Here is a 57,289-nt window from a genome sequence, read left to right as displayed (position 1 = left end):
CAACAGAGGCAGTTGATCTCTTAGATGAAGTTCTTGAAAGGATTGTTGTTGATCTTGAAACCCCTGTGTTAGCCATTGCAGGTAATCATGATAGCCCTGATCGAATAAGCTTCGGGACGAAAATGATGGAAAGCCGTGGTCTATATTTAGCCGGAGAAATAGGGGCGAATAATAAAGCTGTCGTCATTAACGATACGTTTGGAGCAGTTCATTTTCATTTAATTCCTTATGCAGATCCGGCACAAGTGCGATATGTACTGGGTGATGACAGTATTCGAACACATGATGACGCAATGAGAGCGCTTGTTGATCGTATAGAAGTTGGATTAGATTCTAAAGCTAGACATGTACTTGTAGGACATGCTTTCGTTACACCGACAGGAGCACCCGAAAATAATACGAGTGAATCAGAGCGCCCACTAGCGATTGGCGGAGCTGAACATGTTAGCGCTACGTACTTTAAGAGCTTCCAATATACGGCATTAGGACATCTTCACCAGGCACATTTTGTATTGAATGATACGATTCGATATGCGGGGTCCCCTTTAAAATATTCTCTTTCGGAAGAAAACCATTCGAAAGGCTTTTATATAGTAGATATAGATGGAGATGGTTCTGTTGTTGTTGAGAAAAGGGAGCTTAAGCCTCAACGCGATTTGAGAAGTATAGAAGTTACCTTAGATGATCTCGAGAAACAGCCTATAAATGAGGATTATGTATATGTAACGCTCCTTAGTGATCACCCCGTGCTTTACCCTATGGAGAAGGTGCGAGCTAGTTATCCTAATGCGATGCATGTAGGTAGGCGGAATTTGACCAAATCGGCGGAAATGGAAGCTAGAAACATCGCTGGAACTGAAGTATTACAGCGTAGGAGTGAAACAAATCCGGTGCAATTATTTGAAGCTTTTTATCAAGAAGTAAAAGGTTTGCCGCTTTCTGATGAGAAAAAGTTGCTATTCTCTGAACAATTGGGTACTTTGCTTCGTGAAGAAGGTGGAACTCAATGAGACCTTTACGAGTAACAATGACGGCATTTGGTCCATACCGAAATGCGGAGACGATCGATTTCACAGAACTAGGAGAACGTAGACTATTCGTTATATCTGGCAATACAGGGGCAGGTAAAACGACGATATTTGATGCCATATGTTTTGCTATCTATGGCGTGGCAAGTGGTGAGGATCGTGCTGATGTACGCATGTTGCGCAGCCATTTTGCAGATGAAGATACACATACTTCAGTTCAATTTGAGTTTGCTGTCGGAAATAAGTCCTATAAAGTTTTTCGCCAAATGAAACATCGCAAGGGAACCAATCGCAGCGAAACGGGAGAAAAAGCTGAGTTATATGAGCTTATAGACAGTGTCGAAACACCTGCAGTTGATCGATTTATTACAACAGAAGTAAACGCAAAATTGTTAACGATTATTGCTCTGACAAAGGAGCAATTTAGCCAAATCGTAATGCTTCCTCAAGGAGAGTTCCGTAAGCTGCTCACGTCAGATACTGACAACAAGGAAGATATTTTAAGACGAATTTTCCGTACGGAGCTTTATGAAAAGCTGGAGCATCGTTTTTATTTGCAGCATAAGGAAATGCAGGAGACCCTTAAAGCAGAAAGAGCTAGTTCATCCGCAATAATACGTCAAGCAGAAGAAGCTTTGCCACAACGTGAAGGCAGCAAGATTACAGCAACTTTTAACCAAGAGGTGTACAGCACATTACAAGTTGTCGAGGCACTTGAGTCTGAAGCACAATTTTACGCTGAGCAAGTTGAGTCCGCTGTTAGGGCTAAATTATTACTTTCAAGTGAGCTCGAGTCACTTCAGGTACGAATTCAGGAAGCTGAAGCTATTAACCTTCGCTACGACGAGCTTGAGGTTAGACGGGCTCAAAGGGGATTATTTAAGGAACAAGAAATAGTTATTGCGGAGAAGGAGCAAAAGCTGGCACTTGCTACGAAAGCAGCGGCCTTATCACCTTATGTTGAGCATGCTACATTGGCAGAAGTGAATAGCCAAGTAAAACGGAAATATGCTGAAACTAAGAAAACCGAGCTAGTTGCTGCTACACAGCATTATGAAAAAGCAATGGAACAGTATAAGTTGGAAATGGAAAAAGATAATGAACGTCGTAATGCAGAAAAAGAGCTGCATCGATTAACTGAGCTTGAGCCAGTTGTTAATTCGTTAGCAGTACAGACGGAATCGGTAGAGAGACTTGCTGCTGAGGAAAAAAAAGCAACTGAACAATTAATAAAACTAGAACTTCAATTGACGCAAAGTAAAGAAGAGAGAAACACGGCTCAGCTAACAATAAGAACAATAGAGTCAACATCTTCCATTTTAATCGAAAAAATGACACAGATGCGTGTAGTGGAGCAACAAGGCAAACAAATAAAAAGGTTAATCGAAATATCCGAAGAAATGAAGCGCTTTTCTATTTTGGAGAGCGAAGGATTAGCTGCTCTTGCAAAAGCGAAGGCTGAATACGATGGACTAGAACTATTATGGATTGAAGGTCAAGCAAGCGAGCTTGCACTACATCTTCATAATGGAAAACCGTGTCCGGTATGTGGAAGCGAAGAACATCCAGCAAAAGCAACATTGGCGGAGGAACTTCCATCAAGAGATCGTCTACAGCAATCGAAATTGACACTGACAGCAATCGAGAGCGAGCTTATGAGGGTGAAAGCAGAAGCTGCGTCCGCCGCATCAACGAAACAAGTCAGTATGAATGAGCTTGAGGAGGAAGGGTTTCTAATACACCTGGAAGGATCGCAGCTAGAACAATTGCAGGAACTCCAGAGTAGACAGGCTCAATTGCGTCAACAATGGAGGGAACTCAAGGGGGAAACTGACCTTCTGCATGAGAGTGAAAAGCGACTAAATGAACTGAAAAACAAGCTGCAACAAATTGAAAAGGATATTGAAAGACTAGAAAATAACCGGGATCAGATAAGATTAGATCAACAAACGTTAACCGTGGATCGTACTGTTAGACAAGCGAATTTGGAAAAGGAACTGAGCAGAATTCCAGAAATGTTACGTTCTCCAGAGTCAATGAAGAGTAAACTGCACATACAAAGGGAGTTCTTTAATGAACTCGAAAAACAGTGGAAGTCTGCACAGGATATTTTGCAACAAACAACTGCAAAACTTGCTGAGTGTAAAGCATATGGGGAACAAGCGCAACTACAATGGGAAGAGACTTCAAAGCTGGCAGAAACATCCGCCCTCCGATTGAAGGAAGAGCTCGATAAGGCTGGCTTCTCTACTATAATTGATTATCGTGCAGCAACGATGAGTGAAGAGCTAATTAAGCAGCGGAGAGAAGAGATCCATAAATATCATGCTACGGTTGCAGCTCTGGTTGAGGGAATTATGTTAATAGAGCAAGAACTTCAAGGTAAAGAACGAGTTGATACATCGAATCTTAAGCAAGCTCTAGATGGATTAAAACAAGCCTTTGAAGATTCCATTGGATTAGAGCAAAGTTCATTACGAAATAAGGAAGAAGCACTTCGGTTAGGACAATCTATTCGGCGGGCAGGTACTAAAATTTCTGACATGGAAGCGAAGCTTGAGCAAATCATGGATATATTTGAAATGCTGAAGGGCGATAACTCGCTGAAAATGTCATTTGAAAGATATATATTAATTGAATATTTGGATCAAATTTTAATGATGGCAAATATTCGGTTACATGAGCTGTCGAACGGACAATTTCAATTGCAGCGGAGTGACAGACTGGAGTCAAGAGGCAAGCAAAGTGGTTTAGGCTTGGATGTGTACGATTCCTACACAGGACAAAACCGAGATGTTAAATCGCTGTCAGGAGGAGAAAAGTTTAACGCTTCCCTTTGTCTTGCGCTTGGAATGACAGATGTCATTCAATCCCATCAAGGTGGAGTTTCAATTGAAATGATGCTTATTGATGAAGGTTTTGGTTCATTGGACGAGGAGTCATTGCATAAGGCTATAACCGCATTAGTCGACTTGCAGCGTGCGGGTAGAATGATCGGAGTTATATCCCATGTCGGAGAGTTAAAAGAAGCTTTTCCAGCATATTTAGAGGTTAGTAAGTCAAAGGAAGGCTTTAGCCGTACCAAGTTTATCGTAAAATAAAAAGGTCTGCTTGCGCCTCAATAAGTAGACGCAAGCAGACCCATTCAAACGCAATTAATAACCAAGAGTAGATGCAGCAGCTATTCCTAGAACAAACAGTAAAATGTAGCCAAGAAGCATCAGAGCGTTCAGCACGATTCCGATCACGCTAAATACTTTTTTGCGATTTTTAATGCAAGCACCGATAATACCTAAAATAAGACCAATGAATGTTAGTCCAGCGGAAGCAATTATTAAAAATATCATACTAATAGCTGTTGTCATTGCAGCAGATTCTTCCGAAAACGCTTGTTCGAGTGCTAATGGATCGGAGTTAATCAGTTCGTCTGCAGTACCTGCTACAACGATAGCCAAAATGAAGGTGATCACTGCTAGCAATGCTAAAATAAATGAAGCAATTCCAAGTCCCGAATGTTTTTGTGGCGGATTGTTATCCATGCCAGGTACGGGAGCAAATGGAGTGAAGCCTGCGTTATTAGTTGCATTATTGATATTTTCGTGTTTGTTTTGATCGTTATCCATTCGTTCAATCTCTCCTTCATATGCTTAGGAGAATTATACACAAAATTGAAAGGGTTGAAAACATATGTTTCCTAAATACTTTATTATTGGTGCTGTAAATGCTGTTTTAGCCATCGCATTAGGTGCTTTCGGAGCACATGGTTTGGAAGAGAAACTGTCAGAGCATTATTTGGAGGTATTCGAAACAGGAGTTCGATATCACATGTATAGTGCCCTAGGACTCATGTTAATAGCGTTGCTCGACAAGATGGTGGATGGTAGTCGGAAAGTGCAAATAGGCGGCAGATTGATCTTTTTAGGTACAATTATATTTAGTGGAAGTCTCTATGTGTTATCACTGACAGAGTTTTCTAAGTTAGGTATGATCACACCTATAGGTGGACTTGCGATGCTAGTTGGTTGGGGCTTTGTAATTGCAGGTGCCAAAAAACAAGTCAAAAAATAACTATTATTAGGGTTATTTCGAACTAATTCGACAAATTTTGATAAATTACCTTAAAAGATTACTTAACTTTAGTAAATATTTCTATGCCAAATAGTCTAATTCGTTTATAATATAGCTAGCTGACGCTTGACTCGACTTAGAGGAAGGAAGTTTGTGTGTGGCAAAACGAATGGATGACTTGCCTGAAATACGAAAGCAACGCAAATTGCTGCCCTTAAATGATCCGCGGGTGACAAGCCTAGTTCTGACGGTATTGGCTACAGTGTGGGTTGTTGTATCATTTTTAGTAGTTTCAAATGCGATGTACAGATGGACATCATTAGCCGTAGCAGTCTCATTATTAGCAACGGCGATCATCGTTTATTTAAGGTATAATCCTTCAAGCAGTATCCACAAATATCATACGGCAATTGTAGAAACATTGCTTCGATCAGAGGCAATACCACTCGCAATATTAGATCGCACCGGACAAGTTGTGGAAATGAACGAGGCTTCAAGTCGGATGCTTGGCTACCAACGAACAGAAGTTATTGGCGAACCAATTATGCGAATGATTGATCCAGGAAGTCGTTCCCAGCTTCAGGAGTCTCTTGATGGAGCGCTTGGCGGTGAAACGAATCAGAGTAATATTAACATTACTCATCGATCCGGATTCCCCCTTGAACTACAGGTTGTTTGTTCTCCAATGATTCAGGATGAAGTGGTTATTGGTACTGTAATGATTAGTCATGATCTCAGCGATAGGAAAAGAAATGTTGAGCGTATCCGCTACATGGCCTATTACGATGATATGACTGGACTGCCCAATCGCACTTTATTCCAGATAAAGCTTACAGAAAGCTTATTAAGAGCTAAAGAAGAACAACAACTTGTTGGTATTTGCTACTTAGATCTAGATCGGTTCAAGCTCGTAAATGCTTCATTCGGGCGCGAATTTGGTGACATGCTACTAATGCAAGTTGCTGAAAGATTGAATAGAGGATTAGCAGAACAGGATTTTGTTGCAAGAATGGAAGGTGATGAATTTGCTTTACTTCTGAATTCCATTCAAACAGAAGAACAACTTCTCGACCATTCTCGTAACATTCTTAAATCCATTGAAGAACCTTATGAGCTTAAAGGCTTTCCAATACATATAACAGCAAGTATCGGATTAGTGACTAATTTTAATGATCAGGATGATGGATATACGCTCTTTAAGAAAGCCGATATGGCTTTAGTTAAAGTGAAAGAAAGCGGCAAAAATGATTGCCTCTTATATTCCGAAAGCTGGAGCAATTCCTCATTTGAACGACTCACGCTGCAACATGAAATGTATAGAGCTATTCAGCGGAGCGAATTTATACTTCATTATCAACCTCAATATGATCTAGTTAGTGGGCGTATGGTAGGAGTAGAGGCGTTAGTAAGATGGAAACATCCTGTAAGAGGCTTATTATCCCCAGGAACATTTATTCCGCTGGCTGAAGAAAGTGGGATGATTGTTCAGATTGGTGATTGGGTGCTGCAGGAGGCATGCCGACAGAACAAAGAATGGCAGGATGCCGGACTGCCGCCTATACCGGTTTCTGTTAATTTATCGATACGACAATTTCTGCAACATGATCTTGCTAGCAGAATAGCAGAAGTGCTAGAAACTAGCGGTCTAGATCCAAAGTATTTGGATTTAGAAATTACGGAGTCAATGACTATTGATGTTGGTCATGTGTCCCGCTGTTTATTAGCGATAACTGATCTTGGAGTAGGGATTAGTGTAGATGATTTCGGTACTGGCTATAGCTCTTTCCATTATTTGAAAAACTTTCCGATTGATCGACTTAAAATTGACCGTTCCTTTGTTCGGGATATTCAACAGGACCCAAGTGATGCAGAGATTGTAGCTGCTATAATTGCAATGGCTCATAATCTGAATATCCAAGTAATAGCAGAAGGCGTAGAGACAGAAGAGCAAATGGAGTTTTTACGGAAACATCATTGTGACGAAATGCAAGGGTTTTTCTGGAGCCCTCCTGTATCAAGTGAGAACATTGAGCAGATGTTGAAGGCTGGATAATCGAACAAAGTAAAAGCGATTGAGCATTTTAACTGCCCAATCGCTTTTTTTAATGATTAGTGACTGTACTTGCAAGCAGTTAAACGATGAAGTCTTCGATTTCATTCAAGCGGAAAGTATATACTTGCTTCTCATCTACATGGTATACCGTAATTAGACTTGATTGATCATCCATGTTAATGATTCGGCAAGGTATGTTCAGCTTAATGCCTAAACCTCTATTTACGATGAGACGAATGAGAGTATTATTTTTCATATAAGTACGAATTTGCTCAGAACTAGAACCGTTGGCCTCAGCTACTTTATCCATAATGGATTGATTAGTTGATGTTATAGGAATTGGTGTTGTAACTTCTGCCGCTGAAAGACGTTGTTCGATAAGCTCCCCAAGTTTTATTCCAGCAGTTATCCGAAAATCTTCAAATTTACATTGGTTTAATTCGTGTAAAAGTCGCTCAAGGGCGGTCGTATGATGCTCGTCTTCAATCATAATTTCCAAATTAAAGACATAAGAGGATCGTTGTTTGGTTTCTTGCTGCTTAGTCATTTACGGCTGCCTCCGAACTTACTTTGATGTTCTTTAATATACCACTAAAAGGATCATTCATGTAATCCCCAAAATAAGCATTCATTCACACTGTAGAACAAGATTTGCATATACTGTTTTGGAGTGCAGGGCACCCCCAATATAAAGTCGAAGGAGGTGGATGCGATATGATGCGGATGGTTCCTTACACACTGGATAGTGGTGAGACCGTTCTCGGAGTTGAAGTGAAACTGCCCAAAACGACGCTCCTGTCAATTTCGACAGGTCGAGGATACATTATGTGCGGAGCACTCGATGTGTCGCTTCTTAATGAGCGGCTGCGGGATAGAGACATTATTGCTGGACGTGCAGTAGGCGTACGTACGCTGGATGAACTGATGGAGGCTCCTCTTGAGTCAGTGACGCATAAAGCGGAATCGCTTGGTATCGTCGCTGGAATGAAGGGATCAGAGGCGCTTCGTAAGATGCTATAGTCTGTTAAAGAAAAAACAGTCCCGACTTTAATCGTTAGCAACGTATTTCTTAGTTGCTTGATTGGCGCGGGGCTGTTCATGTATTTGATCTAAGTTTGGAATAGCTTGCGTAAATTTTCTTCAAATGGAGCTTCGATGATACCCTTTTCTGTAATGATAGCAGTCACATATTCATGTGGCGTTATATCAAAAGCAGGGTTATAAACTTTAATGCCCTGAGGGGCAGTTCGCTTGCCAAAGCCTTCTGTAATTTCTTCTGCATTGCGTTCTTCAATCGGAATTTCTGCACCCGTTGGAGTTTGAAGATCTATTGTAGAAAGCGGACAAGCAACATAGAACGGAATGCCATGCGCTTTAGCAAGAACAGCAACGCTATATGTACCTATCTTGTTCGCAACATCTCCATTAGCTGCTACGCGGTCTGTTCCAACGATAACTGCGTCAACCCAGCCCTTTGCCATTACCATACCGGCCATGTTGTCACAGATAAGTGTTACATCTACACCTGCTTGTTGAAGCTCAAATGCAGTAAGTCTTGCACCTTGCAATACAGGACGAGTTTCATCAGCGAACACGCGAATATCGATGCCGCGTTCCTTTGCGAGGTAGAATGGAGCGAGCGCCGTACCGTATTTTGCTGTAGCAAGTCCACCCGCATTACAGTGTGTTAGAACGCCCATATCATGTTTAAACAAAGTTAGCGCATGTTCGCCAATAAGACGATTTGTTTCTTCATCTTCGCTTTGAATAGTGACTGCTTCTTTCGTTAATGAATCAATACACTGTTCAAGAGATAGTTGTTGTTGAACAAAGCGAGTAGCTGCAGCTTTCATTCGATCTAGTGCCCAAAATAGATTAACAGCAGTTGGTCGGGAAGTTGCAAGATACTCCGCTTCTTTAAGTACTGCATGAAGCCATTTATCCACAGAATCAGCAGACCGACTGCCTAATACAACTCCGTATGCTGCTGCAATACCGATAGCTGGTGCTCCGCGAACTTTCAAGTGACGAATAGCTTCCCATACGTCCTCGGATGTTGTTAAAGGTAAATAAATGATTTCCTCCGGTAGAAGCCTTTGATCTAGTAGATCGAGCTTATCTCCCGTCCAAATAACGGATTGCAAGCCAACGTAATTTTCACTCATGCTGTTAGTTCCTCTCTGCTTGTAGATTGCTGTTGATAGATACTTTAGCGATATCGATTAGTTCTTGTATCGATTTGGCATTACGATTATGACGTATAAGTGCTGTTCCGATTTGCAGTGCGATGCGTTGTGCCTGTTCACGTGTTGCATCATTTGGAATACGGTCAATATCAGCTACATGTGCTAGTCCAACGATTCGACGAACAATCTTACTTCCTGCAAAACCTATCGTGTCTTGCAGCAGGCGTTCCATGTAATAATCTTGGTAGCCGTTAGTCGAAGATGCTAATCGGTCTATGTTGCTAGTGTTCCAGAGTGCACGGAATTTGCTATCGAATTGATTCCATACATCATGGATAGTATCTAATAAATAGTTTCTAAAGTCATTACGTGCGCTATCATTTTGCTGCCAATGTTCTTGGCTAACGAAGTTCAGTAGTAAATTTGCAAATACAGCTCCGATATCGAATCCCATAGGACCATAGAAGGCAAACTCAGGATCAATAACTTTAGTTGATTCAGGAGTTGCAAATATACTTCCAGTATGGAGATCACCATGAAGCAATGCTTGTGCATTTGTCAAAAACTTGTCGCGGAGTACGGCAACTTCAAGTTGTAAGTCTTGATCCGTCCAAAGCGCCTCAGCGGCGTCACGAATAGCTGGTGGAATATTGTTGTTGGAAGAATTCGTATATGGATCATCAAAAATAAGGTCTTCCGTTATTTTACACAATTCTGGATTAATAAAAGCTTTCACACGATTTTTTTTGTCTTGTTGATTCATTCCTAGATCAGAGGTGAAAAATAATGTACGAGCCATGAAGGTAGAAATATGGTCTGCAAACACCGGATATTTCGTCCCATTCATTAAGCCTTGACGCATGATAACATGGTCACTTAAATCTTCCATGATCGTTAGATACATCTCTGGATCATAGTGGTACACGACTGGCACTAATCCTGGTGCTAGTTCGCCTTCCAATATTAACTTTTCGCTTTCGATACGTGCTCGATCGAGCGTGAGCGGCCAAGATTCGCCAACTACTTTAGCATAAGGCAATGCTTGTTTCATGATTAGGCTTTTGCCGCTTATGCTATCCGTAATATGAAAGACGAGATTTAAGTTGCCATCGCCGATTTCCTTACTTGACAAGGAAGCGTTAGAAGGGAAGAAACCGTCTAACTTACTCGCGATATCAATGGCTTCTCGTTCATTTAAAGGATGATATGTAGACAGCTTGTCCACCTCCGAATAAAGTTATCGTTCAGACACCATGTCTAATAGTATAATAGAAATTATTTCACCATGGAATACCTTATAAGGCTAATGATTGACTTAAAGCTATGTTTTTTTCAAAATATAGCTAGTAAACATGTAGGAATAATATTTTATATACATAATTAGGGTGGAGGATATGAAATGAATGAGCAAATAACACGTCAACCAATTGCTTTAAAGGAATGGGCAGTGTCTGTCAAAGCATTGCTTGAAGGCAATCAAATTATTATCATGCGTAAAGGCGGTATAATAGAAGAAACACGCGATTTCCAATTAATTAGTGATAGCTTTTATTTAATGTCTGCCTATGAGCATCAGAGGAAAGAATTGCTTAAGGAAGGCAATAGAGATGCGATGGATGAGACACTGAAGGAATGGACAGAGCTACAGGATAAAATTAAACTTGAAGCCTATGCAGAAGTTGTGCAAGATATCGAAATAAATGATCAGGAGACGTTGGACAAACTGCGTCATTTGCATATATGGACAGATACTTTTGCAGAAGAGCGTTTGAAATGGAAAAGGAAGAAACCACTTCATCTACTTCTTCTGAAAGTATATAAATTAGATCAGCCTGTGTTCGCTCCTATGAGAGACGCTTATAATGGATGCAAATCTTGGGTAAGACTGGAGGATGAACTTATTTTACCAGCGATGAGACCTGTTTTGTCCGATGAACAATTGACCCAAGAAATAGACCAAATCAAGCATGCACTTATGGGTTAATGGAGCTGATTATTATGGAAAGAAACGGTTAAAAGCCATATCCCACATTGATTTATAACAAAAACTATATTAAAATGATTATTGAGAATCAGTGAGAATCAACAACTCTATGAATTAAACCAACCTTTGGAGGGATCAGTATAATATGGCAACACATTTTGTCATCGACGGCTTGAAAGCTGAGATCGAAGGAAAAGAAATTTTAAAAGGAATCAACCTTGAAATTAAGGGTGGAGAAATCCATGCCATTATGGGACCTAACGGTACAGGTAAAAGTACACTAGCTTCTGCTCTAATGGGTCATCCTAAATATGAAGTAACTGCTGGATCAGCATCAATCGACGGTGAAGACCTGCTTGAGATGGAAGTTGACGAGCGTGCGCGCGCAGGTCTATTCCTTGCAATGCAATACCCAAGTGAAATTCCAGGAGTAACAAACTCTGACTTCCTTCGCAGTGCGATTAACTCTCGTCGTGAAGAAGGCAGCGAAATTTCGCTCATTAAATTCATCCGCCAAATGGAAGGCAAGATGAAAGAACTAGAAATGAACCCTGAGTTTGCTCATCGTTATTTGAACGAAGGTTTCTCCGGTGGCGAGAAAAAACGTAACGAAATTTTGCAAATGATGCTTCTTGATCCGAAAATCGTTGTTCTTGATGAAATCGATTCCGGTCTTGACATCGATGCTCTTCGTATCGTTGCTAACGGTGTTAATGCTATGCGTTCAGAAGAGCGTGGATTCCTAATCATTACTCACTATCAGCGTTTGCTTGATTATATAACTCCAGATTTTGTACACGTTATGATGCAAGGTCGTATTGTGAAATCAGGTGGACCTGAGCTTGCACAACGTCTTGAGAACGAAGGTTACGATTGGGTTAAAGAAGAACTAGGAATCGTAGACGAAACGGTTGGCCAGGCTTAATCGGAGAAGGGGGCATATGGAATGAGTACACAACTAACCACTCCGACTGATCGCAACTCAGCAGAGGCGCTTGCTCGGAGCAAAGGCGAGCCAGATTGGCTTGTAACGCTTCGTGGTGAAGCTGCTGAGCTAGCAGGCGAAATCGCTTGGCCGAAGCCGGAGAAAGTTCGTATTGAACGTTGGAATCTTACAGCAGTAGGAAGTTATGAAACTCCTGTAGCAGTAGCTTCAGTAGACGATCTTCCAGAAAATGTTCGTGAATTAGTGTCAGAAGGTACTGAAAACTTATTAGTCCAACGCAATTCTGGAGTAGTATGGAGTCAGCTATCAGCTGAGTTAACGAACAAGGGTGTTATTTTTACAGACTTGGAGACAGCATGCAAGGAGCATGGTGATCTCGTTCAAAAATATTTGTTCCAAGCTATTAAGAAGGATGAAGATAAGCTGACAGCTCTTAACGCAGCGATTTGGAATGGCGGCGTATTCGTATACGTTCCGAAAAACGTTGAAGTTGAGCTTCCATTACAAGCAATCCTTTATAACGACAATGCAGAAGCAACTTTTGCTCCGCATATCGTAATCGTTGCTGATACGAATAGTCGCGTAACTTATGTTGATTGCGTTGTAACTGACAAATCAGTGATCGCGGGACCATTTGTACAACCTTCTATTGTAGAAGTATTCGTTAAACCAGGTGCTTTAGTACGTTTTGGCTCCGTTCATTCTATGAGCGAAGCGGGCGTTGATATGACGATTCGTCGTGCAATTATCGAAGACGATGCACGTGTAGAGTGGATTATTGGTGACTTGAACGACGGTAACACGTTGTCTGACACTAAATCTGTATTGCTAGGTAAAGGTTCTACTTCTGATGCAAAAGTAATCAGCGTAGGCAAAAACTCGCAACAGATGAGTCTTACAACACAAGCGGTTCATTTCGGCAAAAGTTCGGATAGTAACATGGTTACTCGTGCTGTAATGAAGGATTCTTCATCAGCGATCATCAACGGTATTACGAAGATTGAACACGGTGCTACAAAAGCTAACGGCGTGCAAACAGAAAAAGTTTTAATGCTTAGCCCGAAAGCTCGCGGAGACGCAAATCCAATTCTTCTGATCGATGAAGATGATGTTACAGCAGGTCATGCTGCAAGTGTAGGACAAGTAAACCCTGAACAAGTGTATTACTTGAGATCACGCGGTATAACTAAGCAAGACGCTGAGCGCTTAATTATTCACGGTTTCTTGGCTCCCGTTGTATCGGAAATTCCGGTCGTAGCGGTACGCGAACAGCTTGAGCGTTTGCTTGAAAGGAAGCTTGAGGGATGAATATAAATGCGATACGGGAGCAATTTCCGATATTGCATCAAGAGATAAACGGGCATCCGCTCGTTTACTTGGACAGCGCGGCATCTTCTCAGAAGCCGCGTTCCGTCATTGATGCGGTCAATCGGTATTATGAGCTTGATAACGCGAATGTTCACCGCGGAGTGCATACACTTGGATCTAGAGCAACCGATGCTTTTGAAGGTGCTAGAGCTAAGGTAGCAGCATTCTTGAACGCGGAAACGCCCGAACAAATTATTTTTACCAGAGGCACAACAACTGCTCTGAACTTAGTCGCTTCAAGCTACGCAAGAGCTGTATGCGGCGAAGGTGATGAAATTGTTATAACGCCAATGGAACATCACAGTAATCTTATACCATGGCAACAGGTTGCAAAAGCAACAGGTGCTACATTGAAATATATTCCATTACAACCTGATGGCACGATTTCTATTGATGATGTTGAATCTACTATCACGCCAAATACGAAGGTAGTTTCCATTACCCATGTATCGAATGTGCTGGGAGTAGTTAATCCAATCAAGGAAATCGCAGCAATTGCACACCGCAATGGTGCAGTAATAGTAGTTGATGGAGCGCAGAGTACTCCTCACAAGCGTGTGGATGTACGTGATCTTAATGTCGACTTCTATGCCTTTTCGGGACATAAGATGTGCGCACCTACCGGAATAGGCGCTCTTTACGGGAAGAAGGCATTGCTGAATAAGATGGAGCCAATTGAATTTGGTGGGGAAATGATCGACTTCGTAGATCTTTATGAATCTACGTGGAAAGAAATTCCTTACCGCTTTGAAGGCGGAACTCCAATTATTGCTGGAGCAGTAGGCTTAGGAGCTGCAATTGACTTCCTTGAGAGTATCGGTATGGACGAAATCGACCGTCATGAGAAAAAACTGACAGCATATGCTTATGATAAGCTGTCGACTATTGAAGGAATTGAGATCTACGGACCTAAAACAGATCGCGTAGGGCTTCTTACTTTCAACTTAGGGGATGTTCATCCTCATGATGTAGCTACCGTCCTAGATTCGAAAGGTATTGCAGTAAGAGCAGGACATCATTGTTGCCAGCCTTTGATGCGTTGGTTGAATGTTTCGGCAACGGCTAGAGCGAGTTTCTATTTATATAATACTGAAGATGAAATTGACCGTTTAGCCGATGCGTTAATACAAACAAAGGAGTTCTTCGGTCATGGAATTGAATGATTTATATCGTCGAGTAATAATGGATCATTATAAAAACCCACGCAACCGTGGAACTTTGAATGAAGAATCGGTTACGATCAATCTTAACAACCCGACATGCGGAGATCGTATTTCGTTACAGCTTCAAGTTATTGACGGTAAAGTTGCTGATGCTAAGTTCACGGGCGAAGGTTGCTCCATTAGTATGAGCTCCGCATCGATGATGACAGAAGCTATAAAGGGTAAATCATTCGAGTCAGCGATCCACATGGCTGAGAAGTTTTCAGCGCTGATGAAGGGTGAGCCTGTAGAGTTCGAAGAGCTTGAAGATATTGAAGCTTTATCCGGTGTTAATAAATTCCCTGCGAGAATTAAGTGCGCTACATTAGCATGGAACGCGCTTCGCAAAGGGATTGAAAATGAAAACGAGAAGCAGTAACAGTCATACGAAGTAAGTTTTGCTTCACAAAACTAGGCTGATGCTTACGAAGTAAGTTTTGCTACTCAAAACTTTGAAGGAGTGAAAAACCATGGCAAAGTCAATGCCGGAAATGGAAGATTATAAATATGGCTTCCGCGACGAGCATAAAGCGATTTTCCAGTCGGGTAAAGGGTTAACGCCTGAAATCGTTCGTACCATCTCCCAGATGAAAAACGAGCCTGAATGGATGCTTGAATTCCGTCTGAAATCATTAGAGCAATTTTACAAAATGGAAATGCCTAACTGGGGCGGCAACATGGATGATTTGGATTTCAATGAAATCCAATATTATGTTAAGCCATCCGAGAAACAAGGTAAGACATGGGAAGAGGTTCCTCAAGAAATTAAGGAAACTTTCGATAAACTAGGTATTCCTGAAGCAGAACAAAAGTTTCTTGCTGGTGTATCAGCTCAGTATGAATCCGAGGTAGTTTATCACAGCATGGCAGAGGACTTGGAGAAGCAAGGCGTTATCTTTACAGATACTGACACTGCACTTCGTGAACACCCTGAACTGCTTAGAGAATATTTCGGTACAATTATTCCTCCAAATGACAACAAGTTTGCTGCGCTTAATAGTGCGGTTTGGTCAGGTGGAAGCTTTATCTATGTACCTAAAGGTGTACGTTGTGAAATTCCGCTTCAAGCGTACTTCCGTATTAACTCTGAAAATATGGGTCAGTTCGAGCGTACATTGATCATTGCTGATGAAGGCAGCTCTGTACACTATGTAGAAGGCTGTACAGCTCCAATTTACAGCACGAACTCGCTTCATAGTGCGGTTGTTGAGATTCTTTGCAAAAAGGATTCCAGCGTACGTTATACTACGATTCAAAACTGGGCTCCAAACATTTACAATCTCGTTACAAAACGTGCGATTGCTGATGAGAATGCATCAATGGATTGGGTAGATGGAAACATTGGTTCCAAGCTGACTATGAAATACCCAGCTGTTGTATTGCGTGGTCGTGGTGCAAAAGGAATGGTATTGTCCATTGCTGTAGCAGGTAAAGGTCAACATCAAGATGCAGGCGCAAAAATGACACATTTGGCACCTGATACAAGCTCGACTATCGTTTCTAAATCGATCAGTAAACATGGCGGTAAAGTAACTTACCGTGGTTTAGCATCATTCGGACGTAACTCCGATGGAGCTAAAGCAAACATTAAGTGTGATACACTAATTCTTGATAATGAGTCGACTTCGGATACGATTCCTTACAATGAAATATTTAATGACAATATTACTCTTGAGCATGAAGCGACAGTATCAAAGGTTTCTGAAGATCAACTCTTCTACCTAATGAGCCGTGGTCTAAGTGAAGACGAAGCTACTCAAATGATCGTTATGGGTTTCATCGAACCGTTCACTAAGGAACTTCCTATGGAGTACGCAGTAGAGATGAACCGTCTAATCAAGTTTGAGATGGAAGGTTCCATCGGTTAACAATAACATTGAAAGGCCCTGCTTGCAGTGATTTATATCACAGTAAGCAGGGCCTTTTTTGTACATTATTTATTATAGATAAACGTGTTTGATTTCATAATCGCGTTCGATTGTTAAATCGATAAACTGGGAGCCGATTTGAACAAGCGGTCTGAAAAATTCGGTTGGATGAGTCATAATTATTAATCCAATTTCCTCATTGTTTAACTGGACACGTTTACCGATGAAATTAGGAATCATATGTTTAATGAACGTATGTGTAGTTGTTGGGTCTAATTGAGAGAAGCTTAAACGATGAAGCTCCTTTAATACGTATAGCAAGTCACGTTCCTTCTGGTATACGCGAGCTGATATCATTGCGCTATAAATATCGACGACAGCAATGATCTTCGAAATTGGGTGAATTTGATCTCCTACGAGGCCATGAGGATATCCGCTTCCGTCCATACGTTCATGATGCTGAAGTGCTCCAACTGCAAGCTTCGGATCATTGAAGGATTTCATCAAAATAGTATGTCCATACTCCGTATGGCGCTTTACTTCGTCGAATTCTTCAGTGGTTAGTTTTCCTGGTTTATTTAAAATGGCGTCATCGATTTTGCATTTACCGATATCGTGAAGGAATCCTGCTTTTCCAATCATTGAAGCTTCCGAGAGGCTATAGCCTAACCAAGTAGCTAAATAATACGATAACATGCCAACTTGTACGGAATGTTGATAGGTATAATCATCTTCTGTATTAAGAAGTAATAACATCGAAACTACGTCACGCTCGAGCTGAAGATTGTTCAGAAGCGGCTGAACAATTGCTTGAACTTCTTCACTATCAATAGAATCAAATTCTAAGGCTGTAGAGAAGAAACTTTCAAAACTCTTGACAGCGTTTTCGTAAATGGGCTGTACCGTAGGCAGCCATTTAGGTGTAGCGGTAGATTCTAGTGTTCGTGCAGCAACCTCATCTACAGTTATTATTCGATCTTCGATATCAACAAAATCGATTTGGTGTTGAAGAAGACGAGAAACTTCTGTTGTATATAATTTTGTACCTTTGGAAAGTACATGCAGCCCATAATGATTAAAGATATCGCCGCGTAATTGATCACCGTCTATTAAGTCCGTAACATGAATCCTCATAGTGACACCTCTGGAAATTATTATCATTCAATAGTCGTATGCAAGGTATACGAGGTATAATTAGCATTAATAGTAGCAATCAATTCACTAGATGGCAATATGAGGGACTCATAAATGCTACTAATTACCTAATAATTCAGCATAAATCGACCTTGCTTTTGTCGAATCTTCGGTCCCTTGTACGATTGCTCTGCCATCGGCGAACAGAATAAGTGAAAGTTGATCATTCAGATGTAGCTTAATCAAATAAGGATTTTGTTCAACGTTCCCTATTTTCGTGAAGTTTGCTGCGATGCTGTTTAGATCAAGCTTTGCATATATTCCTGGAGTTATATGTACGGATTGTCGTCCACACAATGTAACTGCAATCGGTTCTTGCCTATTGCTTTCCAAAAATAGATAGTGATTGTGCGCACATGCGGGGCAATCATTACGACGTGCTCCTGAGACATTCAGAGGGAGCCATGTGTGGTTCCAAAGGTCTATTTGTAACAATGTGCGATGTAATGCCTGGTGATTGCTAGTGAGTAGCTTGAGTGCTTCTGTGGCCTGTATGGATGCAATCATATCAATGATAGGTGAAATGACTCCTGCTGTGTCGCATGTGTCTGTCGTCCCAGGTGGCGGTGGTTCTGGGAACATGCACCTATAACAAGGCGACTCCATCGGTAAGATGGTCATCGTCATACCGGAAGAGCCAACAGCTCCTCCATATATCCAGGGTACGTTATGTTTGATGCTGTAATCATTGATCAAGTAACGGACGGAAAAGTTATCCGAACCATCCAATATAAGATGAACATCAGAAAGCAATTTTTCCGCATTCTGACTAGTGAGGTCTGCTGCAATTGGATCAATTGAAATGGAACTATTAATAGCTCGTAGATGAGCTGCAGCAGCTTCAGCTTTTGGAAGGAGAGCGAGTGCATCGGCTTCTGTATAAAGCATCTGTCGCTGTAGATTGCTCCACTCTACAATATCTCTATCGATTATCCGAACATACCCGATCCCTGCTCGAACAAGATGCTGCGCTATAACTGATCCAAGTGCCCCTATTCCAACAATAGCAATGCGAGCCTGACCGAGCTCTTTTTGTCCAGTTGCACCGATGTTCGCATAACGGATTTGTCTAGAATATCTATTAGATGAAGAGGTGAGATTTTCAGAGATTAATTGCAAGGGGTCTTGAGCATAGTTGTTCTCTGATTGATTCATAGTAAGTAACCTCCTCTGTTAATTGGATAGGGGAATTGTTGGGTTCCAAGGACCTTGCTGACTGCCCTTCCACTCGGAGCCGTCTGACCAAATTTCTTTTTTCCAAATAGGCACAATTTGTTTCAAACGTTCTATTGCATAACGGCTTGCGCTATAGCATTCATCGCGATGAGGAGCAGATACGGCAATAACAACGCTTGTTTCAGCTAAGTCAACAACTCCAATTCGATGACTAATCGCACAAAGTGAACCCGGCCATTGCTGGGCGATTTCATCACCGATCTTGCGCATCATAGCAATTGCCATTGGAGCATAAGCTTCGTATTCCAGATGTACGGTTTGAATACCTTGTGTCCATTCCCGTGTCGTACCAACAAATGCTAGAGAAGCACCGTGTTCTTTTACGATTACTTTAGCTAACACCGCATCTGCAAGAATGGCTTTATCTGTTATAACATATAGTTCATCTACAGGATTTTCTGTAATAGGACTGTCTTCATCTTCACCACCAGATACAGGCGGCAGCATAGCCAGTTCATCTTGAATGTGAAGTGATTGGTCCTCCAGAGCGTAAGTATGATTGCGTGCGATAAATGAGACTTGAATCAATGCTGCGTGCTCCGGAAATTGTGCTGTTATCATTTCTTTCAATTGAGAGACTGTCAGTTCGTCTTGGTCCGAAGAAATGAGTAGTGTACTGCTGCCAAGACGTTCTTGCAAACCTGCGAATAAAGCTATTTTCCATTGAAATTTCATAGTTGAAAACCTCTCGTATCGATGTTGTAAAGTCGTTAATAGAATACCATAAAGGAACGAAAAATGTTATGCTTGAGGCTACACAGAAAGGAGTGCGCATTATGCAAACCTTGACGGATCGTTTTGGACGAAATCATAACTATTTGCGTATTTCGGTAACGGATCGTTGTAACTTGCGTTGCTTATATTGCATGCCAGAGGAAGGCGTTGAATTTACGGAATCCACGAATCTAATGAGCTATCCTGAGATTGTGGAAGTAGTAGAGGCTGGAGCATCACTAGGCATTAAGAAGCTAAGAATAACAGGCGGAGAGCCTTTAATTAGACCAAATTTGGAACAATTGATAGCAAGACTGGCAGCGATACCTGGCATTGAGGATATCGCACTTACGACAAATGGTGTGTTTTTAGCTAACAAAGCAAAAGCGCTAAAGGAAGCGGGCTTAAACCGCGTTAATATAAGTTTGGATACGCTTGATCCTGCAAGATTTAAGTTTATTGCTAGAAGCGGGGATTTAAAGCGGGTTATGGAAGGTATTGAAGCAGCTGCAGAGGTAGGTTTTCATCCTATCAAATTGAATTGTGTTTTACTTAAAAATGTGAATGAAGATGAAATCGCACAGTTTCTGAAGCTTGCATACGAACAACCGCTTCATGTCCGATTTATTGAATATATGCCAATTGGTCATGATGATGAAAATTGGAGAAATCACTATTTGCCGCTGTCTCGCGTTTTGGAAATAGCAACTGAACAAAATTATGAAATTAGCAAACGAGATGATATTCATGGGAACGGTCCTTCGGAAGATTGGGAGATGAAGGGTGGAGTAGGCTCTTTTGGTCTGATTCATCCGATTAGCGATCATTTCTGCAAAAATTGCAACCGATTGAGATTGACGGCAGATGGAAATATTAAGCCGTGTCTATACTGGGTTGATGAGCTCAATGTAAAGGATGCGTTTGGAAATTCGGAAGCAATGCGGGATATCTTTTATAAATCGATGGACATAAAGCCGGAAAACCATGAGATGGCAGCAAGACTATTGAATGGTGCTCAAACTCATGTTCCGACTGATCGACGTATGTCGCAAATAGGCGGCTAGTTAAAGCGATGAGGAGGCGTGGTTTAATTTGACGGATCGCTCACAGGCTCAAGTGGTACTTCTGCATAGTAATGATATTCACAGTAGACTGGAGAACGCTGCACGCATCGCCACTATTATTGCAGAGGAAAGGCGAACCAATGGTGCAGATCGTGTGCTCGCAGTCGATTGCGGTGATCATATGGATCGTATGCGTCAGGAAACAGAAGGCAGCGATGGAATGGTTAACCTGGAGCTTTTGCTCGAAGCGGGATATGAGGTAGTTACATTAGGTAATAATGAAGGACTTACTTACTCAAGTGAAGTACTATCCAATCTTTATAAGCAGCCCTCTCAGCCAGCAGTTGTATGTGCAAATATGGAGCTTACTTCAACAGGTGAACGTCCAGAATGGATGCATCCGTATACAATCATTGATAAAAACGGTATCAACTTCGGAATAATCGGTGCTACCGCTAACTTTTATGAGTTTTATTTGCTGCTTGGCTGGACGACTTCAGAACCGCTACAAGCTATCCGTGCTCAAGTTGCAGAGCTTAGAGGCAAGGTGGACGTTATCGTTGTAATGTCGCATCTTGGTTTGCCATTGGATCAGAGGATGGCAATGGAAATTGACGGTATAGATCTCATTTTGGGTGCACACACACATCATCTTTTAGAAGAACCATTAGTTATTAGAGATACGACGATATGCGCCGCAGGTAAGTTTGGCGATTACATAGGGCGAGTTGAGATTACAATTGACAAAATGACGGGTCGTCCACTGTTTAAAGGCGAGTGTATACCTACAGGAGCGTTTCAGGAGAAAGCGCAAGCTTACGACATCATTTTAAAATATAGAGAAATTAGTCGCCATCGCTTGAGTCGAGTGGTATCTACTTTGTCTGTCCCCTTAACTCAAAACCCAGAGAGGGAGTCCCCATTTAGCAATTTGCTTGCAGCAGGATTAAGAAAATGGACGGATGCTGAGATAGGGTTAGTCAACTCTGGTCAATTACTGGGAAGTTTATCAATAGGTGACGTTACTTCGGGCGAACTCCATGCGTTATGTCCTTCGCCAATTAATCCTTGCCGAATGATTATTGCAGGGGAATATATTCGTACTGCACTTGAGCAGTCTCTACTAGAGGATTTTTTCCGCAAGCCAATCAAAGGATATGGGTTTCGTGGTGTAGTGCTCGGAAAACTCGCAGTTGATGGAATGAACATTACATATGACAATACGCGTCCCGCTATGAACAAACTAATCTCTGTAAAAGTAAATGGTGAGGAACTTTTGGATGCAAAGTTGTACACAGTTGGTTCAATCGATATGTTCAGTTTCAAAGCTGGCTATGAGTCACTTTCCAAGGCGGAGAAATTTGACTACTACTTACCCCAGTTTATTAGAGATGTAATCGAGCATGAACTTGCAATTCCAGCGTCCCTTCAGCTCTGCCATGAGCATAGATGGCATCAAACTGGTGCAATCCAATCTAATTAGAAGGGAAATTGACACATTTTGTCGAATAATTAGGATAAAATGGTTGCGAATTTATGATTTTTCACTTAAATTAAAATAATAAGCGGTTTTTTCCGATAGTAATTGTACAGAGGACGTTTAGGAAAGGACCGAGAAGATGCGCTTGCTACCAATTTCGCAGTGTGAGCCGGGTATGAGGCTAGCAAAAAAAATATTTTCAGAAGATGGTATCGTCCTTCTCGGCGATCATATGGAACTAACATCACGTCTAATTACAAGACTGGAACAATGTGGTGTCCAATATGTCTACGTAGAGGATCATCGTACGGATGATATTACCCCACCTTCAATTATTAGTGAGGAAACGTTCCGAGTAGCCATTAAAGAAATACGAACGAGTTTTCGAGAAATGATGGATCGCCCTAACAAAAAGAAGGGGGTTACTTTTCCATACATTGCTCAACCGTTCAAACAAATGATGAATCTAATTATTGACGATCTATCTAATCATAAAGATGCAATGATTATGCTCATGAATATGGGTACTGTAGATCATTATTTGTTTCAGCACTCGCTAAATGTTTGTGTTTATACGACATTGCTCGGAATGTCCAGTGGTTATTCTCGTGAAGAAGTGACGACGCTTGGCATGGGAGCATTACTGCACGACATAGGAAAGACGCAAATTTCTACAGATGTACTTAAAAAACCTGGCACTTTATCAAATAGTGAGTTCGAATTAATGAAACGTCATGCGCAAATGGGGTATCAGTTATTAAAGGATGAGCCTAATTTACCTCTTATCGTTGCTCATTGTGCTTTTCAGCACCATGAGAGGCTGGACGGTAGTGGATATCCTAGAGGTATTAAAGGAAATGAAATTCATGATTATGCCAAATGGATTGGATTAGTAGATTCCTACGATGCGATGACGACTAATCGAGTTTATCGCTCGCCGATATTGCCGCATGATGCGATGGAACGACTATATGCTGGAACTGGAACGCTCTATGAGCAAAGTATGTTGCAACAATTCCGTGACAAAGTAGCAATTTATCCTATAGGGATATCCGTAAAACTTCATACTGGTGAGCGAGGTATCGTTGTTGATCTTAATAGCAGTTACCCTCATCGTCCCATTGTTCGAGTTTTAAATAATGAAGCGGGAGAACAATTGAAAGCACCTTACGAAATCGATCTATCGAAACAACTAACAATGATGATTGTTGGAGTAAACGAGAAAGAAACGGATGCACAACTTGTATAGCATTTTACAACTTAATATATAGGTACATACAACAAATTCTGTACAGTATGGATCAAAGAAAGAGGGGCCGACTAGGCTCCTCTCTTGTATTTATATTAGGATATAAGAGCTAATGCCGAATGAATTAATGGACATCTTAATGTGAGATTAAAGAGTCAAGTATGTCTCAAGACGATGTTTAACGTCTGACCAGTCACGGTCAATAATACTGTAAACAACACTATCACGAATATATCCATCCGGCAGTATCATATGATTTCTTAAGTAGCCTTCTTTAACTGCTCCGAGTCTCTCGATCGCAGTTTGGGAACGCGTATTCCGACTATCTGTTTTGAGTTGTACACGTATGGTTCCCAGCGTTTCGAAGCAATACTTAAGAATCAAATATTTGCATTCCGTATTAGTTGAAGTTCTCCATACGGAGGGGGTTAGCCAAGTAGATCCAATCTCCAAGCTTTTATAAGGTACAGAAATATTAAATAAACGAGTACAGCCGATTAACTGCCCAGTTTCTCGATCCACAATGACATAAGGAATTGCATTCTGTTGTTCCAAAGCTTCATGCACATACGCGCTTGAGCTTTCAAGTGAATCTACACGAGTTCTAACAAATGACCAAACTTCAGGAAAGTTACCTGCATTATATATGCCCTCGCTATGATGAAGTTCCATAGGCAGCAATTGCACTTTATTACCTGTAAGTACGACAGGGCTCGTTGTAATCATTTGACATCTCAACCTTTCATAGTAGTTCATTTAACAATAATTACTATAGGGATTGTAGTCAAGCGTGAGATTTTGGGAAAAAGTTACTGGGGAAAGTGGCTTTATTTCATCATAATTAGAACAAAAGGTAGACTGTTGGTTTCTTTTCCAGTATATAGGGATATGCTAATAAAGACGCGGATTTATTTGCTTCCTGCCCCATCTAACATTACAATGAAAGAGATAAAAATATTAAGATATTAAGTCAGGTGCTGAAAAATATGAACATAGTAGATACACAACCAATACATTCACGTAGCTCCGTATCATCGTCCTTGCCGCTACTTACCCCAATGAATGATCCTTGGGACCCAATAAGATCACTCCAGAAGTATGGTCAACATCGATTGACTAGTGTCGAAATGACTGTAACTAATCTATGCAATATGCGCTGTGAACACTGTGCTGTTGGCGATACGCTAGTGATGACTGAGCCGGACAAAATTCCTTTAGCATCAATGCTGCAAAGGCTGGATGAAGTTGAACATTTAGAAACAATCAGTATTACAGGCGGAGAGCCGACATTTTCTGATCGTACAGTTAACGATTATATGGTTCCGTTGCTTAAGTATGCTAGGAGCCGTGGTATTCGCTCACAAATTAACTCCAATGTGACGCTTCCTTATAGTAGATACGAGAAGCTTGCTCCATATCTGGATGTCATGCATATTTCATTTAATTACACGAACGCTAACGATTTTCACCAAGTGGGCTTTGCAAAAGCTGGTCATACCGTTTCTCTTAGCGCTGCGGCTAAACTATACGATCGTATGATAGACAATGCCAAAAGACTCAGTGATGCAGGTGTGTTGGTATCTGCTGAATCGATGATTAACTACCGTACATTTGACAAAATCGATGAAATTCATCGTCTAATTGTAGAGATGGGCTGTCAGCGGCATGAAGTGCATCCGATGTACCCAAGTTCCTTTGCTAAAGATCTGCCCGTCATAACACGTCAGCAGATGCGGCAATCAATTGAGCTTTTACTGGAAAGTCGCGACCCTTCCGTGTGGCTGTTATTTGGCACCCTTCCTTTCTATCATTGCAGTAATGATGTAGAGGAAAGAAATCTTCTTAAGCGTCTAGCAAATGAGCCCAATACGACCGTTCGGAACGACCCAGATGGACGGAACCGTCTAAATGTTAATTTATTTACTGGGGATGTATTCGTAACGGACTTCTCAGATGTACCTGCATTCGGTAATATTGCTCATTCAAAGTTGGATGATCTGTTTGATCGTTGGTTAGTGCACCCGCTTGCTGACAGTGTTAATTGTCATTGTCCTGCTGCTTCTTGCTGTGGGCCGAATTTGCTCGTAAAAGATATGTATTACAAAAATGATAATTTTCACATGCGAAGCGCCATACTTGAATAGTAGTAAAGGGAGGAGGGGGACGCATGTCTATACGAGCGATCATTCTGATAGCAGTAGGTCTGTTTCTTATTTATTTGATGTTCACAGTAGGTGCGCCGTTCTTGCTCGCACTCATTGTAGCAATTTTTCTGGAGCCAGTTAATGGATTTATGATGAAACGCTTCAAGATGAATCGGCTACTATCTGCCGTTATAACGTGTACGTTGTTTACTGTTATATTTATTGGGTTAATCGTACTGCTTGGCATCAAGATTGTAGCGGAGCTCATTGCATTTATGAATAAGCTTCCTCATTATTTTGAAAATGCCATCGAGTTTTTTGATCAGCTACTTATCGATATGAGAGGGATGTATCAAACATTGCCTCCAGAGTCGGTTACGACGTTAGAATCTTATTTATTAAAATTAACGGATACGATATCAACGTTGGTAGAAAAGTTGTCCAGTACAGTTGTAGTATTTGCATCAACATTGCCGGGCATGTTTATTTTCTTCATTGTGTTTTTTGTTGCAGTGTATATGTTTAGCTTCAGTCTAAATACGATGAAGTCTTCATTCTTATTATTTTTTGAAGAATCCTCAAGAGCTCAAGTTGATCAAGTATTAAATAACTTAAGAAAATCTATATTTGGTTTTCTTCGTTCACAAATCATTCTTAGCGCGATGACTTATATTCTTTCATTGGCCGGCTTGCTTATTTTGGATGTTAAATATCCGATGGCAATCGCCTTGTTAATCATTATTGTAGATATATTGCCAATACTAGGAACAGGATCAGTTCTTGTACCTTGGGCATCGTATTTGATCCTTACTGGAGATGTATTTACAGGCGTTGGATTAATTGTATTGTTCTTAGTCATTACAGTGTTCCGCCGCGTTGTTGAGCCAAAAATACTCGGTGATTCTGTTGGAATAGGTGCTTTGTCGGCATTAATTAGTTTATATGTGGGCTTTAAGCTGGTAGGTATTATTGGCGTATTTATTGGACCGCTTATCGTCATCATTTATATGGCGGCTAAGCAGGCGGGTTTGTTCCAAAACAAGATAAAGTTGTAAAAATAAGTTGACAGTCGTCTTCGGCTGGCGTTATAGTCTAACAAGGAAATCCACTAGGGGCGCCGAAAGGCTGAGATAAAGCATTTGCTTTGGTCCCTTTGAACCTGATCTGGGTCATGCCAGCGTAGGAAAGTGGGACGAACGGATTCGCTCTAGCAGTGATTCCGCATAAAGTGTGTGCAGCTGCTCATATTGCTCTAGTCTCTGATATAGTAACTATCAGCTGATTTCGGGAGTAAGTGATTAGAAATGCAACGTCCTCTAACTTTCTCATATGACTGTGTGTGCCTCCAGGTGGAATTCCAATAATTCCATTCGGGAGGTTTTTTGTTATGTTGACAACACCACTACCAGGCAGTCGCAAAGTATATGTTACGGGGTCAAAACCGTCTATAGCAGTTCCAATGAGAGAAATTGCTCTGTCGCCAAGCCAAGGTCGTAATGGTGAAGAAATTGCAAATGATGCTATACGTGTCTATGATGCAAGCGGTCCATACACTGATCCAGAATATACGGTTGATGTAAGAGCAGGGCTTCCTCTACTTAGAGAGGAATGGATTACGGAGAGAGCAGACGTTGAATCCTATACTGGTAGAGAAATCAAGCCTGAAGATAATGGCTTCACATCGGAAGAAAGAGCACTTGCACGTGGTGCTGAACTATTTCCACAACAATCAAGACGGCCGCTTCGTGCAAAAGAAGGACAGAATGTTACACAGATGCACTATGCTCGCAAAGGTATTATAACGCCAGAGATGGAGTATATCGCGATCAGAGAAGGTATGTCTGCTGAATTTGTTAGGGATGAGGTGGCCATTGGTCGTGCCATTATTCCAGCAAATATAAACCATCCAGAGTGTGAGCCGATGATTATTGGACGTGGGTTCCACGTCAAGATTAATGCCAATATCGGTAACTCCGCAGTTGCATCATCAATCGAAGAAGAAGTTGAGAAGATGACTTGGGCAACTAGATGGGGTGCTGATACGATCATGGATCTATCGACGGGGAAAAACATACATACAACAAGAGAATGGATTGTACGCAACTCTCCAGTACCTGTAGGTACAGTGCCGATCTATCAAGCATTAGAGAAAGTGAATGGCAATGCTGAAGATTTGAGCTGGGAAGTGTTCAGAGACACTTTGATCGAACAAGCAGAGCAAGGTGTCGACTATTTTACTATTCATTCCGGTGTGTTACTTCGATATATTCCGCTAACTGCGAAGCGGGTAACGGGCATTGTTTCACGTGGTGGCTCGATAATGGCTGCATGGTGTCTAGCCCACCACAAGGAAAACTTTTTATATACACACTTTGAAGACATCTGTCTCATTATGAAGCAATACGATGTTTCCTTCTCGCTAGGTGACGGACTGCGTCCTGGCTCAATTGCGGATGCGAATGACGAAGCACAGTTTGCAGAACTCGAAACGTTAGGTGAGCTTACGAAGATAGCTTGGAAGCATGATGTTCAAGTAATGATTGAAGGTCCAGGGCATGTACCGATGCATATGATCAAAGAAAACATGACGAGGCAATTGGAAGTTTGTGACGAGGCTCCATTCTATACACTTGGACCACTAACGACCGATATTGCACCAGGATACGATCATATTACTTCAGCAATTGGAGCAGCAATGATCGGTTGGTTTGGGACAGCAATGCTTTGTTATGTTACGCCGAAGGAGCATCTTGGATTGCCGAATAAGGAGGATGTAAAGGAAGGCGTTATAACATACAAAATTGCAGCCCATGCGGCCGATTTAGCAAAAGGGCATCCTCATGCGAAGCTTCGTGATAATGCACTTTCGAAAGCTCGCTTTGAATTCAGATGGCGGGATCAGTTCCATCTGTCTCTTGATCCAGAACGTGCAATGGCATATCACGATGAGACACTTCCAGCGGAAGCAGCGAAGTCTGCACATTTTTGTTCTATGTGTGGACCGAAGTTTTGCAGCATGCGCATTACACAGGACATACGGGACTATGCGGCTAAGAACGGGATGGAAACAACGGAAGCGATTGAAGCAGGCATGAAAGAAAAGTCGGATTCATTTAAGGCGGCCGGGAGTTCGATTTATGCATAATGGAACCGATATCTTGTGGCAGGATCGGTATTCGAGACAAACGAAGTTTGCACCAATTGGACCCCATGGACAGGTGGAATTTCAACAATCCTGCGTGCTCATTGTCGGATGTGGAGCATTAGGTTCGTCACTTGCACAACACATGGTTCGTGCTGGGGTCGGAGAAGTTAGAATCATCGATCGAGATTTCGTAGAACCGAGCAATTTGCAAAGACAAGTACTGTTTAATGAAGCTGATGCGTTAGCGGCAGTGCCAAAAGCGGTTGCTGCTTCGGAGAAGCTCCGCTTAATTAATAGTCAGATTCAAATTGTTGCTCATGTAGCTGATGTAAATGCACATACAGCTTGGCACTTTGCAAAGGGTGCAGATATTGTACTGGACGGTACGGATAATGCTGCTACAAGACTTCTGCTTAGTGATGTTTGTTATGGACTGAATATTCCGTTTGTTTACGGAGGTGTTACCGGTTCAAACGGAATGTCCGCTATGCTTGTACCAGGCAAAACAGCTTGTTTACGTTGTTTGATTGGCGAGGAACATTCAACAGATGAAGGGGATAATTGTTCCACAGTCGGCGTATTGTCCCCTGCTGTAGAATTTGTAGCATCGCTTCAAACAATTGAAGTGTTGAAATGGCTAAGCGGCAATCGAGATGCTCTTAGGCAGTCTTTGGTCAGCGCAGATTTGTGGAAATTTAATTTTCATGAATCTAGTCTACCAGCTCCCTCAAATCAATGTTCACATTGTGGTGATACTGCTGCACGTAACAATCGTAAAGTAGGGGCTTCTGAAGGGCGGATTGCCCCAATCAAAATGGAGAGCACGGTTGTGCTATGCGGAAGAGATTCTGTTCAAGTTACTTTACCTCATCAAATAGAATTGGATTTGATGCGAAGAAAACTTGAGGGAATGGACTGTGAGCTCACTGTAAATCGCTATTTAGTCAAAGCGAGCTTAAGAAGCGGGGAAAGCTTGGTGCTTTTTCCTGATGGAAGAGTATTAGTCCAAGGTGTTGTAGATTCTGCTAAAGCAATCCAATTATGCGAGCATTATTTGCTTGGTGAATTGATTAGATAGAAGACTAGTCGCAATAGGCAGAGGAGGACTAAGAGATGACAGCTAGTTCGAATTGGCGTCAGTTCCAACTGTACGTGATTACAGCTGAAAACAATCATCCAGAAAGATCGCTCCTTGAAGTAATGGAGCAGACGCTTATCGGCGGTGCAGATATTTTACAACTTCGAAACAAAACTGGAACACGGGAAACAGTGCTAGAGCAAGCGAAACAACTTAGATTGTTAACAAAAAAGTATAACGTACCTTTTATCGTTAACGATTATGTTGATATAGCGCTTGAAGTTGATGCCGATGGCGTTCATCTTGGTCAAGAAGATACGTCGATTGAACAAGCACGAGCATTGCTTGGTCCAAATAAAATTATTGGTATATCGACTCATAATATTAAACAAGCGATAGAGGCACAGCGAGCAGGGGCTGATTATATTGGCGTAGGTCCAGTATTCCCCACAGATACGAAACCTGGTCGTGCAGCAGTAACAACATCGTATATCACCGAAGCTTCAAATCAAGTTTCAATTCCATTCGTAGCAATCGGTGGAATAACACTGCAAAATATAGATCAAGTTTTAGCGGCCGGAGCTTTACGAATATGTGCTGTTTCAGCAGTTGTTGGTGACAATGATCCTGCGCAGATGTGCAAATTGTTACGTGAACGTATTGAGTTTGCCCAGAAGTCATCCAGTATTATTTCATCAGCAAAAGAGATTACGCTGAACGGACAGAAGCATACAACTACTGCTAATAATATTGCGCTGCTCATCGAGCAGTTAGGTCAAAGCAGCAAGCGACTTGTGTTGGAACTAGATGGTGCAGTTGTTCAACGTTCATTGTGGTCTGATACAGAGTTATCAAATGGTGCAAAAATTGAACTCATTCAATTTGTTGGGGGTGGCTAACGACATGGATCGCTATGTTGGTGCAGAGCCTTTTGTAATAGGAGGAAAGCAGTTAACTTCTAGATTTTTTCTTGGTACAGGTCGCTTTCCTAGTCCAGCAGTGCTACAAGGTGCGATCGATGCTTCAGGAACGGACGTTATAACTTTTGCGGTTAGGAGGGTAAATCTGGAATATGCTGAAGACGATTCCATTCTCCAACACGTCAGTGAACGGACGTTAACTTATTTACCTAATACGTCTGGTGCAAGAACGGCAGAGGAAGCTGTTCGCATTGCCAAATTAGCACGAGCAGCTGGTCTAGGCGACTGGATTAAGGTGGAGATAAGCGGCAGTCCTATCACTTTACTACCAGATCCATTTGAAACATTAAAAGCAACAGAGCAGCTCGTAAAGGAAGGTTTTGTTGTTTTGCCATATACTTCAGATGATCCTATTTTGTGCAAAAGACTAGAGGAAGCGGGAGCATCAGCGGTCATGCCTGGAGCATCGCCTATCGGGACAGGGCTTGGACTGCTTAATCCGTATAATCTCTCCCTTATTATCGCAGATGCCAAAGTACCCATTATAGTAGATGCGGGAATTGGCTCGCCGAAGGATGCTGCGGAAGCAATGGAGCTTGGTGCGGCGGCTGTTTTGGCGAATACACCTATTGCGAAAGCTAAGAATCCAATTGTAATGGCTAGAGCCTTTGCACTCGCAATAGAAGCTGGCAGAATGGCCCATAAAGCAGGTCGTATACCGAAGAAAAAATATGCTTCCGCAAGCAGCGATGAAGCGGGATCATTATTTCCGGAATTCGCTCGCAGCAGTGGAGCAGGAGGAAATGGCTAATGTCCGGGACAGTGCTCATCTTAGGGGGCGGAATCATTGGTTTATCTTGTGCATTCGAAGCTGCATGCAGAGGATATAACGTAACATTAGTGGAGCCCGAACGGTTAGGGGGTCAAGCTTCTGGAGCTGCTGCCGGGATGTTGGCACCTTTTTCTGAAAATACAGAGCAACCAGATGCTTTTTTTGGACTTTGTTTAAGCAGCTTGAAACAGTTCCCTGATTGGATTAATAAAGTGGAGCAGCATTCAGGTATTTCCGCCCAGTGGTTAAGGAGCGGCAGTTTAAACGTATTTCAACACGAAGCGGATTTATTGCCTATCCACTCCAGACTACGCTGGCATAATGAATGGGGCGCAAAAGCGGAGCTTATTGAAGGTTCTGTATTACATAATCTTGAGCCGAATCTTTCTAAAGAAGCTATCGCAGCCATTTATTATCCGGAAGAAAGTCATGTTTATGCACCTAAGCTCGTGGAAGCATTGGAGTTAGCATGTAGAAAACTGGACGTCAAATTTTTCGAATGTGCGGGTAATATATTATCGCTCGATCTTAGTGAAGAAGGAGAAGTATCAGTTCTGACTAGTGGGTTATTAGGAGCTGTCCGTGCGGAAAGAGCTGTCATTTGCTCAGGTGCATGGTCTGGAATGTTTGAACACTGGTTAGGCATCACAATACCTATACATCCGATAAGAGGGCAAATTTGTTCCTATGATGGCAGCATGGAAGAATTAAAACATATGGTCTTCTCAAGTCAAGCCTACTGGGTAGGCAAAAGAAATGGTCGCATCGTCTGTGGAGCATCAGAGGATGTGGCAGGATTCCAGACGAGTGTGACGGAGAAAGGAATCAATCGATTGGTTAAGAGCAGTGAACGATGGTTTCCATTTCTAGCTGCTCGAGATACGGCACATCGATGGGCTGGACTTAGACCAGCAACGACTGACGGGTTACCGCTACTAGGTACAGTAGGTGGTAAAAAATCCGTTATAATGGCTGCCGGTCATTATCGCAATGGTATTTTACTTAGTCCAGTCACTGCTCGATTAGTAGGTGATATGCTTGACGGAAACATGCATCATACAAGCTTATTGCCTTTCTCCCCAAATAGATTCACCTAACCATATGTGAGAGAATGCTGAAGAGCATTCTCTATTATTTATTATAGGGTCCAGCGAAGAACGACTCCGGCTTGGGTTAAGCCTCCACCGAATCCATGAAGCAACAATGTATGACCATTTTGTACTCGTCCATCTTTTATTGCATCATCTAAAGCAAGTGGAATCGAAGCAGCAGAAGTGTTGCCGTAATGGGCAATACTTGATAACGATTGATCCTCTTTAAACCCAATGCGCTCGTTTAGAGCATCAATAATGCGTTGATTGGCATTATGCGGTACGAACCAATCAATCTCTTCTATTGTAAGTCCACTTAAATGAATGAGCTTCCTAACCCCTTCAGCAACGCTGCTAATCGCCCAGCGATAAACTTCCCTGCCGTTCTGGACAAGCTTTCCGTTTGTTGCAATTGGATGTTCACCTATAGACGCTGACAAATTATTAAGGTAAACGTTGTGACCGCCGCTGCCATCCGTGTCAGAATAAGTGGCAATAAAGCTTGATTGTTCCTGAGATGTTCTCTCCATCATTACAGCTCCAGCACCATCGCCAAATATGATACATGTCGTACGATCCGAATAATCGGTTATTTTTGATAGAGCATCTGCCCCGACTACCAAAATTTTTCTATACATGCCTGTCAAAAGCATACCGTTCCCAAGCTGGAGTCCTGCGGTAAATCCAGCACACGCTGCTTGAATATCAATCGTTCCGCAATTGGTTACACCGAAGCGTTCCTGTACTCTGGCTGCCATGCTTGGAAAGATGGTATCGGGAGTTGATGTTGCTACAATAATATAATCAACATCTTCGATGTTGACGGAATATCGGTCAATCATATTCGTAATGGCGCTAAATATAAGATCACTCGTAAATTCATTCTCAGCGGCAATGCGGCGTTCGTGAATACCCGTTCGTTGAACAATCCACTCGTCACTCGTTTCTACAAGTTTCTCTAAATCCTCGTTAGTCAACTTACGTTCGGGCACATAAGTACCGATCGCTGTTATTTTAGCATTGGACCGTAGTAGTTCTCCCTTATTATGAGAAGTCATTCGCAGCACGCCCTTTACTATTGTGTATATTTTAGCACCTGATACTAATACTTGATACCAATCATATTGAATTTACATCCAGATGTCAATCTGCTGAATATGAGGGATAAGTATTGCGAACGATAAGCACATGCTTTCGAATAGAACATTGCTGTGGAATCTGATGAGGGGGTTATCTCATGCATAAAAAATGGACCGTTCTATCAGCAAGTCTTTTGCTCGGGACGATGTTATATGGCTGTAGTATGGACAAGCAAGGTGATTTGGGTAACAAAAATATTCGCACAAATAACATTAATGATCATTCGGGAGGAGAGTTCCTGCGAGATAAACGTTTCGCTGACGATGGAATGAACGAACGAAACCGTGTTAATGGGCGAAGGTTAAATAGTAATAATCTTGTCGGGTCTCATAAAAATTATCATTTAGAAATGAGCGGATACATTGCCGACAGATTGCAAGGGATTGAGGCAGTAAAATCATCGTACGTCATGTTAGCCGATAATAACGCTTATGTTGCAGTTTCACTGGTAGAGAAGGATCAAAAAGCTAACAGCAAAATGATGAGCCGAACGAACATTGGATTATTTGGTAAGGAAGGTGCTGCAACTGGGAAAAAAATGAGCAGCCTGTCTACGGGGCAAGAGAGGTTAACGGACGAGCTTGTATCAGAAATCGCAGCAGTTGTAAAAAAAATAAGGCCACATATAGACCATGTTTATGTGTCAGCTCATCCAGACTTTGTCGGCCGAATGAATGCCTATATGAACGATGTGAATATGGGTTATCCAGTACAAAATTATGTTATGGAATTTAACGCATTAGCAGAGAGAGTATTTCCTGTTGCTCCACCGAAAAGCGGGTTAAATAGTTCACAAACGAGCAGAAAGAAAGCAGGATTAATCGAGTAAAAGATAGTTGTGGCTATAAGACTGACTTGCCTAAGTGCTAGTCAGTTTTTTGTTGTTTTTTGTTATTTTAATTGACCTTAGGGATTGCATTCGATAAAGTGATAATGAGTTTGTAATACATATTATATTTGTTGGATATAGAAGGGGATTGTGATGGAGATGAGTAATGGCGTTTCCCGTACGATTATTGTTATGCTCTTGCTCTTCCTGCTTCTGCCAGGATTTACGAGCTATGCCGCTGAAAATTTATTAGTTAATGGCGACTTTGAACAGATTGATAATAAAATGCCTAAACATTGGATAAAAGCAGCGTGGGTAAAGGATGAAGGTGCGACAACATATGGAATTGACTCGGAAGATCCATATTCAGGCGCTTCGTCGATAGTTATACAAAATAACAGTGAAAATCATGCTCGATTCGTGCAGAAGGTAAAAGTTAAAGAAAATAAACTGTATCGATTCTCGGGTTATATAAAATCAGAAGAAATAAGTGCTAACGCAATTGGTGCACATTTATACGTTGATGGAGTGGCTGTGCAGTATCCGCAGATTCATGGAACGAGCGGTGCGTGGACATTTTTAGAGTATTACGGTAAAACAGGCAAGGGGCAAAAGGAATTAATGGTTGGCGCCAGTTTAGGCGGTTATGGGAGTATTAACAAAGGCAAGGCGTGGTTTGATGCCCTTTCGGTGGAAGAAGTGTCTTCAGCACCAGAAGGAGCTGCAGTATTTTTACTTGAAGCTTCCCAAGTAGAGGGAGAGAAAGCAAAAGAGCAACAGGTAACAGTTTCTATCTTGAAACCGTTACTCATTGCAGTATTATTTACGCTGCTCTTTGCTGCCATCTACACTAAATTATTTAGAGATCAACTTTGGCTTGAAAGACGCAGGAAATGGCTTCCTATTCTTTTATTTGGTAGTTTTGCAGCAGCCCTTGCCATTCGAATTATTTTGGCCATTACAAATGAAGGTTATGTCAACGATATTGCATTGTTTGTCTTTTGGTCCGAACATGTAGTTAAGGAAGGAATATCAGGTTTTTATCATACTGATATTTTTGTTGATTATCCGCCAGGCTATATTTATGTGTTATTCATCTTGGGTCATCTTAAAGAGTGGCTTGGGATTACTCAAGGTTCTAGCGGCATATTGCTTCTTTATAAGCTTCCGGCAATCGCAGCTGATTTACTTGCAGCGGCATTTATATTCCGTATAGCCAAAAAGAAGCTGAGTTCAATTACAGCGGTAGGTTTAGCTATCTTATGGTTGTTTAACCCAGCAATAATTGTTGATTCTGCTGCATGGGGACAGGTTGATTCGGTATTTGCTCTTGTTCTCGTCTTAGCTATTAGTGGAATTGCTGAACGGCGCTTTGGCAAGGCATCCGTTTGGTATGCGATTGCCGCACTTATTAAGCCGCAAGCATTCATTTTTATGCCAGTTTTATTGTTAGCCTTTATTATTCACAAAAAATGGCGAGCAGTCGCTGTCAGTGCTTATTATGGCTTTGGAACTTTTATTTTTCTTTCTCTCCCGTTTTTTTGGAGTCAAGGTGGTCTTATTGGTTTATTCAACTTATATAAGGAAACATTATCTTCATACCCTTATGCAACATTAAACGCATTTAACCTCTATTCTTTAAGTAATGCTAATTGGAAGCCAATTACTGAAAATTGGCTATTCATGAGCTATCAGAGCTGGGGTAATTTATTTATCTTGGTCGCAGTAGTTCTCGCTGTTTATTTTGCTTTTGCTAGTGCTAAGCGAGATGGAGAAAGGGAAGATCGTTCGTTTTTTATTGCAATGATTTTGATCTCTGTCGTATTTATAGTTGTCACGAAGATGCATGAACGATATATGTTCCCGATCATGTTGCTTAGTATATTTGCTTATATCCAGTCGCTTGATCGTCGAATATTACATTTGTTTTTCGGCTTTTCAATTACCAATTTTATAAATATGAGTTATGTGTTGGCATACAGCAAAGATACATCTAATGTTCCGATGGATGGTATAGTCATTGTTTGTTCTACAGTTAATATCGGTCTGCTACTTTATACACTTTATGTTGGTTACGATCGTTATAAAAGAGGGAACCTCTTGACGCTTGAGCAGAAATCATCGGAAGAGAAAGAAAAGGAGGACGATCTCATTCTGTCTGATTTTGAAAATGAAGGTTTAGAAAGTTCCAAACCAAAAGAAAAGCTGCTGAAACGTAAAGACTGGTATTGGATGGTTTGTATTACTGCTATCTATGCCATTGTCGCTATTGCAGGATTAGGTTCAATGAAGGGACCTGTTACTGATTGGCAGCCTGATGCAATGGGTCAAAGTTTCTATGTTGATCTTGGCGAGCCGAAGCGTTTGGAGCGTATTACAAGTCTAGGCGGTGTAGGAACTGGAAAATACAAATATGAATTTGGCATGACACCTGACAATTGGACAAATACTCTTGAAGTAGACAATAATCATGTTGCTGTCTTTTCTTGGAGAAGCCAAAAAATTGACCAAGAGGCAAGGTATGTGAAGCTAACAGTAACAGAAACGGGTTTTTCCATGTTAGAACTTGCATTTTATGAGGCAGGAAGTAAAGTGCCTCTTCCGATTGTAGCCATTAATGGCGAGCAATCTGGAGAACCAAGAAGAGGTTCTTTGGATGCGTTATTTGATGAGCAAGATCTGATGGTGTATAACCATAACTATATGAAGGGCAGTTATTTCGATGAAATCTATCATGCCCGCACTGCTTATGAGCATATTGAAGGGATTGTTGCTTATGAAAATACACATCCTCCGCTTGGTAAGCTCATTATCGCTCTAGGTATTAAGTTGTTTGGCCTTAATCCATTTGGATGGAGAATAGCGGGTACTGTCTTTGGAATTGCGATGATACCGATCATGTATTTGATGGCTAAACGTATATTTAAGAAAACAGCCTATGCAGCATTTGCTGGTGGTCTGTTAGCAGTAGATTTTATGCACTTTACACAAACGAGAATTTCTACAATTGATGTGTATGGCGTTTTCTTTATTATGCTTATGTTCTATTTTATGAATAAGTATGCAGCGATGAACTTTTATCGACAAAAAATAGCGGCAACGTTTGTTCCGCTTGGTTTGGCCGGGCTATTCTTTGGCTTAGGTGTAGCATCGAAGTGGATTGTACTCTATGGTGGTGCTGGACTTGCTATTATGCTCGCAATATCTTTAATTGAACGGTATAAGGAATACAAAGCAGCAAAAAGAATGCTAAAACGCGGGACTACGGATACAAAAATGGATGAAGCGGTTCTTCGGAGAATGATTACGGTTTTTCCAAAGTATACTTTGATGACGCTGGCCGTTTGTCTCATTTTCTATATTGCAGTTCCAGCTGGTATATATGCGTTATCCTATATTCCAGTACTTTCGGTCATGGAGGGCGGCTTTACGCTCAAAGCGCTTGTGGAATATCAAGTTCATATGTTCAGCTATCACAGTAAGCTAGTGTCCTCACATCCATTTTCTTCGTCGTGGTGGGAATGGCCGTTCATTCAACGACCACTATGGTATTATTCTGGGAGCGAGCTTGCAGCAGGAATGAAGTCGACAATCGTTGCAATGGGTAACCCGATCATTTGGTGGACGGGAATTATAACGATGTTAATAACGATCCCTCTGAGCATTAAGCGTAGAGACAAAGCAGTATATATGCTCTGGATAGCCTTCTTATCGCAATATGTTCCGTGGATGTTAGTAACTAGAGAAACATTTATTTATCATTATTTTGCGATGGTGCCGTTTAGCATACTTAGTATTGTGTATATATTTATGGTCATTGAGGAGAAGAAACCTGCCTTCTCAAGGATTAGAAATATATTTATGTTAGCAGCATTAGGTTTGTTCATTATGTTCTACCCAGCTTTGTCCGGAATGACTGTTTCAAAGTGGTATGTTGATACATGGCTGCGTTGGTTTCCTAGCTGGTTGTTCTAAAAAATGGATTTGAGGAGTTTTGACATGAAAGCATCGGTAACCTACAGTATAATAGTACCCATGTATAATGAAGAAGCTGTTATAGAGCATACGTATGAGCGGCTGAAGGTTGTGATGGATTCTGCGGGTCAGCCGTACGAGCTCATATTCGTTAATGATGGAAGTAAGGATAGAACTGTGGAGCTGATGAAACGTATTGGTGATCTTGATCCAAACGTTCGTCTAATCGACTTTTCAAGAAATTTTGGACATCAAATAGCGATATCGGCTGGAATGGATTATGCACAGGGTGATGCAATCATAGTTATTGATGCAGACTTGCAAGATCCTCCTGAAGTAATTCTCGATATGATTGATAAGTGGAAAGAGGGATTCGAAGTTGTATATGGCCGCAGATTAAAGCGTAAAGGCGAAACGCTATTTAAAAAATTAACTGCAATGGCCTTTTACCGTGTACTGCGTAGTATGACGAATGTTGATATTCCGCTTGATACAGGAGATTTCCGCTTAATTGACCGTAAAGTATGCGATGTGCTTCGAGGATTGAAGGAAAAAAACCGCTTCGTACGCGGGTTGATAAGCTGGATTGGCTTTAGGCAGACGAGTGTTGAGTATGTACGTGAAGAACGGTTTGCAGGAGAAACGAAATATCCACTGAGGAAAATGATCAGATTTGCTCTTGATGGAATAACTTCGTTTTCTTATAAGCCGCTCAAGATCGCTACCTATTTAGGTTTCTTTTTGTCACTTGGCAGTTTCATCTATTTACTTATTGTTATATACCAGAGGCTGTTTACCAATACAACTGAGACGGGATGGACAACGATCGTCGGTCTTAATTTATTGTTTAACGGCATCATACTTATATTGCTTGGTGTTATAGGCGAATATATTGGACGGATTTATGACGAGTCCAAAAATCGTCCGCTTTATATCGTTCGAGAAGTGCAAGGTTATGAGTCAAAAGAAACTGATCGTGAAGACACACGTGTTATTGAAGAGACGGAGCGAGTTAAGCATTATGTTAGATGAGAGACGCCGTAAATGGCTCATACAATTTATAAAGTTTAGTTTAATTGGTGTGCTGAACACCACGATTGATTTTCTCGTTTTTATGCTGTTAGTTGGTTTGAATGTCCATTATGCTGGTGCACAAGCGGGGGCTTATCTTGCTGGTATGACCAATAGTTATATTATGAATAGTACAATTACTTTTCGTGCAGAACGGAAAGACGACAGCAAAGCTGAGGGATGGAAGCGTAGGCTAAGGTTTCTATTTTGGAATGGTGTTATGTTGACACTCTCAGTTATGCTAATTGCATTTGCTTCCGAAGTGATCGGTCTGTCGGACTTACTAGCGAAGGCAATTGTAACAGCCCTTATTGTAGTTTTAAACTTTTATGGTACAAAAAGATGGGTATTTGTTAATAAAAGTGCTGTAGAAACGGGGTGATCCATTTGAGGAAGCTCTTAGCGTTTGGACTTGTCATAATAGGCGTATTGATTATTCTTTATCCAAAAGCAAGCGAGTGGTACGATATCCGTCAGGAAGAAAAGCTGATGGCAGAATGGGAAGAAAGTGAAATGAATGAGGAAGCAGAGGCTGAGGCGCAGGAGCAATATGACGACCTCACTTCCTTATTCGAGCAGGAGACTGGTAATAGTGAGCAACTTCCATCAGCGACAACTGATCCTGAGCAGACATCTGTAGAGTCTTCAGTAGAACCTTTAGAAACACCTGTACAAAAAAAAGCTTCTGTTGTGTTAAATGCTATTGCGACCATTAAAATACCTAGCATCAAATTGAAGTTACCTGTGCTAGAAGGTGCTACACAAAAAAACTTGAAATATGCAGCGGCACATCTTAAAGAAACAGCAGCTATTGGTGAGGTAGGTAATTCTGCTATTGCTGCTCACCGAATGCGTGCGAAGGGACGATTGTTTAATCGTTTAAACGAGATAAAGGTTAATGACAAAATTATAATTGAAACGAGTGGAAAAACATTTACATATACAGTAAATAAAATTTCAATTGTAGAACCAACAGATGTATCTGTACTCAACTATAATAAGACGGATAAGCGATTGACGCTGATCACTTGTGATCCTGTTGTTGATCCAACACATCGTTTAATCGTTCATGCAGAGATGAAATGATTCAGTAAAGTGCAATTGCGCCTATTTTACTCATTGAGAGCACCATTGATATGCCCCCTTCATATGATAAGTTGACTGTATCCCTTGCCCTTGTTAAACCATAAAAACCCGAGCAAGGAGGGGTGACAAATCTTGAAGGGAAATACCCTATACTAAAAAAGCCTTGATTTATTGGGCTTTTTTTTCTTTTTTTTATCTAGTGATGCAAAAGTGATGCAAATTTGTAGATCTGGATAATATGAATAGTATAACGGGATTCCGAGGGGGTAGATGACTCTAATGGCTAAGAAGAAAGATGACAGCAGAACGAAGGAAAAGATTTTTTTTAACGAGGAAGTGAAGAACGGTAAGCCTTGGTGGTTTCAAGTTATGGTTAATGGTAAACGAAAGACACGGAGAGGATTTAAAACACGCACCGAAGCTAAAAAAGCACGAGAAGCATTATCCACCGACATGAACCGAGGTGTACATTTCGATCCAGCGAAGGGTACTTACGGAGAATATTTTGTTGAGTGGTTATCCGCTCATAAAGTTGAAGAAACGACTACTAAACTCTATCAATCATTTTATGATTGCCACATCAAGGACAAAGAACTCGGAAATATCTTGTTATCCAAACTATCCGCATTTGATATCAAAAAATTTATTTCGCATTTAAAAAAAGATGGAAAACGTGAAGGTGAAGGACTAGCAGATGCAAGTGTGAAAAGAATGTATGCAACTGTCGATGCATCGCTTAATGACGCAGAAGCTTTAGGTCTTATAATTAAGAATCCAACTTCAAATTTAAAGAAGAGTGAAAAACCGAAAGTAGAAAAGAAAGAACGTGAGATTTGGAGCAATGATTCTGTGAAATATGTACTTTCCAATAGTAAAGGAAGTACTCGTTATTGGATTGCATTTTTTCTGGCGGTAATGACTGGGATGCGCCAAGGAGAGATTCTAGGATTGAAATGGAAAGATATCGATTTTGATAAAAATATAATAAAAATTAGACGTAGTTTAAGGAAAGATACAGCAAAAGAAAAGAGTACGAAGAATGTGAGCAGTTATCGAATTATAAGTATATCCCCTCTAACTGCAGCATTTTTACGTGAACATCAAGATATCATAGGAATAGAAAGAAAGAACTTAGGAAGCAATTATCAAGATAATGATTATGTTGTTTGTTCAAGACTAGGGACACCAGCACGAGCTTCTAAAGTACTGGCAACATGGTATACCCTCTGTGATAAGTTTAAGCCTGAGCATGAGCCAAACATTACGTTCCATGATTTGAGGCATCAAAGTGCTAGTATCATGCTTAACGAGCGTGAAGATATCCGTGTTGTTTCACAACTCTTGGGTCATTCTACTGTTGCTACTACACTTAACACATACTCACATTTACTTCCAACCGGTCAAGAAACAGCAGTTTTGTCATTGGACAGAACAGTAGGGTTCGTGGTTGAAGTTGAAAAGGAAGAAGGGGAGTGTCTTCATGAAATTCAATTATGAAGAGTTGCATGAACTAACGAATCATGAGTTTGCTTCATTTATTTGGGAACAGATTGAGGAACAACAAATAATTCGTGAGGTAATGAGCTATCGGGTGTATGTCGATCTGCAGGGATTAACCGAGGAAGAGATACAAAAAGATCCAGCAGAAAATTCAAAAACGGTAGTCGTTGATTATTTGGTTGGTTGGGACGGTCGGGCATCATCACTGTGGACATACTGGTTTGACACATATTCAGGTAAGTACAATTATAGCGTCATCAACAGTGAACAGATTGAAAGGTTTAATGCAATGCGAGTAAGGACTTGTGAGGAGTCTGACGTAGGCGTGCCGATCCACGATATCCGTGATGAATAAGTTAAGGCTATCCGAGACCGAGCTTTAATTTTGATCGGCGCACTTTCTGATACTGGTCGAGTAGCGGAACGTGCATTATCAATCCTCGATGGTAATCTTTTAGCACTCAAGGGGATTAAAAGACGAAGGGGTGTAGACTGGCACTATCTGAACGACAAAAGTAAGTTATCGGATGGGGAGTATGAGTCGATCGTTATCCATGCGCTGGAAATGATGGCTGCTAATGCTGAGTTAAAGCTTGCTAGTGAAGTCATTGAAGCTCCTCTTGTGGGGATTAAAGATCAACGAGATTTTTACAGCAGGCAGCAAATAGCCGTTTGGGATGCGATTCGTCGGTTTAAGTTTGATCATAAAGTAGAAGAAGAGCAGTGAGGGGTTAATCCTCCTGCTCTTCTTCATTCCCTGGTATCTTCTTGCTCGTTGAATAGGATTCACTTAATTTGTTCTCATCAATTCCTGATGGAATTAAATGAACTTTAATGCTATCTTCATTATCCATTAGAAGAGTTTTCGACTTAAAGCGTTCGAAGTCCTTGATTATAATGGAGTTATAAGTTGTTTCCGTCTTTAATAGTGTAACACTAACTCCAAATAATATTATCTCTTGATTGAAATCTGTTTTAAAGATGAATCCACTGCTCTTCTCTTCAAAAAATTCAATTAATGTCTTAGCTTGATTGACATCGGCATCTATTTCTAGAGCGGAAAATGTACCATTTGTGCTGGTGCCGTTTATTGCTTTTTTAAGAATGTGTATTAAGTCATCATCTTCATCAGTCAAGTGAGTGGGTAATGTGAATTCTACTCCGAAAAAGTTTTCAATAGCAACTAAATCAGACATTAAGGAAATACAAGAGGCCAATTCTTTTTCATCTTCATCAACTGTCCACTTTTTAGCAACCATGATGTCAACATTATGTTCAAGTGATTTCAGTGCAAAAGAGCTCGTTTTCATACTTTGCATAAATGAGCAATAATGAAGCTGTGATTTTGCACTTAATGAGTTATCACTACACAAATCAATAAGCATTTTTGCCTCATTAGTGGTTGGATTCATGCTAACAGTGATGTTAATCTGCGGATTCTTTTGGGTACTATTGTCTAAAATAAGCCAGTTACCGTCTATCTCTTTTAAACCCATAATCAAATAATCATATGAAAGAGATCCTTCAAATAGATAAAGTCGCATTGGTGTAGGTGGTGGAAACTCCTGTGGTTCAATGCTTACTCTTATCTGTTTAGTGCCATCTTCTGACTCATATTTTTCTATGGCTTTGTCACCAATCCATGTCTCTATAGATTTAGCATCGAATTCAAAGGTAATTTGTTTTTCGTACGAATACTGCAATGCTTCATTCCAATTTTTAAATCTTGCCCTAAAATCGTTTGGTAAGATGAGCTTCATTTGACTCCGAAACGGATGCGTGTGTATTGCATTGGGGGAATTAGGTACATGTGCAATCGACACTTGACCATTATTTAATTTTATATCATACCTCCAGTGCGGATATGCTGGATGTTGAGCAGATGCTCCGTTTATAGATTGTTTAATTAATGCTGCAACTTCATCGTACTGTCCTTTTCGCACGAGATATTGAAGTTCTTCACCAAAAGAGCGATTTAGAATCATTGCACCTGGGGAATTAACGATGTTCTGATTTTTATTACCATTATTGAAAATTCTCGCTTTATTCAAGAGTTTTTTAAGCATGGAAACACCTACTTCTTGTCATTGTTCACATAATTGGCGTTGTTGTTGCCCACGTTTTTTATGCGAGCATATTTTTTTTGAACTGAGGTTTTTCCAGTGAAGAAGCCGGCGATGAAGAAAACTAGGCCACTTACTAACCCAGCAACAACCGCTCCTTTAAATGTTGATACGTCAGTAAAGCTATTTAAAAATTCCATATTTTCTATCCCCTCATATTCCAATAGTATTCAATGAAGCTTAACACTTACTTTCGAAATAAGGCAATAGTAGGATTGACTTGTGAAAATAATTTGTAAGAAAAGCTTGCGTTCGCTTGTCCTGACGAGATATATTACAATTCGTTTTCCTATATCTTTTCAATAGATTTGTTCAATAGCTCTGTGAACTTATTAAAAGCTAAAATTTGTTTACTATTAATTGCTTACATTTTAGTGAAAAATCACTTTGTAACTGTGCGCCATTAGGATATAAACCTGATATATTTATATTATAGGATATCGAATAAGAGAGCAGCACCCGACACAACCACTTACCTGTTTGCCGACGTAATAGTCGCAAGGGTAGTACAAGCGGGCAACTGTTCTTTTTTGTTTCCTTGGTTCACAAATGACGATTAATGTAGTTGATGCTTTGATTGTCGGAAGTACACTCAAGCTCATCGCCAAACGTTCAGGTTGCAACTATCTCAGACGCTAGACTCCAGCACATATAAATGTGCTGGTAAAACTAGAACGTCATATAGATCAAACTGGAGCGTTTGGTGATGTGCTAATAATTTAACAGATTAACACCAAAATTGAATTGAACAAACCTAAGTGGATTAGGTTACGTCTAGACCAGCCCCGTAGATTGGTTGGTCCCTATTTCAGTAGCTGCGGGGCAATTAATAGAACGAGGTGTAAGAATGAATCAGACAATCGAAAACAACTTTTCGTATCATCCTCCTAAAGAGGGTCAGCCAGCAAAATATGAGGCGATCCGTTCATTGGGTAAGGGATTAGCTATTGCTTTTGATGAACTAACACCGAACTCAAGGGAAAAGTCATTGGCACTAACTAAGCTAGAAGAAGCTGTATTTTGGGCTAATGCAGCAATTGCAAGAAACGAGTAATCAATTAAGAACTCTTCCTCACCTTCTGCGATGTGTAACAGGGTGAGGCACAATGTGGAAATAGTGTAACGGGTAGCACAATCGCTAGCCTATGCGATCAGTGAGGTTCGATTCCTCAATCCACTCTATTACTGTGGGAGTTTGTCTTTATTCCGTTTGCTGTTCTCCCCACAAAAACGCTGAAACGGTATACCCTGCACGAGAGCTCCGGTCAGATTTAAGTATGCTGCGTTAAGCATGGACCCAGAGAACGCAGTGCAGGATCAAAAAAACTATCTCCAGAGAGCTGCCACATTACGAGTGTGACCGGCTCTCTTTTTCGATACGTCGCTCCTCCGGTGGGCAGATGTTGTCATGCTTCTGTCAGTCCGAGACTCCTATCACTTCTATTCTCGACCGCAGGGGATTAAGGAGCGAATCGCGGCGGCTAGCGACCTGCCGAAGTAAACGGTCGACTTAATTAAAGAGTAGGTGCGGGATGAAGCTTTGGGAAATGATCAAGTCCACGTTTAAAACAGCAGAAAAGAAAGACGTTTTCAATTGTGCTCATTGCCGAAAGGTATCAAAAGGTAAGTGGTGTCAAACTGAGGAATGTAGAGGAAAATCGTCTAGAGGATGGTATTACGATGAATATGGCCATGTTTGCAAGCCGACTGCAAAGATACGTCCTCGTTAAAAGTCAAGACTGTTTAAAGAACGTTTGTTCGCATATAATAAGGGCATCAGATATTCGGAGGTGTACTATTTATGCGAAAGAAATTAGAGGGAAACGGACTGTGGGAATCATCGAGGATGATGTTGCCCGAACACGGTAAGGCTTTGAATTATCAAGCTGAGACACTCAATCTTAGACATCGAGTAAACTTGGATGAACATGAGGTTGAACAGGTAACAAGAGCGTTAACCGAGTCTTTTATGTCACATGTACAGATCGAGGTAAGCTTATTTCATAAATATGAGCACCCGAAGGTAATAGGAATAGTAGAGCGGATCGACCAACATCAAAAACGGTTTATGGTAGATGGGGAATGGTTCCCATTTAAAGATATAGAGGGTGCGAGGATGCTTTCCTCGCTAGAAGGGTAACTAGCGGATTTTAAACTGACCTACTGATTTTACATAGTACATCCCGTTAATCTTAACGGTGTGTCTGTCGTTCTTCTCGATTGTGCCACCGTTGTCCAGTTCTTCACCCTCATGTGAGGCGACAACGGGTGTACGATTAAACATAGCAGCATTAATATGACGATCGGTGATAAGCGGAAACTGTGATTTAAACATGTTTATCCCACCTTAAAGTTTTTGGCATTCTCAGCAGTTTGTAAAAGAGCATATTCCAAGTACTGATATAGTCCATACAGTACAGCTACTATTAGAAAAATTTTAATGATGTATGAGCCAACTGAGTCTCTGGATTGCTTGCGAAAAGACTTCTTTGCTTTCAATTTACACTCTCCTTTCTTTCTAGCTCTTTCGACATGAAAAGAGGAATTTCCTTCCTGTATATTGAAATGTTATAGATCGAAAATCAGGGGGGGGATTTCGCATATGAAGACTTACAGACCATTAATTTGGATTGGTATAATGGTTTTTTTATTTTGGGGTCTGTCAGGGTTATTAATTCAGTTATATTATGGTTCTAGTCCTGATGATGGACGGGGCACTTTTGGTGATATGTTTGGAGCCATCAATTCTTTGTTCTCTGGTCTTGCTTTTGCTGGGCTGATCTATACTATAAATATTCAACGGAGTGAGCTTGCTTTACAGAGACAGGAATTATCGCTTCAGAGGGAGGAAGTCAGGAGATCAACTGAAGAATTAGCCGGTCAAAAAGAACAAATGATTAGGCAACGTTTTGAAACAACTTTTTTTAATTTACTGTCCATACACAATGAAATAGTTACCTCAATTGATTATTCTTCAGTAATAGGGCGTATCGTCTTTATAAAGTTTGCAAGTGAAATGCAAATGCAGTCTTCCGGTGGAAAAGTTGAAGAACTTGCATTTAAAGAAACTTATAAAAAATATGGTGTGGCAATAGAACATTACTATAAAAACATTTTGACAGTGATTGATTTTGTGAATAACGAAAAAATACTTACTCTTTCGGAAAAACAAGTATATATTAGTTTTCTAAAGGGCCAGATTACACCTCATGAGTTGGTATTTCTGTACTATAACTCTTTATATAATAACAATGAATTAAATCGTCAAAACTTATTATCTAAATTCGCATTTTACAATTTTTTTGATGATCTTAATTTTAACTTAATTTTTGGCAAGATCAAGGCAGCAAAAGTTTTGAAGGAAATGGAACTGTTAGCTAAATCGGAAAATATGATGTAAAAAAGCTACTCAATCGAGTGGCTTTTTTCTTTGCCCAAAAAGGAGTGATCGTGTGAAGGGGCCTACATTTCAAGACCTAAACTTAGACGGCATCGAGTTGGAACCTACCGCAAACATTGTAGAGGTCGAGATTATTAAAATAGAGACATTGACTTCATTCATTGGTATAGCGCAGCCTGTAGCTGAGAAGAAGGAGGTTGACTAGTGACCCTCTATATCAAAAAAGGCGATACACGAAAGCCAATAGCAGCCACGTTAAAAAGTCCTAAAGGAGTACCAATACCACTCCAAGGATGTGCTGTTCGATTTAAAATGGCTACTGCACCGCCTAACTACAAGTTGAGCGATGAAAATATAACTAGTAAGCTACTCATCAATCGTGAAGCACTTATTTTGGATGCTGTTAAAGGAAGAGTAGCATTTGCATTTGAGCCAGGGGAAACGGATCAGATTGGAAACATGTGTGGCGAATTTGAGGTTACATATCCTGATCGGAGTAGAGAGACCTTCCCGACTTCTGGTTATATAGAAATCATTGTTTTAAACACATTGGACTAGGAGGCGGAAAATTTGGGGTACATGGATAAACCGATGATACGGATAGGGAACACATTTCCTGCTCAGGGTTGGAACCAGGCACTGGACAACGGAGAAGGAAATTGGGAGATTGTCGAGGTGTCTGGTGGTGCTTACAAAGCCCAGTCGGTTCAATTAGTATCTTCTGACTATTTTAGTGGCACAGGCAACATGACGAAGGTTTTTGACGAAGAGATGCATGGAGTGGCTATCTTTAATGCCAGTGAATCTCGTATGACTTTTACGATTGATGGTGTGACAAGACCTGTCTTTGAGCAAATTTTCAAAAAGCCTTTTAAATCAATGAGTATAGTTGCTTCTGGTGAGTGGTTTATCGATGTATTACAACAATATGGAGCGTCAGCTGCTGTTGTTATCACACCACCTATCGATGTTACAGCACCCGAAAACGTGACGGGTTTAGAGTTTATGGGAGTGACGGAAACAACTGTAACATTACAATGGGTACCGTCAGTCTCTCCGGATACAGTTGGTTATGATGTGTACAGAGGTCAAACATTAATAGGGTCTGTTGCAGGTACATCTTATAACGTGACAAATCTTACTCAAAACACGCAATACACATTCTACGTTAAGGCTAGAGATGAAGCTGGCAATGTTGCAATTGGAACGTCGATCGTGGTGACGACAGTTGCTACACCAGTAGATTCAACACCACCATTACAGATTACTCAATTAGTTCTGGGTGTACCTACTAGTACGTCGATACCGCTATCATGGAAGCTATCATCATCTACGGATGTTGCTGTACAAGAATGTGCTTATTCCACTGATGGTAATAATTTTAACATTGTAACAAACTCTATTGGTGCAACTGCATCTTCGTATACTGTTAGCGGATTGACACCTGCTACAAAATATACTCTTCGAGTAGTGGCTATTGATGGGTCTGGTAATCGTTCGATTGCAACTACAATTCAAGCAACAACAGCAAATGTTGTGGATACTACATCACCTGTCAACGTTACAAATTTAACTGCAACAAACCCGACTGAGACTACAGTTACATTGACTTGGATTGCTTCGGTATCGTCAGATATAGCAAGTTATGATATTTTTCAAGGCAGTACATTCCTAACAAACGTGACAGGGACATCCTATGAGGTAACTGGTTTAACTGCGAGTACTCAGTACATTTTTACAGTAAAGGCAAAAGATTTAGCTGGTAACGTTGCTAACGGAACGAGTATGACAGCAACTACTCAAACGCCTAGTGGTGGAGTAGGGCATATTAGTGATGCATCGCTTTTATACTTTTCCTAGACACCTATTAACAAGAGTAACCTACCGAGTCCAGAACGATTCTGCAATAGCAGTGAACAGTTCACTTGGGTGATAACAGGTAGAATTCCTGGTGAATATACAAACTTATTACTAAGGGACCAATTAAACTCTACTAACCATAGAATCAACTTTAAAGTAGATGCAGGATACCAACTTAACATAGTGTTCTTTGGTAAAAACCTCACTACTATGGCAGACGTCTATATAACGTTATCAAAATCAGTTGACACAATATTAGATAGCAGTAGGCATTGTCATATAGTGGTTGTAAGTGATGATTCTTACCTATCGTTGTATATTGACAACGTACTTAAAAAACAAGTTGCGTGCGGTAGCAACATTAGTTTTGATAGTAGCGGTACAAAACCATTAATACTAGGTGGTACGAGTGGTGGAGGGTTAAACGTAAATCTAAAAAATGCAGCATATTACAATCGCGCGCTTTCTTCTGCTGAAAGAACGCAAAATTTTAATGCTCTGAAATAGGAGGGTGATTCATGAGTGGTTGGTCACCAAACACAAAAGGCGGTCAGTCGAGTCATAAGCATCTAAATAAGTCCGTATTAGACAAATTCGGTGAAGCCGGTGGTCAACCAACGTTTAACGGAGTTGCAATCGGTGGCAGCAGTGGGGCGAGTGTTGATCTATTTATCCGCGATTCAATCAACTTGTTAAACCCTATTGATGTTGAGCAGGGGAAGGGGTTTGCCGATCCGACCGTAAACACAATTGCTGTTAATGAACTGAACTCTTTAAGCGGCTTCATTCCAGTTGGTCAACAACTACCCTATACAACAAGTGCTGACTATCTATTATGGGCGTGGTATAACAGCGGTAAACAGTTCATTTCTGGTCATTGGGCAGCCGGGGGTATAAATACAGCTGCAGCTGGTAAACAAAATGACAGCCCAGTCGGTGCAGCATTTTTGAGGGTATCAGGTCCAAAAGACAAAATGGCTAACTTAATGGTTGTCCAAGGAACTTACCTGAGTCTACCGAGTGCATTTGTGCCTTATGATCAATGGGGCTTTTCACCAAAGGTAATAGATTACTTCGATTTACGGGTAAAACGATGAATGTTTTTGCTGATTCGATTTCGATGGACGGAAACGGGAGCACATCTCTGACACGGGGAGATCGGTGGACGGGAGCGTTTGAGCGCGAGCTTGGATTCAAGATCACTAATTTTGCTATCGGTGGATCTCGGATGACTCCCGAACTCGATGGGACAGACCAATTTAAGTCAGTGTATAACGTGGTCCATGACGGAAGCGATGGGACTAAGACAGTTAATTACCAAGCGGATTATACGATTATTTTCTCAGGTACAAACGACCATTCAAAGAATATGCCATTGGGAACGATTAACGACATAGCAAATACAACTTTTTATGGAGCGTATAAGCTTGTAGTCAAAAAGCTGCTAACCACTAATGTTGATCTTAAGTTGTTCCTTGTGACACCGATCCAGAAGTTTATGGGTCACACAACAACAGACAACGGTGAGGGTTGGTTTCATAATGGGCCTAACGGAAACGGTGCAACTTTGGCTGACTTCGCTCAAGCAATTCGAAACATCGGGGAGTACTACTCGATTCCTGTAATCGACTTACATCGTACATCGGGAATTAATGAGTTTAATTTTACCCTGTATCATAGTGCAGATAAATTGCATCCAAGCAAAGAAGGTCAGCGCGTAATGGCTGATGCGATGAAGAAATTCATGTCTTAATAGCTTTGAAAAAAGAAAAGCCCTCCGGTGAAAGAGGGCGAGTAATTTATTGATTGAACGCACCTGTCCACAAGTTGTAAGAGTTAGTTGGGATATTATAATGAAATGGTACAACACTAACTATATAAGTAACACCAGGTTCAGTTCCGAAATAAAGGTCTGCCGGATTCCCAGAAGTAGAAGTATCAAAGTTACTAACTACTTTGTGGACTATTGGCATAACCCCGCTGCCTGGAGGAGCAGATTCGAAATCACTTTTCTTGTACACTGCAAAGCCGTAATCTTTATTATCGGGTGGGGTGAAATAAACTACTTGGGTGTTGTAACTAGGGCCACCAGTGATGGAATAGTAGTCCGCGTCAGTAACCTTGTGAAAGGTACCAAATATAAATTCTGACGATTCATTAATATACATTGGATAGGCACTGTACCAATTGTCATTATTCTCATATCGATCTGCAGGAAGAGCGGCAAATACAGATGTAGCGGCGAGCATGGCGGTAATAGCGGCAGTTGCAATAGTAACCTTGAACTTCTTTTTCACGTGAAACCTCCTAAGTGCTGGGATTTTGGTAATATCCTTATTCTATTGGAAGTTAATTGAAAAGTCTAGTATGAATTACTAGATTTAGTTGTCTTACATTAGGAAAATAATAGTCAAAAGTGTGATTCTATAATGTTGGTAAAACTAGATGAATTCATATTCAAGTATTATATAGTAGATTGTGTACGCTCGGTTTCAAGGTTACGCTCTTTTTCAACCTCATCGATTACTACTAGATGTTGTGAAATATAATCATTCTTCATTTGAGTTGCACATATATGAAATATAGTCATTAAGGTTACAGCAGCAGCTAAAGTAAGTAGTTTTTCAAATCCGTCAGACGAAGAGTTCCCAATAGTAGTTACAATCTCTTGGACATTTTCCTTCCATTTAGTCTTGTCATCTATAAACTTCTCGTTATTTAAGAGGGATAGAATTGTTGAAGAGGTAGCCAATGTTAGTGTCATTAGAGTTAAACCAGTAGTAAACAGTATTTTTGTAAATACGTCCATCATTTTCTCGAATGGACTAGTTTGACTTAATGCTCTTACTCCAAGTTTAACTATTCGAAATTCTTCTGGTGTTAAATGTTTATACGCCAAATATTGTTTATGTATATCGTTATAATATTTTGATGTTTGTGTGTGGATTTTCTGCATAGGCTTGTTTAACTTCTTTGCTTTTCTAATTGTAAATACAATCTCGAAAATAAGATGAAGAATTACTATTATTGAAAATGTTAAAATCATTCAAACAACTCCCATTATTATTTTCTCATCATTATCGGAATAATAGAGATGGGAATGTATAGCATTGAAATTTGTGTTGGTTGGGAGTTCCAAGTCCTGTTTCATATATCGCTGAAATCCCTTACCCTGTATGGTCGCAAGGTGTTTCAAAATCCATTCCAAGTTACCATAAAACTGCATATCTAAGAATCAAAGTAGTCGATAAATCGAGCAATCCTATGAAAATGGAAGTAAATAACACTAGCCAAACGTATGTTCTGATAATTTGGGCGAATTTGACCTTAAATCGGGTTTGGATAACACGATCATTTCTCAGTATAATGGACTTGTTCTTCCTCTCTAGTTACTAAGTACAAGTTCTTTTAAAGCGTGCCATACGCAGCGCATGAGCATTAGCGATTATGCGTGCTCTTCATTCTTTTAATCATTAATAAATAAAAAAAAGATCGTAAAAACAAACGGTCGGCGTAAGCCGATCTGTCCAGGTGAATGCCGATAGGCAGAGGGGCGGTAAAGCCCCTTATCTCTAATTGGGTTCATACGTTTTTAAAGACGCTCGCACTATCATACGTGCTATAAAGTATAAGAGTATAAATAGATAAATAGATGAAGAAGCCACTTTTAATATGAAGGTGGCTTTTTTTAATACCCTTTTAAACCAAAAAAGAGATGATGCATTAATGAAACGTAGCAGGAAAGAGATACAAAAGAATAATATTGCGGCGCGCGAGTCGAAACGAAGCCCGACTGTGCAAACGGTTGATGTGGTCTACAAATGCGGGCATGAAGGTCAGAGCAGAGAGATTGTGTATGAGCATATTGGTGTTGAGCAGCAACTCCAGTGGATCAAGCGGAATGTGAAGTGTAAAACGTGTTATAAGAAAGGGTGAGGACCATGCTCCAAGAGTTCCGGTGTAGCGATTGTAATAAGCTGCTAGCAAAGATACAGGGTAGAGCAGAGATCGTATGTACACGTTGCAAACTTATCAATACGGTAGGCCCGAAGAGTGATAAGGAGTTGTCGGAGTTGACAAGTTATTTGCCAATAAGCTCAGAAGACGCTCTGGATTTTGTTAATGGATGTATGAACGGGTACTTAATGAATAACCCTATCAACCATGTTATTGCGCTCAGCTCAAGAGATAGACTGATTGCTCAATTAAAAGAACAAGTAGATTTGCTTCGCAAAATTAAATAAACATGAATGGAGAGACGCTAGATGTCCAAACTATTTGACGGAATCAGTGAGCCAAGATTCGTAGCAACACATGGTTTTAGTGTTGAAGAAGCAGCTAGGATAGGACAAAGGGAGTTGGAAGAGTGGGTAAAGAATGATATAGCTCATTCATTAGTAGAAGCTTTTCAAAATTCAAGTAAAATAAGTCTTACTAAGGAGATGGTATCATCGGGGATTTATAGTATGGGAACTTTTGAGTTTAGGTCAGAGATGTACGTATTCACACTTGATGAACTGAAACAATTAATCGCTAACGTTCGCAGGGAAGAACAAGAACGTTTTATACCAAGAAAATAAATGAACGAGAGACCCTTAGAGGCCCAGTGTTCGGTACGCTATTACAGGTGCTGAGTGCTGGGCCTTTTTTTGTTTTCTCGGACACTTAGAGGAGCGATGAAGTTCATAACTCCAGAAGAATATAAAGCGCGTTTTGATATGAAATGGAATCACTCCTTAACCTTAAAGAGTTTATACAATGGATCTCAATCTATCATATCTATTGAATGTAGTAGCTGCGGAAATGAGAGCAATAAGCCTGCAAGTGAGGCAATACGTTATGGATGCGTACACTGCTCACGGATCAAGAATTCACAAGCAGGAAGGAATGCACAAAAAACACCCGAAAAGTTGACTGCTGATTTTATCACTAGGCTCTCTAAGAAGTTTGGGAACAAGTACTCTTTGATAGGTGAGTATGTCGACGCTAAGACATCCACAAGGCTCAGGTGTAGGTGTAGTAGAGAATTCAATGCAAGGCCTGATGATCTTTTATACGGTAAACGCGGTTGCAACTGTGAACTGTGGAAGGCAAGGGAAGAAGCAAAGAACAGGCCGCCAAAACCTAAACGTGAACCAGCATGGACTCATGATAAGTTTGTCAACAAAGTTAAAGAGATATGGGGTGATGAGTTTGAGGTCATTGGTACGTGGGAAAACATGCACGAAGCGATTAAAGTAAAGCATTCAATCTGTGGTGAAATCATCAATAAACGTGCAGATTCTCTTCTGAATGGACGAGGGTGCAGACTTTGTAGTAGGAACTCTATGTCAGCAACAGTGATCTTGATTTGCAAGATACTAGATGAACTAGGTGTTGTGTACAAGCGAGAGGTAAGGCTAGATGGATGTCGATATAAGAATCCATTGTTCTTTGACTTCGCTATATACAAAGACTCTAAGCTGGATTTCCTCATTGAATACGATGGGGAACAACATTTCAGAGCCACTAAGTACATGGGAGGAACTGAGAGGTTGTTGTTGATAAAGAAGAGAGATGAAGTGAAGGAAGCTTACTGTTGGGCGAATAAGATTCCATTGCTACGCCTTAACTACAAGATGATTAAAGGTACAGGTGATAGAGGACGAAGTATCTTGAAGGATGTCATCAGAAAAAGTTTGCCCAAATAGGCATTCACAAAATTTTAGTTCTTATCGATTACCTTCAACTTTTGGAGAGCGAAAAGGGTTTCCCAACACACAGGAACGAGTAGCTTATATCTCCAAGACGTGCAAGCGGATAGCGAGGGAATTGAAGGTTAAGGTTAATGCTCTATCACAACTTAGTAGGGGCGTAGAACAGCGCCAAGACAAACACCCGATGCTCAGTGATCTAAGAGACTCAGGTAGCGTTGAGCAGGACGCAGACAATGTTGTGTTCCTTCATAGGGATGACTACTACAACAAGGATACAGAGAAGAAAAACATTGTCGAGATCATAATTGCTAAGCAGAGAAATGGACCACTAGGAACTGTGGAGATGGTGTTTCTTAAAAACTTCGGCAAGTATGCTGACCTAGATTCTGTTGGTGATGGTGCGAAGAAATGAGCTATCCACGGATGAATAAAGACGAGTACCCGACAATACCGGATGTAATTCACACGGAAGACGATTACACACTCATTTTGGAGTACATCGTATTTTCAGCTATCAAAATCGAGGAGCTCCAAACTAAGGTTAAGAATCCATTCATGCCGATTTTGGAAAAGCGAAAACAAGAGCGTGTGATTGAAATGGCTCTAGTGAAATACGACCGAATGTGTGCCCTGATCGAAAATTACCGAGACCGAGAAAGGAGAGATCACCTTGGAAAGATGCGGATACCCTGATTGCAGATCGCTTTCAATCGGCACGTTTTCGCTTGTGCCGCTCTGTCAGACACATATGGACACTATCAGGACTGAGTCAAAGAAGTGGTTTACAGGTGGGCGTAACATGTCATACGAGACTGCTCGTGTAGAGTACTTGCAAATCGCTGATCAGATCCCTTGGAGTCAACCGATGTTGGATTTGAAATATGGGAGGTAACGATATGAACGGGGATGTAATGGACGATCTAAAATCAAATTAGGAAATAAAGAAAAAAGCCTACTAAAAAGTAGGCTCGTAAATTTAGAAATAGGTATACCCAAAATCATGACTCTCTGTAATAGTTTTATCTTTTTTAATCGTAATCGTTTTTAGTTCATATTTTTCGAGTTTTAAGTTGAGTTCAAGCATTTCCATGGTTTCCTTATCAAAAATTTGTGAAAGTGTATCCATGTCATCCTTCTCAACCGTTAAGTCGCTATTTGTATTATTGGAAGATATGAGTAAAAAGTATTTACCTGCTGGCACATCATCAATGTTGTAGTCTCCGTTGCCATCAACAAGTGTTGTGTAAATACCATTTGTGCCTTGATCTACTTGTTTCAATGTAAGAGCGAAAAAAGTATCATTTACTATTTTGTTAACTACAGTTGGGATTAATGTTACATTTGCTCCTACATCAGGTTTGGTGCCAACATATTCATTGTATTGCCAAGTTATTGCACCCTTAATGTTTCCAAGTTCAGAAGGATTGTAATCTCCAAAACTAATAATCTTATCAGCAGAAGATATTTTTTGTGCTTTTCCAGTTATTTTAGCAAAAAATTCAGTCGAGATCATAGTCTTCTTTTGAATGGTTAGAGCAGGTGTTTGAATTTGATTTTTGATTCCGTTTACTAAGTAGGATTTATCATTTAGTTTAAAAGAAATTTTTGCTTCTTTCCCTTTTTGAACCACATAAGATTTTGTTTTCATGTCGTAAGTGTATGTATATCCAGAAGTAGTAAAAATAGCTTTTGGCTCAACATAGTAAACTTTGTTTTTGATAGCAACAGTAGCTTTGGCATTTACACCATCTACATAGAC

The 57,289-nt window shown here is 40.7% G+C and carries 59 protein-coding genes, 1 pseudogene and 1 riboswitch (2 of these 61 running past the window's edge); of the genes and pseudogenes, 44 read left to right on the top strand and 16 right to left on the bottom strand.

Features of this window, described 5'->3' with window-relative positions; all coding sequences use genetic code 11:
* Together MFF31_RS23185 and MFF31_RS23180 are read left to right on the top strand one after the other, a co-directional pair.
* Nucleotides 1-1,010, top strand: partial view of an exonuclease SbcCD subunit D gene (locus tag MFF31_RS23185; protein ID WP_238191440.1) — the 3' portion only. The gene continues 166 nt to the left of window position 1, outside the view; 1,010 of the gene's 1,176 nt are visible here — the last part of the coding sequence; its start codon lies off the left edge, out of view; its stop codon occupies nt 1,008-1,010.
* A complete protein-coding gene (locus tag MFF31_RS23180) occupies nt 1,007-4,129 on the top strand; it encodes an AAA family ATPase (protein ID WP_238191439.1) in 3,123 nt (1,040 codons plus the stop codon). The genes MFF31_RS23185 and MFF31_RS23180 overlap by 4 nt, the downstream gene beginning before the upstream one ends.
* Nucleotides 4,130-4,183: 54 nt before the next feature.
* Here MFF31_RS23180 and MFF31_RS23175 read toward each other — a convergent pair whose 3' ends face one another.
* Complete coding sequence (locus MFF31_RS23175) at nt 4,184-4,651, bottom strand: hypothetical protein (RefSeq protein WP_238191438.1); 468 nt, start codon at nt 4,649-4,651, stop codon at nt 4,184-4,186.
* 64 nt (nt 4,652-4,715) lie between these two features.
* Between MFF31_RS23175 and MFF31_RS23170 the strand changes: the two genes are divergently transcribed.
* Nucleotides 4,716-5,096 (top strand): DUF423 domain-containing protein, encoded by a 381-nt coding sequence (locus tag MFF31_RS23170; protein ID WP_238191437.1) that lies wholly within the window; start codon nt 4,716-4,718, stop codon nt 5,094-5,096.
* A gap of 157 nt (nt 5,097-5,253) precedes the next feature.
* Nucleotides 5,254-7,149 carry a putative bifunctional diguanylate cyclase/phosphodiesterase gene (locus MFF31_RS23165; protein WP_238191435.1) on the top strand — a complete coding sequence of 632 codons (1,896 nt, stop codon included), beginning with the start codon at nt 5,254-5,256 and terminating at the stop codon, nt 7,147-7,149.
* Between the two features lie 79 nt (nt 7,150-7,228).
* On the opposite strand, the gene MFF31_RS23160 is transcribed toward MFF31_RS23165, so the two are convergent.
* Nucleotides 7,229-7,696 carry a hypothetical protein gene (locus MFF31_RS23160; protein ID WP_238191433.1) on the bottom strand — a complete coding sequence of 156 codons (468 nt, stop codon included), beginning with the start codon at nt 7,694-7,696 and terminating at the stop codon, nt 7,229-7,231.
* Nucleotides 7,697-7,863: 167 nt separating this feature from the next.
* Here MFF31_RS23160 and MFF31_RS23155 point away from each other — a divergent pair, with 167 nt between their 5' ends.
* Nucleotides 7,864-8,169 carry a YunC family protein gene (locus tag MFF31_RS23155; protein WP_238191431.1) on the top strand — a complete coding sequence of 102 codons (306 nt, stop codon included), beginning with the start codon at nt 7,864-7,866 and terminating at the stop codon, nt 8,167-8,169.
* Between the two features lie 89 nt (nt 8,170-8,258).
* Here MFF31_RS23155 and mtnA read toward each other — a convergent pair whose 3' ends face one another.
* Entirely contained in the window at nt 8,259-9,314 is a 1,056-nt protein-coding gene (gene mtnA, locus MFF31_RS23150; protein WP_238191429.1) for an S-methyl-5-thioribose-1-phosphate isomerase, read from the bottom strand.
* A gap of 4 nt (nt 9,315-9,318) precedes the next feature.
* Complete coding sequence (mtnK, locus tag MFF31_RS23145) at nt 9,319-10,551, bottom strand: S-methyl-5-thioribose kinase (RefSeq protein ID WP_238192222.1); 1,233 nt, start codon at nt 10,549-10,551, stop codon at nt 9,319-9,321.
* A gap of 183 nt (nt 10,552-10,734) precedes the next feature.
* Here mtnK and MFF31_RS23140 point away from each other — a divergent pair, with 183 nt between their 5' ends.
* The 6 genes from MFF31_RS23140 to sufB all read left to right on the top strand — a co-directional run bounded on the left by MFF31_RS23140 (nt 10,735) and on the right by sufB (nt 16,703).
* Nucleotides 10,735-11,319 (top strand): DUF1802 family protein, encoded by a 585-nt coding sequence (locus tag MFF31_RS23140; RefSeq protein WP_238191427.1) that lies wholly within the window; start codon nt 10,735-10,737, stop codon nt 11,317-11,319.
* 145 nt (nt 11,320-11,464) lie between these two features.
* Nucleotides 11,465-12,244: a Fe-S cluster assembly ATPase SufC gene (gene sufC / locus MFF31_RS23135; protein WP_197935736.1), complete on the top strand. Its 780-nt coding sequence runs from the start codon at nt 11,465-11,467 to the stop codon at nt 12,242-12,244.
* A gap of 21 nt (nt 12,245-12,265) precedes the next feature.
* Nucleotides 12,266-13,573 (top strand): Fe-S cluster assembly protein SufD, encoded by a 1,308-nt coding sequence (gene sufD / locus MFF31_RS23130; protein ID WP_238191425.1) that lies wholly within the window; start codon nt 12,266-12,268, stop codon nt 13,571-13,573.
* Entirely contained in the window at nt 13,570-14,796 is a 1,227-nt protein-coding gene (locus MFF31_RS23125; protein ID WP_238191424.1) for a cysteine desulfurase, read from the top strand. Before sufD ends, MFF31_RS23125 begins: the two co-directional genes overlap by 4 nt.
* A complete protein-coding gene (sufU, locus tag MFF31_RS23120; protein WP_238191422.1) occupies nt 14,783-15,214 on the top strand; it encodes a Fe-S cluster assembly sulfur transfer protein SufU in 432 nt (143 codons plus the stop codon). The genes MFF31_RS23125 and sufU overlap by 14 nt, the downstream gene beginning before the upstream one ends.
* 91 nt (nt 15,215-15,305) lie before the next feature.
* A complete protein-coding gene (gene sufB / locus MFF31_RS23115) occupies nt 15,306-16,703 on the top strand; it encodes a Fe-S cluster assembly protein SufB (RefSeq protein WP_238191420.1) in 1,398 nt (465 codons plus the stop codon).
* A 72-nt stretch (nt 16,704-16,775) separates the two neighbouring features.
* On the opposite strand, the gene MFF31_RS23110 is transcribed toward sufB, so the two are convergent.
* The 3 genes from MFF31_RS23110 to MFF31_RS23100 form a co-directional block, all read right to left on the bottom strand.
* Nucleotides 16,776-17,837 carry an HD-GYP domain-containing protein gene (locus tag MFF31_RS23110; protein WP_238191417.1) on the bottom strand — a complete coding sequence of 354 codons (1,062 nt, stop codon included), beginning with the start codon at nt 17,835-17,837 and terminating at the stop codon, nt 16,776-16,778.
* Nucleotides 17,838-17,957: 120 nt separating this feature from the next.
* Entirely contained in the window at nt 17,958-19,052 is a 1,095-nt protein-coding gene (locus MFF31_RS23105) for a ThiF family adenylyltransferase (protein WP_238191415.1), read from the bottom strand.
* Between the two features lie 18 nt (nt 19,053-19,070).
* Complete coding sequence (locus MFF31_RS23100; protein WP_238191413.1) at nt 19,071-19,808, bottom strand: molybdenum cofactor biosynthesis protein; 738 nt, start codon at nt 19,806-19,808, stop codon at nt 19,071-19,073.
* A gap of 101 nt (nt 19,809-19,909) precedes the next feature.
* Here MFF31_RS23100 and moaA point away from each other — a divergent pair, with 101 nt between their 5' ends.
* The 3 genes from moaA (at nt 19,910) to MFF31_RS23085 (ending at nt 23,640) form a co-directional block, all read left to right on the top strand.
* Entirely contained in the window at nt 19,910-20,911 is a 1,002-nt protein-coding gene (gene moaA, locus MFF31_RS23095) for a GTP 3',8-cyclase MoaA (protein ID WP_238191412.1), read from the top strand.
* 28 nt (nt 20,912-20,939) lie between these two features.
* Nucleotides 20,940-22,394 (top strand): bifunctional metallophosphatase/5'-nucleotidase, encoded by a 1,455-nt coding sequence (locus MFF31_RS23090; protein ID WP_238191409.1) that lies wholly within the window; start codon nt 20,940-20,942, stop codon nt 22,392-22,394.
* A gap of 136 nt (nt 22,395-22,530) precedes the next feature.
* Nucleotides 22,531-23,640 carry an HD-GYP domain-containing protein gene (locus tag MFF31_RS23085; protein WP_238191407.1) on the top strand — a complete coding sequence of 370 codons (1,110 nt, stop codon included), beginning with the start codon at nt 22,531-22,533 and terminating at the stop codon, nt 23,638-23,640.
* Between the two features lie 147 nt (nt 23,641-23,787).
* Here the strand turns inward: MFF31_RS23085 and MFF31_RS23080 are convergent, their stop codons facing one another.
* On the bottom strand, nt 23,788-24,366 hold the full coding sequence (locus MFF31_RS23080) for a GNAT family N-acetyltransferase (RefSeq protein WP_238191405.1): 579 nt from the start codon (nt 24,364-24,366) through the stop codon (nt 23,788-23,790).
* Between the two features lie 260 nt (nt 24,367-24,626).
* Here MFF31_RS23080 and yfkAB point away from each other — a divergent pair, with 260 nt between their 5' ends.
* The 7 genes from yfkAB (at nt 24,627) to thiO (ending at nt 32,856) form a co-directional block, all read left to right on the top strand.
* Nucleotides 24,627-25,784 carry a radical SAM/CxCxxxxC motif protein YfkAB gene (yfkAB, locus tag MFF31_RS23075; RefSeq protein WP_238191404.1) on the top strand — a complete coding sequence of 386 codons (1,158 nt, stop codon included), beginning with the start codon at nt 24,627-24,629 and terminating at the stop codon, nt 25,782-25,784.
* Between the two features lie 23 nt (nt 25,785-25,807).
* Nucleotides 25,808-26,839, top strand: a complete 1,032-nt coding sequence (gene ytvI, locus MFF31_RS23070) for a sporulation integral membrane protein YtvI (protein WP_238191402.1) — start codon at nt 25,808-25,810, stop codon at nt 26,837-26,839.
* A gap of 45 nt (nt 26,840-26,884) precedes the next feature.
* Nucleotides 26,885-26,987, top strand: a riboswitch (TPP riboswitch).
* 184 nt (nt 26,988-27,171) lie between these two features.
* Nucleotides 27,172-28,929: a phosphomethylpyrimidine synthase ThiC gene (gene thiC / locus MFF31_RS23065; RefSeq protein WP_238191400.1), complete on the top strand. Its 1,758-nt coding sequence runs from the start codon at nt 27,172-27,174 to the stop codon at nt 28,927-28,929.
* Nucleotides 28,922-30,007 carry a ThiF family adenylyltransferase gene (locus tag MFF31_RS23060; protein ID WP_238191398.1) on the top strand — a complete coding sequence of 362 codons (1,086 nt, stop codon included), beginning with the start codon at nt 28,922-28,924 and terminating at the stop codon, nt 30,005-30,007. Before thiC ends, MFF31_RS23060 begins: the two co-directional genes overlap by 8 nt.
* A 35-nt stretch (nt 30,008-30,042) precedes the next feature.
* On the top strand, nt 30,043-30,906 hold the full coding sequence (thiE, locus tag MFF31_RS23055; protein WP_238191395.1) for a thiamine phosphate synthase: 864 nt from the start codon (nt 30,043-30,045) through the stop codon (nt 30,904-30,906).
* Between the two features lie 4 nt (nt 30,907-30,910).
* Entirely contained in the window at nt 30,911-31,738 is an 828-nt protein-coding gene (locus tag MFF31_RS23050) for a thiazole synthase (protein WP_238191393.1), read from the top strand.
* Nucleotides 31,738-32,856, top strand: a complete 1,119-nt coding sequence (gene thiO / locus MFF31_RS23045; RefSeq protein ID WP_238191391.1) for a glycine oxidase ThiO — start codon at nt 31,738-31,740, stop codon at nt 32,854-32,856. The genes MFF31_RS23050 and thiO overlap by 1 nt, the downstream gene beginning before the upstream one ends.
* A 41-nt stretch (nt 32,857-32,897) precedes the next feature.
* On the opposite strand, the gene MFF31_RS23040 is transcribed toward thiO, so the two are convergent.
* On the bottom strand, nt 32,898-33,908 hold the full coding sequence (locus MFF31_RS23040; protein ID WP_238191389.1) for a ketoacyl-ACP synthase III: 1,011 nt from the start codon (nt 33,906-33,908) through the stop codon (nt 32,898-32,900).
* Between the two features lie 179 nt (nt 33,909-34,087).
* Between MFF31_RS23040 and MFF31_RS23035 the strand changes: the two genes are divergently transcribed.
* The 8 genes from MFF31_RS23035 (at nt 34,088) to MFF31_RS23000 (ending at nt 43,178) form a co-directional block, all read left to right on the top strand.
* On the top strand, nt 34,088-34,819 hold the full coding sequence (locus MFF31_RS23035; protein ID WP_238191387.1) for a YhcN/YlaJ family sporulation lipoprotein: 732 nt from the start codon (nt 34,088-34,090) through the stop codon (nt 34,817-34,819).
* A 159-nt stretch (nt 34,820-34,978) separates the two neighbouring features.
* The gene (locus tag MFF31_RS23030; protein WP_238191386.1) at nt 34,979-38,794 is read left to right on the top strand and encodes a glycosyltransferase family 39 protein; all 3,816 of its coding nucleotides are present in this window, start codon (nt 34,979-34,981) and stop codon (nt 38,792-38,794) included.
* Between the two features lie 24 nt (nt 38,795-38,818).
* Complete coding sequence (locus tag MFF31_RS23025) at nt 38,819-39,826, top strand: glycosyltransferase family 2 protein (protein WP_238191384.1); 1,008 nt, start codon at nt 38,819-38,821, stop codon at nt 39,824-39,826.
* Nucleotides 39,816-40,247: a GtrA family protein gene (locus tag MFF31_RS23020; RefSeq protein WP_238191382.1), complete on the top strand. Its 432-nt coding sequence runs from the start codon at nt 39,816-39,818 to the stop codon at nt 40,245-40,247. Before MFF31_RS23025 ends, MFF31_RS23020 begins: the two co-directional genes overlap by 11 nt.
* Nucleotides 40,248-40,252: 5 nt before the next feature.
* The gene (locus MFF31_RS23015) at nt 40,253-40,951 is read left to right on the top strand and encodes a class D sortase (RefSeq protein WP_238191379.1); all 699 of its coding nucleotides are present in this window, start codon (nt 40,253-40,255) and stop codon (nt 40,949-40,951) included.
* Between the two features lie 279 nt (nt 40,952-41,230).
* Nucleotides 41,231-42,448, top strand: coding sequence for a tyrosine-type recombinase/integrase (locus MFF31_RS23010; RefSeq protein WP_238191377.1), 1,218 nt, complete (start codon nt 41,231-41,233; stop codon nt 42,446-42,448).
* The gene (locus MFF31_RS23005) at nt 42,432-42,806 is read left to right on the top strand and encodes a hypothetical protein (RefSeq protein ID WP_238191375.1); all 375 of its coding nucleotides are present in this window, start codon (nt 42,432-42,434) and stop codon (nt 42,804-42,806) included. Before MFF31_RS23010 ends, MFF31_RS23005 begins: the two co-directional genes overlap by 17 nt.
* Nucleotides 42,807-42,836: 30 nt before the next feature.
* A complete protein-coding gene (locus MFF31_RS23000) occupies nt 42,837-43,178 on the top strand; it encodes a hypothetical protein (protein WP_238191373.1) in 342 nt (113 codons plus the stop codon).
* 4 nt (nt 43,179-43,182) lie between these two features.
* Here MFF31_RS23000 and MFF31_RS22995 read toward each other — a convergent pair whose 3' ends face one another.
* Together MFF31_RS22995 and MFF31_RS22990 are read right to left on the bottom strand one after the other, a co-directional pair.
* On the bottom strand, nt 43,183-44,517 hold the full coding sequence (locus MFF31_RS22995) for a hypothetical protein (RefSeq protein ID WP_238191372.1): 1,335 nt from the start codon (nt 44,515-44,517) through the stop codon (nt 43,183-43,185).
* 8 nt (nt 44,518-44,525) lie between these two features.
* The gene (locus MFF31_RS22990; protein ID WP_238191370.1) at nt 44,526-44,714 is read right to left on the bottom strand and encodes a hypothetical protein; all 189 of its coding nucleotides are present in this window, start codon (nt 44,712-44,714) and stop codon (nt 44,526-44,528) included.
* Nucleotides 44,715-45,421: 707 nt separating this feature from the next.
* Between MFF31_RS22990 and MFF31_RS22985 the strand changes: the two genes are divergently transcribed.
* Both MFF31_RS22985 and MFF31_RS22980 read left to right on the top strand, forming a co-directional pair.
* Nucleotides 45,422-45,628 carry an Acb2/Tad1 domain-containing protein gene (locus tag MFF31_RS22985; protein ID WP_238191368.1) on the top strand — a complete coding sequence of 69 codons (207 nt, stop codon included), beginning with the start codon at nt 45,422-45,424 and terminating at the stop codon, nt 45,626-45,628.
* 747 nt (nt 45,629-46,375) lie between these two features.
* On the top strand, nt 46,376-46,714 hold the full coding sequence (locus tag MFF31_RS22980) for a YolD-like family protein (protein WP_238191366.1): 339 nt from the start codon (nt 46,376-46,378) through the stop codon (nt 46,712-46,714).
* Here the strand turns inward: MFF31_RS22980 and MFF31_RS22975 are convergent, their stop codons facing one another.
* Complete coding sequence (locus tag MFF31_RS22975; RefSeq protein ID WP_238191364.1) at nt 46,715-46,909, bottom strand: hypothetical protein; 195 nt, start codon at nt 46,907-46,909, stop codon at nt 46,715-46,717.
* Nucleotides 46,910-46,911: 2 nt separating this feature from the next.
* Nucleotides 46,912-47,073 (bottom strand): hypothetical protein, encoded by a 162-nt coding sequence (locus MFF31_RS22970; RefSeq protein WP_238191363.1) that lies wholly within the window; start codon nt 47,071-47,073, stop codon nt 46,912-46,914.
* A 103-nt stretch (nt 47,074-47,176) separates the two neighbouring features.
* Here MFF31_RS22970 and MFF31_RS22965 point away from each other — a divergent pair, with 103 nt between their 5' ends.
* From MFF31_RS22965 to MFF31_RS22935, 7 genes are all read left to right on the top strand, one after another.
* Complete coding sequence (locus tag MFF31_RS22965) at nt 47,177-47,974, top strand: putative phage abortive infection protein (RefSeq protein WP_238191361.1); 798 nt, start codon at nt 47,177-47,179, stop codon at nt 47,972-47,974.
* A gap of 52 nt (nt 47,975-48,026) precedes the next feature.
* Nucleotides 48,027-48,179, top strand: coding sequence for a hypothetical protein (locus MFF31_RS22960; RefSeq protein ID WP_238191360.1), 153 nt, complete (start codon nt 48,027-48,029; stop codon nt 48,177-48,179).
* Nucleotides 48,179-48,532 carry a hypothetical protein gene (locus MFF31_RS22955; protein ID WP_238191359.1) on the top strand — a complete coding sequence of 118 codons (354 nt, stop codon included), beginning with the start codon at nt 48,179-48,181 and terminating at the stop codon, nt 48,530-48,532. Before MFF31_RS22960 ends, MFF31_RS22955 begins: the two co-directional genes overlap by 1 nt.
* 21 nt (nt 48,533-48,553) lie before the next feature.
* Entirely contained in the window at nt 48,554-49,834 is a 1,281-nt protein-coding gene (locus MFF31_RS22950) for a fibronectin type III domain-containing protein (RefSeq protein WP_238192220.1), read from the top strand.
* Between the two features lie 69 nt (nt 49,835-49,903).
* Nucleotides 49,904-50,341, top strand: a complete 438-nt coding sequence (locus MFF31_RS22945) for a LamG-like jellyroll fold domain-containing protein (RefSeq protein WP_248565555.1) — start codon at nt 49,904-49,906, stop codon at nt 50,339-50,341.
* A gap of 11 nt (nt 50,342-50,352) precedes the next feature.
* The gene (locus MFF31_RS22940) at nt 50,353-50,931 is read left to right on the top strand and encodes a hypothetical protein (protein ID WP_238191358.1); all 579 of its coding nucleotides are present in this window, start codon (nt 50,353-50,355) and stop codon (nt 50,929-50,931) included.
* Nucleotides 50,928-51,587, top strand: a complete 660-nt coding sequence (locus tag MFF31_RS22935) for an SGNH/GDSL hydrolase family protein (protein WP_238191357.1) — start codon at nt 50,928-50,930, stop codon at nt 51,585-51,587. The genes MFF31_RS22940 and MFF31_RS22935 overlap by 4 nt, the downstream gene beginning before the upstream one ends.
* Before the next feature lie 46 nt (nt 51,588-51,633).
* Here the strand turns inward: MFF31_RS22935 and MFF31_RS22930 are convergent, their stop codons facing one another.
* Both MFF31_RS22930 and MFF31_RS22925 read right to left on the bottom strand, forming a co-directional pair.
* The gene (locus MFF31_RS22930; RefSeq protein ID WP_238191356.1) at nt 51,634-52,131 is read right to left on the bottom strand and encodes a hypothetical protein; all 498 of its coding nucleotides are present in this window, start codon (nt 52,129-52,131) and stop codon (nt 51,634-51,636) included.
* 167 nt (nt 52,132-52,298) lie between these two features.
* Nucleotides 52,299-52,880, bottom strand: coding sequence for a hypothetical protein (locus tag MFF31_RS22925; RefSeq protein WP_238191355.1), 582 nt, complete (start codon nt 52,878-52,880; stop codon nt 52,299-52,301).
* Between the two features lie 680 nt (nt 52,881-53,560).
* On the opposite strand from MFF31_RS22925, the gene MFF31_RS22920 reads away from it, so the two are divergent.
* The 6 genes and pseudogenes from MFF31_RS22920 (at nt 53,561) to MFF31_RS22895 (ending at nt 56,223) form a co-directional block, all read left to right on the top strand.
* Nucleotides 53,561-53,770 carry a hypothetical protein gene (locus tag MFF31_RS22920; protein WP_238191353.1) on the top strand — a complete coding sequence of 70 codons (210 nt, stop codon included), beginning with the start codon at nt 53,561-53,563 and terminating at the stop codon, nt 53,768-53,770.
* 5 nt (nt 53,771-53,775) lie between these two features.
* Nucleotides 53,776-54,078, top strand: coding sequence for a hypothetical protein (locus MFF31_RS22915; protein ID WP_238191351.1), 303 nt, complete (start codon nt 53,776-53,778; stop codon nt 54,076-54,078).
* A gap of 21 nt (nt 54,079-54,099) precedes the next feature.
* A complete protein-coding gene (locus tag MFF31_RS22910; RefSeq protein ID WP_238191348.1) occupies nt 54,100-54,414 on the top strand; it encodes a hypothetical protein in 315 nt (104 codons plus the stop codon).
* A gap of 96 nt (nt 54,415-54,510) precedes the next feature.
* Nucleotides 54,511-55,524 carry a PDDEXK family nuclease gene (locus MFF31_RS22905; protein WP_238191346.1) on the top strand — a complete coding sequence of 338 codons (1,014 nt, stop codon included), beginning with the start codon at nt 54,511-54,513 and terminating at the stop codon, nt 55,522-55,524.
* A 14-nt stretch (nt 55,525-55,538) separates the two neighbouring features.
* Nucleotides 55,539-55,942, top strand: a pseudogene (locus MFF31_RS22900) (DnaB-like helicase C-terminal domain-containing protein); the annotation flags it as partial.
* Nucleotides 55,939-56,223 carry a hypothetical protein gene (locus tag MFF31_RS22895; protein ID WP_238191345.1) on the top strand — a complete coding sequence of 95 codons (285 nt, stop codon included), beginning with the start codon at nt 55,939-55,941 and terminating at the stop codon, nt 56,221-56,223. The pseudogene MFF31_RS22900 and the gene MFF31_RS22895, both read left to right, overlap by 4 nt.
* A 283-nt stretch (nt 56,224-56,506) precedes the next feature.
* On the opposite strand, the gene MFF31_RS22890 is transcribed toward MFF31_RS22895, so the two are convergent.
* Nucleotides 56,507-57,289, bottom strand: partial view of a stalk domain-containing protein gene (locus tag MFF31_RS22890; protein ID WP_238191343.1) — the 3' portion only. The gene runs 87 nt beyond the window's last position; only the last 783 of its 870 coding nucleotides appear in the window; its start codon lies beyond the right edge, outside the window — the gene reads right to left on this strand; it ends in the stop codon at nt 56,507-56,509.

The organism is Paenibacillus sp. L3-i20, assembly GCF_022180385.2.
Classification (GTDB): domain Bacteria; phylum Bacillota; class Bacilli; order Paenibacillales; family Paenibacillaceae; genus Pristimantibacillus.
The sequence above is the reverse complement of the archived record's forward strand: the minus strand, read 5'-3'. Positions and strand labels throughout refer to the sequence as shown.

What these genes read in the sequence shown, in the direction of transcription:
- MFF31_RS23180 (WP_238191439.1), top strand. Translation starts at nt 1,007, where the DNA reads ATGAGACCTTTACGAGTAACAATGACGGCATTTGGTCCATACCGAAAT.
- MFF31_RS23175 (WP_238191438.1), bottom strand. Translation starts at nt 4,651, where the DNA reads ATGGATAACGATCAAAACAAACACGAAAATATCAATAATGCAACTAAT.
- MFF31_RS23170 (WP_238191437.1), top strand. Translation starts at nt 4,716, where the DNA reads ATGTTTCCTAAATACTTTATTATTGGTGCTGTAAATGCTGTTTTAGCC.
- MFF31_RS23160 (WP_238191433.1), bottom strand. Translation starts at nt 7,696, where the DNA reads ATGACTAAGCAGCAAGAAACCAAACAACGATCCTCTTATGTCTTTAAT.
- MFF31_RS23155 (WP_238191431.1), top strand. Translation starts at nt 7,864, where the DNA reads ATGATGCGGATGGTTCCTTACACACTGGATAGTGGTGAGACCGTTCTC.
- mtnA (WP_238191429.1), bottom strand. Translation starts at nt 9,314, where the DNA reads ATGAGTGAAAATTACGTTGGCTTGCAATCCGTTATTTGGACGGGAGAT.
- MFF31_RS23140 (WP_238191427.1), top strand. Translation starts at nt 10,735, where the DNA reads ATGAATGAGCAAATAACACGTCAACCAATTGCTTTAAAGGAATGGGCA.
- sufC (WP_197935736.1), top strand. Translation starts at nt 11,465, where the DNA reads ATGGCAACACATTTTGTCATCGACGGCTTGAAAGCTGAGATCGAAGGA.
- sufD (WP_238191425.1), top strand. Translation starts at nt 12,266, where the DNA reads ATGAGTACACAACTAACCACTCCGACTGATCGCAACTCAGCAGAGGCG.
- MFF31_RS23125 (WP_238191424.1), top strand. Translation starts at nt 13,570, where the DNA reads ATGAATATAAATGCGATACGGGAGCAATTTCCGATATTGCATCAAGAG.
- sufU (WP_238191422.1), top strand. Translation starts at nt 14,783, where the DNA reads ATGGAATTGAATGATTTATATCGTCGAGTAATAATGGATCATTATAAA.
- sufB (WP_238191420.1), top strand. Translation starts at nt 15,306, where the DNA reads ATGGCAAAGTCAATGCCGGAAATGGAAGATTATAAATATGGCTTCCGC.
- MFF31_RS23110 (WP_238191417.1), bottom strand. Translation starts at nt 17,837, where the DNA reads ATGAGGATTCATGTTACGGACTTAATAGACGGTGATCAATTACGCGGC.
- MFF31_RS23105 (WP_238191415.1), bottom strand. Translation starts at nt 19,052, where the DNA reads ATGAATCAATCAGAGAACAACTATGCTCAAGACCCCTTGCAATTAATC.
- MFF31_RS23100 (WP_238191413.1), bottom strand. Translation starts at nt 19,808, where the DNA reads ATGAAATTTCAATGGAAAATAGCTTTATTCGCAGGTTTGCAAGAACGT.
- moaA (WP_238191412.1), top strand. Translation starts at nt 19,910, where the DNA reads ATGCAAACCTTGACGGATCGTTTTGGACGAAATCATAACTATTTGCGT.
- MFF31_RS23085 (WP_238191407.1), top strand. Translation starts at nt 22,531, where the DNA reads ATGCGCTTGCTACCAATTTCGCAGTGTGAGCCGGGTATGAGGCTAGCA.
- MFF31_RS23080 (WP_238191405.1), bottom strand. Translation starts at nt 24,366, where the DNA reads ATGATTACAACGAGCCCTGTCGTACTTACAGGTAATAAAGTGCAATTG.
- yfkAB (WP_238191404.1), top strand. Translation starts at nt 24,627, where the DNA reads ATGAACATAGTAGATACACAACCAATACATTCACGTAGCTCCGTATCA.
- ytvI (WP_238191402.1), top strand. Translation starts at nt 25,808, where the DNA reads ATGTCTATACGAGCGATCATTCTGATAGCAGTAGGTCTGTTTCTTATT.
- thiC (WP_238191400.1), top strand. Translation starts at nt 27,172, where the DNA reads ATGTTGACAACACCACTACCAGGCAGTCGCAAAGTATATGTTACGGGG.
- MFF31_RS23060 (WP_238191398.1), top strand. Translation starts at nt 28,922, where the DNA reads ATGCATAATGGAACCGATATCTTGTGGCAGGATCGGTATTCGAGACAA.
- thiE (WP_238191395.1), top strand. Translation starts at nt 30,043, where the DNA reads ATGACAGCTAGTTCGAATTGGCGTCAGTTCCAACTGTACGTGATTACA.
- MFF31_RS23050 (WP_238191393.1), top strand. Translation starts at nt 30,911, where the DNA reads ATGGATCGCTATGTTGGTGCAGAGCCTTTTGTAATAGGAGGAAAGCAG.
- thiO (WP_238191391.1), top strand. Translation starts at nt 31,738, where the DNA reads ATGTCCGGGACAGTGCTCATCTTAGGGGGCGGAATCATTGGTTTATCT.
- MFF31_RS23040 (WP_238191389.1), bottom strand. Translation starts at nt 33,908, where the DNA reads ATGACTTCTCATAATAAGGGAGAACTACTACGGTCCAATGCTAAAATA.
- MFF31_RS23035 (WP_238191387.1), top strand. Translation starts at nt 34,088, where the DNA reads ATGCATAAAAAATGGACCGTTCTATCAGCAAGTCTTTTGCTCGGGACG.
- MFF31_RS23030 (WP_238191386.1), top strand. Translation starts at nt 34,979, where the DNA reads ATGAGTAATGGCGTTTCCCGTACGATTATTGTTATGCTCTTGCTCTTC.
- MFF31_RS23025 (WP_238191384.1), top strand. Translation starts at nt 38,819, where the DNA reads ATGAAAGCATCGGTAACCTACAGTATAATAGTACCCATGTATAATGAA.
- MFF31_RS23020 (WP_238191382.1), top strand. Translation starts at nt 39,816, where the DNA reads ATGTTAGATGAGAGACGCCGTAAATGGCTCATACAATTTATAAAGTTT.
- MFF31_RS23010 (WP_238191377.1), top strand. Translation starts at nt 41,231, where the DNA reads ATGGCTAAGAAGAAAGATGACAGCAGAACGAAGGAAAAGATTTTTTTT.
- MFF31_RS23005 (WP_238191375.1), top strand. Translation starts at nt 42,432, where the DNA reads ATGAAATTCAATTATGAAGAGTTGCATGAACTAACGAATCATGAGTTT.
- MFF31_RS22995 (WP_238191372.1), bottom strand. Translation starts at nt 44,517, where the DNA reads ATGCTTAAAAAACTCTTGAATAAAGCGAGAATTTTCAATAATGGTAAT.
- MFF31_RS22990 (WP_238191370.1), bottom strand. Translation starts at nt 44,714, where the DNA reads ATGGAATTTTTAAATAGCTTTACTGACGTATCAACATTTAAAGGAGCG.
- MFF31_RS22985 (WP_238191368.1), top strand. Translation starts at nt 45,422, where the DNA reads ATGAATCAGACAATCGAAAACAACTTTTCGTATCATCCTCCTAAAGAG.
- MFF31_RS22980 (WP_238191366.1), top strand. Translation starts at nt 46,376, where the DNA reads ATGCGAAAGAAATTAGAGGGAAACGGACTGTGGGAATCATCGAGGATG.
- MFF31_RS22975 (WP_238191364.1), bottom strand. Translation starts at nt 46,909, where the DNA reads ATGTTTAAATCACAGTTTCCGCTTATCACCGATCGTCATATTAATGCT.
- MFF31_RS22965 (WP_238191361.1), top strand. Translation starts at nt 47,177, where the DNA reads ATGAAGACTTACAGACCATTAATTTGGATTGGTATAATGGTTTTTTTA.
- MFF31_RS22950 (WP_238192220.1), top strand. Translation starts at nt 48,554, where the DNA reads ATGGATAAACCGATGATACGGATAGGGAACACATTTCCTGCTCAGGGT.
- MFF31_RS22940 (WP_238191358.1), top strand. Translation starts at nt 50,353, where the DNA reads ATGAGTGGTTGGTCACCAAACACAAAAGGCGGTCAGTCGAGTCATAAG.
- MFF31_RS22935 (WP_238191357.1), top strand. Translation starts at nt 50,928, where the DNA reads ATGAATGTTTTTGCTGATTCGATTTCGATGGACGGAAACGGGAGCACA.
- MFF31_RS22925 (WP_238191355.1), bottom strand. Translation starts at nt 52,880, where the DNA reads ATGATTTTAACATTTTCAATAATAGTAATTCTTCATCTTATTTTCGAG.
- MFF31_RS22920 (WP_238191353.1), top strand. Translation starts at nt 53,561, where the DNA reads ATGAAACGTAGCAGGAAAGAGATACAAAAGAATAATATTGCGGCGCGC.
- MFF31_RS22915 (WP_238191351.1), top strand. Translation starts at nt 53,776, where the DNA reads ATGCTCCAAGAGTTCCGGTGTAGCGATTGTAATAAGCTGCTAGCAAAG.
- MFF31_RS22910 (WP_238191348.1), top strand. Translation starts at nt 54,100, where the DNA reads ATGTCCAAACTATTTGACGGAATCAGTGAGCCAAGATTCGTAGCAACA.
- MFF31_RS22905 (WP_238191346.1), top strand. Translation starts at nt 54,511, where the DNA reads ATGAAGTTCATAACTCCAGAAGAATATAAAGCGCGTTTTGATATGAAA.
- MFF31_RS22895 (WP_238191345.1), top strand. Translation starts at nt 55,939, where the DNA reads ATGAGCTATCCACGGATGAATAAAGACGAGTACCCGACAATACCGGAT.